We start from the raw sequence: 55,477 nt of genomic DNA, 5'->3' as shown, positions 1-55,477 counted from the left end.
GCTCCGAAGAAAGGGCAAGGAAGGTCGTGGGTGCTCACGATCGCCCATCGCCGAGCCGTCGACCGCGTGCGGTCGTCGCAGGCGAGCAGCGATCGCGACGTCCGCGCCGGCATCCGTGACCTCGGAGTGGCATACGACGGGGTCGCGGAGCAGGTCGAACTGAAGCTCGAAGGACGACGCGTCTCGACGGCTCTGTCGGCCCTTCCCGACCCTCAGCGCGAGGCCATCGTCCTGGCGTACTACGGGGGTTACAGTCAAAGCGAGATCGCGGCGATGACAGGATCGCCGCTGGGAACGGTCAAGACCAGGATGCGCGACGGTCTGTCGCGGCTACGGGTCGAGATGGGGGTGAAAGCGTGAATCGGAACGAGTTCGCGGAGCTGTCGGCGGGGCACGCGGTGCACGCCCTGTCGGCCGACGACGAGCGCGCGTACGAAGCCGCGCTCGCCGCAAACCCGGAATGGCAGCACATCGCCGCCGCCGACGCCGATGCCGCGGCCCTGCTGGGCTCTGCCGTCCCCATCGTCGAGCCGCCCACGGCGATTCGCGAGGCACTCTTCGCCCGCATCGCCGAGACACCGCAGGTCCCCAAGGCACCGGCATCACCGCCGGTCCAGCCGTCGACGGCGCCGCGCACCGAAGCCATCCAGACCGTCGCACGGCAGAAGTGGATGCGCGGCATGTTCGCGCTCGCCGCGTCGCTCGTGCTGCTGGTGGCGCTCGGCTTCGGCGCGGTCACGATCAACGAGTACCTCACGCGGCCGGCATCCGTCGTCGCGCTCCAGCAGATCGAGGACGCCCCGGATTCGGAGGCGACGACTGCCGAGCTCGTCAGCGGCGAGGGTGCGGTCACGGCCTACTGGTCGGAGTCGCTGGGACAGGCCGTGCTCGTCTCCGACGATCTGCCCGACCTCGGCGACGACCAGACGTACGAGCTGTGGTTCGTGCGCGGGGAGGGTCCGGTATCGGCCGGCCTGTACAGTCCCGCTGACAGCGACGAGCCCGCGCTCCTGGAGGGCCAGTTCGAGCCGGGAGATGCCCTCGCGGTGACGATCGAACCCGCCGGCGGATCGCCGACCGGACAGCCGTCGACCGATCCGATCGTGGTCATCCCCACGGCGTGACGTCGTCGTCGGGCGCGTAGCCTGGACGCATGAGTGACGAGTCCCGGGAATTCCACAAGCCCGTGCGGCGCCCCGCGGAGCTGTTCGATCGGCTCTACTCGGCGCAGGACCCGGCTGAGGTCTCGCGCGCCGCACACTCGACCGCCCAGGCGCTGCTCTCGCGCGTGCGGGACGAGCCGGATGCGGCGGTCGTCGACCGCCTGGTGACCTTCACCGACGACCACGGGATCGACGACATCGCCGAGCTGTGGTCGCGTTCGCCGGCGTCGAGCCTGCCGGGCGCGCTGTGGCGGCTGTACCTGCTGCAGCTGATGATCCACGACGATCCCGGCACGGCGGCGCTGCTGTACGAGCGCGGGCGCGCGGAGCTCGCCTCCGCCGACGACGTCGTCGCGGGTGCTCCCACGCCTGCCGGGCCGGAGGAGCTGGTCGCGCTCATCGACGTCATCCTGCGCGGCGCGTTCAGCGGGGACTTCGCGGTGGCGTTGGAGCGTGCGGCGGCGTTCTGCCGCATCCAGGCTGCCGGATCCACCCACCTCGCCGACGACTACGAGCCGACGGAGTCCGACCGTGCGAGTGCGCTCACGCGCCGAGCGCTCCGCCTGTCCGACTACGGCACCGATCTCGCGACCTGCGCCGGCCTGTGGCGGCGCGAGACCCTCACCTGATCGCACCGGCACCCGCACTGACGGGTCCAATCGCCTCACCGATGTCGGAGAATCGCGCCGATGTCGGAGAAAAGCGACGAATGTCTCCGACAAAGCGATGAATCTCCGACATCGGGCGTCGTGCGGTGGGGAGTGGATGAGGATGCGGATGCGCGTCCGGGCGGGCAGCGTCCGGGCCGGGCCGGGCAGCAAAGTGCCGGGCCGCAGAACGCCTCTCGGCGCAAGGCCGCTCGAAGCGGCAGAAGATGGAGCCCGGGGTTACTGCGGCCCGACTGTTCCAGTGTAACGGACCGTGCGCCGGGGGTATTCCGGGCGCCGTAGGCTCGTGCCATGGCTTGGAGATTCGCGCTCATCATCGACCCCGCCGACGCGGATGCGGCCGCCGCCGACTTCGCGGCGACGTTCCAGCAGGTCGACCCCGCGGCGCCCGCGCTCAGCATCGGCGAGCTGAGCACGCAGCGCGGCGACGGCATCTTCGAGTCCATCGGCGTCGTCGACGGGCACGCGCAGGAGGTCGGACCCCACCTGGACCGGCTGGCGCACTCGGCGCGGCTGTGCGACCTGCCGGCACCGAACCTTGCGCAGTGGCGTGAGGCGATCGCGGTCGCGGCCGCGGCATGCCCGCCGGGGGAGTGCGTGATCAAGCTCATCCTGAGCCGCGGCATCGAGCACGGACCCACCCCGACCGCGTGGGTCACGGCAGCATCCGCCCCCGACAACACCGCCGCCCGCACCGGCGGTGTCCGCGTGGTCACGCTCGACCGCGGCTTCGACAGCGCCGCTCCCGCACGGGCGCCGTGGCTGCTGCTCGGGGCCAAGACCCTGTCCTACGCCGTGAACATGGCGGCGATCCGCGAGGCGCGGCGACGCGGCGCCGATGACGCGCTGTTCGTCACGACCGACGGCATCGTGCTCGAGGGACCGACGAGCTCGGTCATCCTGCGATTCGGGGACCGGTTCGTCACGCCCGAACCGGGCGCGGGCATCCTGCACGGCACGACCCAGGTGAGCCTGTTCGCACACCTGCGCGACCTCGGCTTCGATGCCGCGTACGAGACGGTGCCGGTGTCCCGGCTGCACGAAGCGGATGCGGCGTGGCTCGTCTCGAGCGTGCGGCTCGCGGCTCCGGTGGTCGCGATCGACGGCGCGCAGCTGCCCCTCGACGCCGCCTTCACAGCATCGCTCAACGAGTACCTGCTCGCGCCTCGCGACTGAGCGGCGCGCTCACACAGCAGCGCCCGCACGGTGATCCGTGCGGGCGCTGTCTGACGAAGGCGGTCGATCACCCGAAGCGGCCGGAGACGTAGTCCTCGGTGGCCTGCTCCTGTGGGGTGGTGAACAGTGTCTTGGTGTCGTTGTACTCGATGAGCTTGCCGGGCTTGCCGGTGCCGGCGATGTTGAAGAAGGCGGTCTTGTCGCTCACGCGCGATGCCTGCTGCATGTTGTGCGTGACGATCACGACCGTGTACTCGTTCTTCAGCTCGCCGATCAGCTCCTCGATCGCGAACGTCGAGATGGGGTCAAGCGCCGAACAGGGCTCGTCCATCAGCAGCACATCGGGGGAGACGGCGATCGCGCGCGCGATGCACAGACGCTGCTGCTGACCGCCGGAGAGCCCCGAGCCCGGGCGGTCGAGACGGTCCTTGACCTCGTTCCAGAGGTTGGCGCCGCGCAGCGACCGCTCGACGAGGTCGTCGGCATCCTTCTTCGAGATGCGCTTGTTGTTCAGCTTGACGCCGGCCAGCACGTTCTCGCGGATCGACATCGTCGGGAACGGGTTCGGGCGCTGGAAGACCATGCCGACCTGGCGACGCACGGCGACCGGGTCGACGCCGTTGCCGTAGAGGTCGTCGCCGTCGAGGAGGACCTCACCCTCGACGCGGGCGCCGGGGATGACTTCGTGCATGCGGTTGAGGGTGCGCAGGAAGGTCGACTTGCCGCACCCGGACGGACCGATGAAGGCGGTCACCGAACGCGGCTCGATGTCGAGAGACACACCCTCGACGGCGAGGAAGTCGCCGTAGTAGACGTTGAGGTCGTTGACTTCGATGCTCTTGGACAAGACGGTTCTTTCTCTCGGGTGTGGGTCAGCGACCGGTCTTCGGGGCGAAGAACTTCGCGACCGCGCGAGCGGCGAGGTTCAGCACCATGACGATCAGGATCAGCGTCAGGGCCCCGGCCCAGGCGCGGGAGATGGCCGAGTCGGGACTGGTGCCCTGGTTGGCGTACTGGTTGTAGACGAACACCGGCAGCGTCATCATGTTGCCCTCGAACAGGTTGAGGTTGAGGCTCGCGGTATAGCCGGCCGTCAGCAGCAGGGGGGCCGTCTCTCCGATGACGCGGGCGATGGCGAGCATCACGCCGGTGGTGATGCCGGCGATCGAGGTGGGGAGGACCACCTTCACGATCGTGAGCCACTTCGGCACGCCGAGGGCGTACGAGGCCTCGCGCAGCTCGTTCGGCACCAGGCGGAGCATCTCCTCCGACGAGCGCACGACCACGGGGATCATCAGCACGCTCAGTGCGACCGCACCCATGAAGCCGTTCGAGATGCCGGGACCGAAGAAGACCACGAATAGCGAGTAGGCGAACAGACCCGCGACGATCGACGGGATGCCGGTCATCACGTCGACGAAGAAGGTGATGGCCTTGCCGAGCTTGCTGCGCGAGCCGTACTCCACCAGGTAGATGGAGGTCATCAGCCCGATCGGGACCGAGATGATCGTCGCCGCCAGCGTGATCAGCAGGGTGCCCCAGATGGCGTGGATCGCGCCGCCGCCATCGCCGATGACGTTGCGCATGCTGTACGTGAAGAACTCGATGTCGAAACGGGCGAGACCGTTGACGAGCACCGTGAACAGCAGGGAGATCAGCGGGAGGAGGGCCACCAGGAAGGCGGCCGACACGATGGCGGTGATGAAGCGGTCGGTCGCCTTGCGCTGACCTTCCACGATGGACGAGATGGCGTAGATCGCCGCGACGAACAGCAGGGTTCCGAGGAACACGGTGGCGGCGATGTTGAAGTCGCCGACGGGGTTGCCGATGTTGGCGAATCCGAACACGACCGCCATGAGGGCCCACGACGCTGCGAGGACGATCCACGGCGTCGCCTTCGGAAGGCGGCCGGTGGTGAGGGAGTTCGCCTTCGCCGGTGCGGCGGTCTTCTCGATGGTGGTCATCAGTTGGCTCCCGAGAACTCGGCGCGGCGCGCGACGATCCAGCGCGCCAGTGCGTTGACGCCGAAGGTGAGGACGAAGAGGACGAGACCGGTGGCGATGAGCACGCTGATGCCGTCACCGTAGGCCTCCGGGAACGACAGGGCGATGTTTGCGGGAATGGTGGTCGGGTTCGTCGCGGTGAGGAGCTCGAAGGTGACCACGCCCGACACGGACAGCACCATGGTCACGGCCATCGTCTCGCCGAGCGCGCGCCCGAGGGCGAGCATCGCCGCGGAGACCATTCCGCCGCGGGCGAAGGGGAGGACGGCCATCTTGATCATCTCCCAGCGGGTGGCGCCGAGCGCGAGAGCGGCTTCTTCGTGAAGTACCGGGGTCTGCAGGAACACCTCGCGGCAGATGGCGGTCATGATCGGCAGCACCATGATCGCGAGCACCAGGGCGGCGGTCAGGATGGTGCGGCCGGTGGCGGAGACCTGGCCGCCGAACAGCGGGATCCAGCCGAGGTATTCGTTCAGCCAGACGTAGAACGGCTGAGCCATGCCGGCGAAGACGAGGCCGCCCCAGAGGCCGAAGACGACGGAGGGCACGGCGGCGAGCAGATCGATGATGTAGCCGAGCACCGCGGAGATTCTGCGGGGCGCATAGTGCGAGATGAAGAGGGCGATGCCGATGGCGAAGGGTGCGGCGACGACCAGAGCGAGGATCGCCGACCAGATGGTGCCGAAGACGAGCGGCCACACGTACTCGAGGAACGAGCTGCCGTTGAGGATCGGGTTCTCGGCGGGGTCGGAGGTGAACGCCGGAACGGATTCGGCGATCAGGAAGACGGACACCGCGGCCAGCAGCACCAGGATGGTGATTCCTGCGGCCAGAGCGGTGCCCGAGAAGGCGAGGTCGCCAGGGCGGCGGCGTGCGCCGCGCTTGGTCTCGGTCTTCACGGGTGGGCGGTTGTCGGTGGTCGTCGCCATTTCTGTCCTTCGCCGGGAACCCATTGCCCCAGTATGTCTGCTGCGGGTCGGACGGGATATCCCGCCCTGCCCGACGGCGAGGCCGGGCAGGGCGGGATCAGGGGGATGATCAGCCGATCAGGGCGATCGCGGACTCGATCTGCGAGCGCAGGTCGTCCGAGATCGGGGCCGAGCCGGCGTTCTCGGCGGCGGCGTCCTGGCCCTCGGGGCTGGCGATGTAGGAGAAGTACGCCGCGACCAGTTCAGCGGTGTTCGCGTCCTCGTACTCGACGCAGCCGATGAGGTAGCTGACGAGGGCGATCGGGTAGACGCCGGACTCTTCGGTGCTGTAGTCCACCTCGAGGGCGAGGTCGCCCTCGCCGCGGCCCTCGACCTGCGGAGCCGAGTCGACGATCATCGCGGCGGCTTCGGCCGAGTAGGGGACGAACTCGCCACCGACGCCGACCGAGACGGTGCCGAGGTCGCCGACCTGCGAGGCGTCGGCATAGGTGATCGCGCCGTTGCCGTTGCGGGTCGCGTCCACGACGCCCGAGGTGCCCTGAGCGGCCTCACCGGAGTCGATCGGCCACACGCCGTCGGCCTCGTACTCCCACGCGCCGCCCGAGGCGGCCTCGAGGTAGGAGGTGAAGGTCTCGGTGGTGCCCGAGTCGTCCGAGCGGTGCACGGGCGAGATGGCGAGGTCGGGGAGCTCGACGTCGGGGTTGTCGGCGGCGATGGCCTCGTCGTTCCAGTTGGTGATGTCGCCGGCGAAGACGCTCGCGATGGTCTCAGCCGACATGTTCAGGCTGTCGATGCCCTCGAGGTTGAAGGCGACGGTGACCGGGGAGATGTACATCGGCAGCTCGACGATGCCGGCCTCTCCGTCAGCGGCGCACGCGGCGAAGCCGCCGGCGGCGATCTCCTCGTCGTTGAACGCGCGGTCCGAGCCGATGAAGTTGCTGGCGCCGGCGATGAAGTTCTCGCGGCCGGTGCCCGATCCGGTGGGCTCGTAGTTGACCGTGACGTCGGGGTTGGCGGTCTGGAAGTTCGCGACCCACGCCTCCTGGGCGGCGGTCTGCGACGAGGCGCCGGTGGCGTCGAGGGTGCCCGAGAGCGTGCTCGTCTCGTCGGTGGTGTCCGAGGCGGTGTCGGTGCCCTCGTTCGCGGCGCAGGCGGTCAGGGCGAGTGCGGCGACAGCGCCGAGGGCGCCGATCTTCGCAAGACGGTTGAGCTTCACTGTGAATCCTCACGTGTAGGGGTTGGGGTTGCGGGCCCGGTGCGGGGCTCGCCGTGCACGCTAAGCACGCAGCCTTAAGAGAGTGCGCGCGGGAGGTGAACGACTGGTGAACGGATGTTGTGCAGGAAGCCGGATCGCCCGAGCCGTGCGAAGGCGGCTTCGCGGAGTGGTTAGCGTGATGGTCATGTCCGAGATCACGAAGGCGGCGCGCGTGGCCGTGGATGCGACCGTCTGACGTGCCCGCAGACCTCGACCAGAGTGCGCTCGATCGCGCATCCCTCGCCACCCGACCGCGCACGCTCGTCGAGGTCTTCCGCGACACCGTCGCCCGGCACCCGGAGGCCTCGGCGCTCGATGACGGCGCCGGCGCCCTGAGCTACCGGGAGCTCGCCGCACTCGTCTCGCGCACCGCGGCGCGCCTGCACGAGGCCGGTGTTCGCCGCGGCGACCGCATCGGCATCCGGGTGCCGTCCGGCTCCCGGGATCTCTACGTGTCGATCCTCGGCGTGCTGGCCGCTGGAGCGGCCTATGTGCCGGTCGACGCCGACGACACCGACGAGCGCGCCGCGCTCGTGTTCGGCGAGGCGGCGGTGACCGGGATCATCGGCACCGGCGGCGTGTATGTGCCGACTGTTCCCGCCTCGGGCGGTGGGGCGGCGACCGGGCCGGCGGCGCTCTACGCCGACGCCGCGCCCCACCCGAGCACGAGCGCGATCGCCGCGGTGCCTCCGCCCACCGTCGACGACGACGCGTGGATCATCTTCACCTCGGGCTCGACGGGCGTTCCGAAGGGCGTGGCGGTCACGCACCGCAGCGCGGCGGCGTTCGTCGACGCCGAGGCGAACCTCTTCCTGCAGGATGCGCCCCTGGCGCCGGGGGATCGTGTGCTCGCGGGACTCTCAGTCGCCTTCGACGCGTCGTGCGAGGAGATGTGGCTCGCGTGGCGCCACGGCGCCTGCCTCGTCCCCGCGCCGAGGTCGCTCGTGCGCTCCGGCGACGATCTCGCCCCGTGGCTGCTTCGGCAGAGCATCACCGCGGTCTCGACCGTTCCGACCCTCGCGTCGATGTGGCCGGGCAGCGCGATCGAGAACGTGCGCCTGCTGATCTTCGGAGGCGAGGCCTGTCCTCCCGAACTGGCCGCTCGTCTGGCTGCGGAGGACCGCGAGGTCTGGAACACCTATGGCCCGACCGAGGCGACCGTCGTGGCCTGCGCTGCACCGCTTGGAGGGGACGGTCCCGTGCGGATCGGCCTGCCGCTGGACGGATGGATGCTCGCGGTCGTCGACGCCGACGGGAACCGCGTCGGTGAAGGCGAGGCGGGAGAGCTCATCATCGGCGGCGTCGGCCTCGCCCGCTACCTGGACCCGGAGAAGGACGCGCAGAAGTACGCGCCGATGCCCTCGCTCGGCTGGGAGCGCGCGTACCGTTCGGGCGATCTCGTGCGCTACGAACGCGAGGGGCTCATCTTCCAGGGGCGCGCCGACGATCAGGTGAAGATCGGGGGCCGCCGGATCGAACTCGGCGAGGTCGAGGCCGCGCTCGGAGATCTCCCCGGCGTGGCCGCTGCCTGCGCTGCCGTTCGCAAGACGGATGCCGGAGTGTCGGTGCTCGTCGGATACGTCGTCACCGAGGCCCCCCTCGACCGCGCCGCCGCGCGGGCGCGGCTCACCGAGCGACTCGCCGCCGGGGTCGTCCCGATCCTCGCGGAGGTCGACGACCTTCCCGTGCGGACCTCCGGCAAGGTCGACCGCGCCGCGCTGCCGTGGCCCCTCCCGGGCGCCGATGACACCGCCGACGGGCTCACCGACGACGAGGCATGGCTCGCGGAGCAGTGGCAGGCGGTGCTCGGCATGCCGATCACCGATGCCGCCGCGGACTTCTTCGACCTCGGCGGCGGGTCTCTGGCGGCGGCGCAGCTCGTCTCGCGCATCCGCGCCCGGGTTCCGGAGTTCTCCGTCGCCGACATCTACGACGTCCCACGGCTCGCGGCGATGGCGTCGGCGATCGGGGCCGTGGCCGCGGCGACACCGGTGGGGGAGTACTCCACGCCGAAGCCGACGCCGCGGCGGATGCAGTGGCTGCAGTCGCTCCTCGGTGTGCCGCTGTTCATCGTCACGGGTGTGCGCTGGCTGCTCTACCTGCTGACCGCGAGCGCGCTGCTGCGGCTCGTGCCGGGGTTCGACGTGCTTCCCGAGGTGCCGTGGTGGGTCCTCGTGGTGGGCCTGCTGCTGTTCGCGACACCGTTCGGCCGGATGGGGATCGCCGCGCTCGCGGCGCGACTGCTGCTGTCCGGTGTGAAGCCGGGCGACTATCCCCGGGGCGGCTGGGTGCACCTGCGGCTGTGGCTCGCCGACCAGTTCGCCGACCAGATCGACGCGGTGGGTCTGGCCGGCGCACCGTGGGTGACGTTCTATGCGCGGCTGCTGGGGGCGAAGATCGGCCGCGACGTCGACATGCACACGCTCCCGCCGATCACCGGGATGCTCGAGGTCGGTTCGCGCGCATCGATCGAGCCGGAAGTCGACCTGACCGGCTCCTGGATCGATGGTGACCGCGTGCGCGTCGGGCCGGTGCGCATCGGGGCGGATGCCGCGGTCGGCGCACGGAGCACGCTCGCGCCCGGGACGCGCATCGGCCGTCGGGCCGAGATCGCCCCCGGGTCGGCGGTGTTCGGCCGCGTGCGCGCCGATCAGAGATGGGCCGGCTCGCCCGCGGTGCGCGTGGGTGCGGCCGGCGACGACCGCTGGCCCGAAGACGCCCCGCCCCCGGCGCGCCGCTGGCTCACCGCCTACGCGGCATCGTCGGTCTTCCTCGGGCTCCTGCCGATCGGCCCGCTGGCCGTCGGCGGGCTGGTTCTCGCGGTGGGAGCGAGCGGCGCAGACACTCTCGGCGCGTTCTTCGCCAGTGCCGCCGCATGGCTGGTTCCCGCGGTGATCGCGGCGGGCGTGGTCTATGCGGGAGCCGTCGTGCTCGGCGTGCGCCTGCTGGCGATCGGCCTGACGGAGGGGACTCATCCGGTGCGATCGCGGATCGGATGGCAGGTGTGGACGACCGAGCGGCTTCTCGATTCCGCGCGCCAGTTCCTCTTCCCGCTGTACTCGAGCCTGTTCACCCCGGTCTGGCTGCGCCTGCTCGGAGCACGGGTGGGCAGGAACGTCGAGGCCTCGACGGTTCTGCTGCTGCCGTCGATGACGCGCATCGAAGACGGGGCCTTCCTCGCCGACGACACGATGGTCGCCTCCTACGAGCTCCGCAAGGGCTGGATGCGCATCGGAAGGGTGCGCATCGGCAAACGGGCCTTCCTGGGGAATTCCGGGATGGCCGGTCCCGGCCATCGCGTTCCCAAGGACGGCCTGGTCGCCGTGTTGTCGGTGGCACCCGAGAAGGCGAAGGCCGGCTCGTCCTGGCTCGGCTCACCGGCCGTGCGCCTGCGACGCGTCGCGACCGAGGTCGACGAGAGCCGCACCTATCGGCCCGGGGCGGGATTGCGTGTCGCTCGCGCGACATGGGAGCTTCTGCGCATCGTGCCGGTGATCGTCAGCTGCGGGCTCGGGCTCGGCGTGCTGTTCGCCCTCGCGGCGCTGTGGGAGGGCGTGGGGCCGGTGTGGACGCTCGTGCTGTCGGGACCCGTCCTTCTGCTCGCGGGCGGTCTCGCGGCCGCGGTGACGACGCTCGCGAAGTGGCTCATCGTCGGACCCATCCGTGCGGGGGAGAAGCCGCTGTGGTCGAGCTTCGTGTGGCGCACCGAGGTCGCCGACACGTTCACCGAGATGGTCGCCGCGCCGTGGTTCGCGCGGGCGGCCGCCGGAACGCCGGCGCTCGCCGTCTGGCTGCGTTCACTGGGTGCGACGATCGGGCGGGGGGTCTGGTGCGACTCCTACTGGCTGCCGGAGCCCGACCTCGTCACCCTCGGCGACGGTGCGACGGTCAACCGCGGCTGCGTTGTGCAGACGCACCTGTTCCATGATCGAATCATGAGCATGGATGCCGTCGAACTCGAGTCCGGGGCGACCCTCGGACCGCACAGTGTGATCCTGCCCGCGGCGACCATCGGCGCCGACGCCACGGTCGGTCCGGCATCCCTCGTCATGCGCGGGGAGCACGTGCCGGTGGGCTCGCGTTGGAGCGGCAACCCGATCGGCCCCTGGCGTGCGGTCAAGGTCCGCGCCTACCAGACGACCTCGTGAGCGACGCGTACACGCCCTCGAGCGGCGACGCGTCGTACGACGTGGAATCCTACGACCTCGATCTCCGATACGCCGTCCGGACCAATCACCTCGAGGCCCGCGCGACCCTCAACGCGGTCGCCGTGACCGACCTCGGTGCGTTCTCGCTCGACCTCATCGGACTTCGTGCGACGCGCGTGACCGTCGATGGCGTGCCCGCGAAGTTCCGGCAGGGACCGCGCCACCTCCGCGTGAGCGTGCCGCATCCGGTCGCCGCGGGTGAGCGGTTCTCGACGGAGGTGCGCTACGCGGGAAGGCCCTCTCCCCGCAGGTCGACGTGGGGGCAGATCGGGTGGGAGGAGCTCGAGGAGGGCGCGCTGGTCGCGTCGCAGCCGGTCGGGGCGCCCACGTGGTTCCCCTGCAACGATCGCCCCGACAACCGGGCGCGCTTCACCGTGGCCGTGACCGCGGATGCCGGCTACACCGTCGCCGCCACGGGACGCCGCGTCTCGGTGACCAAGCAGGGGCGTTCGACGCGCTGGGAGTTCCGCAGCGACGTCCCGACCGCCACCTATCTCGCGGCCGTGCACATCGGGCCCTACCGCGAGAAGTCGCTGGGACCCGCGACGGTCTTCACGCCGGGCGCCTTGGCGGTGCGGGCGCGCCGGGCTCTGTCCGACGTGCCCCGCATGATCGCGTGCTTCGAGGAGACTTTCGGGACCTATCCGCAGGAGGCGTGCACCCTGGTGGTGACTCCCGATGATCTCGAGATCCCGCTGGAGGCGCAGGGACTCGCCGTCTTCGGCGCGAACCATCTCGAACCGGAGTACGAGCGGCTGATCGCCCATGAGCTCGCCCACCAGTGGTTCGGCAACAGCGTCGGGATCGGCGCGTGGCGAGACATCTGGCTCAATGAGGGCTTCGCCTGCTACGCCGAGTGGGTGTGGTCCGAGGCCTCGGGCGGGCCCACGATCGAGGATCTCGCGGCCACAGCCCACAGCCGCGTTCGAGACCTCCGTGCCGACATCGTGATCGGAGACCCGGGGGCCCGAGACATGTTCGACGATCGGGTCTACAAGCGCGGCGCGCTCACCCTCCTTGCCGTGCGCCGCACCATCGGCGCCGAGGCGTTCGCGCAGCTGCTGACCGCGTGGACCGGCCGCCACCGCCATGCTCTGGTGTCGACGGACGACTTCATCGCGCTGGCGGAATCGTTCGCGGGCCGCCCGATGGCGGCGTTCTTCGACGAGTGGCTCTACGCCCGCGAGCTTCCGCCGCTTCCCGCGGACGCGTGAGGTCTCGGCCTGTCATGCCGAGCGCCACGCCGCACTGAGGACGGACCCGGGCGGTCCCGGCAGATCGCGCCCGCGCACGTCGGGGGCCGACGGGAGGGACGCCGTCCAGGTCGAACCCGCGGTGTGCACGACGACGGATGTCGGGTCGAGGCGCAGGAGCCGGCCGTCGGCCTTGGCGGCAGCCTCGAGACGCACCCACTCCCGGAGGGTGGCGACACCGACCACGTCGGAGGCGTCCGAGGCGTCGCCGCGCTCCGCGTCGATGCCGAAGCCGACGAGTCCGCGTCCGTCGATGACAGCCGCGACCGCGGTCGCCACCCGATTCATGCCGTCCCGGACATACGTCGTCGATGCGAGAAGTCCGCCGGGAGTCAGCCGCGGTGCGCCGTGGTCCCCACCGCACCGGGCGCACACGCGCGACACGTCGCACCCGGGAGCGAGGCGGCGCAGCAGCTCGTCGGCGACGGCGCGTCGGGGGCCATCCGCGACGGGTGCCCACGCGACCTGGATCGCCTCCACGTCACACGCCGGCGTCGTGCTTCTCGGTCGCGACGATGCCCGAGGCCGGGTCGTCGGCCGAGAGGTGCACGACCGAGAACTCTCCCGTGTCCAGCGCCGACGCGCTGCCCAGATACGAGCCCGGGATGCTGCCGGCCGCGAGCGCGAGCTCGCTGACGATGTCGGGAAGCACGGGGCCATGACTGCAGAGAACGACGGGCCGGCGCGCGCGGATCCGATCACCGACGATGCGCCGCACATCCGACCGCCCCTCCTCCCACGCATCCTGGCTGATCCCCGGCTCGAGGTGCACCTTGCAGCCCAGGGCGGCCGCGAGCGGACGCACCGTGCTGGCGCACCGCACCGCGGGGCTGGAGACGATCCTGCGTACGCCGAACGCGACAAGCGGGCCGACGAGCTCGTTCGCCTGCCGGCGCCCGCGCGGGGCGAGCGGACGCTCGGCGTCGACCTCGCCGTCGAACGCGTCCCGCGAGACGGCCTTCGCATGCCGGAGGATCACGAGCGGGAAGGTGCGCAAGGCCCCCTCGTCGAGGAAGGCGCGGAATCGCTCGACGATCTCGACGTCGACGGGATAGCTGAGGCGCTTCACGGCCTTCTTCAGCGACACCCACTCGAGCGCGGCGATCTCCTTGTTCGGCGTGAACGAACTCGCCCGGATCGCGGCGTCGGTCGCCTCGGCGGCCCAGTAGTGCACGATCTTCTCCCGTGATGACGGAAGCCGGTAGTGGGAGACGCCGATGTGCACACCGAGGCTCACACGGATGCCGGTCTCCTCGTGGATCTCGCGCGCGGCCGTCTCGGGCAGGGTCTCCCCGGGGTCGACCTTGCCCTTGGGTAGGCTCAGGTCGCGGTACTTCGTGCGGTGCACGAGCAGGATGCGCAGCTTGCCGTCGACGACTCGCCACACCACCCCGCCGGCGGCGTAGACGACGGCCGAGCTCATCGCACCGCCCGTGCTCGACGGCGTCGCCGCACGTCGTGCATGGTGCGATCCTGCAGGTCCAGCAGCGGTGCGCCGTCGGCGCTCTGGGCGTGGCGCGTCCATTCCGCGTCCGCGCCCAGCCACCACGAGCTGGTGCTGTCGCTCATCGCGAGGGTGAACAGATCGTCCAGTTCGCGGAGGTGGGCGGGGGCGACGACCCGCACGAGCGCCTCGATGCGTCGATCGAGGTTCCGGTGCATCATGTCGGCGCTGCCGATGTACATCTGCGGATCGCCGTCGTTCTCGAACGCGAAGATGCGGGAATGCTCGAGGTAGCGCCCGAGGATGCTCCGCACCGTGATGTTCTCGCTCAGACCCGGCACACCGGGACGGAGGGAGCAGATGCCGCGCACCCAGACCTCCACGGGAACCCCCGCCTGGCTGGCGCGGTACAGCGCGTCGATGATCTGCTCGTCGACCATCGAGTTGACCTTGATCCGCACCCGGGACGGCTTGCCGGCCAGCGCGTTCTTGCGCTCCTTGTCGATGAGCCGGAGGAGCCCCTTGCGCAGGTGCAGTGGAGCGACCAGGAGCCGCTTGAACTTCTTCTCGATCGCGTATCCGCTCAGTTCGTTGAACAGGCGGGTGAGGTCGCGGCCGACCTCGTCGTCGACGGTGAACAGGCCGAAGTCCTCGTACAGCCGACTGGTCTTGGGGTTGTAGTTCCCCGTCCCGACGTGGCTGTAGTGGCGCAGCACCCCCTCCTCCTCGCGGATCACGAGGGCGAGCTTGCAGTGCGTCTTGAGTCCGACGAGGCCGTACACGACGTGCACGCCCGCCTTCTCGAGCTTGCGCGCCCAGACGATGTTGTTGGCCTCGTCGAAGCGCGCCTTCACCTCGACGAGAGCGAGAACCTGCTTGCCGGCCTCTGCCGCGTCGATGAGCGCTTGGATGATCGGGCTGTCGCCCGACGTGCGGTACAGCGTCTGCTTGATGGCCAGAACGTGGGGATCCTTCGCCGCCTGCTCGAGGAAGCTCTGCACACTCGTCGCGAACGACTCGTAGGGGTGGTGCACGAGCACATCCGCCTTGCGGATCGCGGTGAAGATGTCGCTGCGCTCGGTGTTGTCGCCCGGCTGGAAGGCGAGCGCCGTCGTGGGCAGGTGCGGCGGGTAGTGCAGATCGGGGCGATCGATGCGCGCCAGATCGAACAGGCCGCGCAGGTCGAGCGGCCCCGGCAGGCGGTAGACCTCCTGCTCGGTGATGTCGAGTTCGTTCACCAGGAGCTCGAGTGTGAGGTCGTCCATGTCGTCGGTGACCTCGAGGCGGATGGGAGGTCCGAAGCGCCGGCGCATGAGCTCGGCCTCGAGCGCCTGGATGAGGTTCTCGGTCTCGTCCTCCTCGATCACGAAATCCTCGTTGCGCGTGAGGCGGAACGCGTGATGATCGAGCACCTCCATCCCCGGGAACAGGTCGCTGAGGTTGTTGGCGATGAGGTCCTCGAGCGGCAGATACCGCACCCCGTCGTCGTCGCGCGAGACCTCAACGAACCGCGGGAGCATGGGCGGCACCTTCAGCCGCGCGAACTCCTGACGGCCGGTTCGGGCGTTGCGGATGCGGATCGCCAGGTTCAGCGACAGCCCGGAGATGTACGGGAAGGGGTGCGCCGGGTCGACCGCGAGCGGCATGAGCACGGGGAAGACCTGGGTCTGGAAGTAGGTGTAGAGCTTCGCCCGGTCGTCGTCGTCGAGCGCATCGTAGGAGAGCACCTCGATGCCGTTGCGGGCCATCGCGGGCTTCACCAGATTGGTCCACGCCGCGGCATGACGCACCTGAAGGGCGTGCGCCTCGGCGGAGATGTCGGAGAGCACCTCGTGGGGCGAGCGCCCGACGTTGGTGGGCACCGCCAGTCCCGTGACGATGCGGCGCTTGAGGCCGGCGACGCGCACCATGAAGAACTCGTCGAGGTTGCTGGCGAAGATCGCGAGGAAGTTCGTCCGCTCCAGGAGCGGTGTCAGCTCGTCCTCGGCAAGCTCCAGCACGCGCTGGTTGAAGGCGAGCCAGCTCACCTCCCGATCGAGGTAGCGGTGCTCGGGCAGCTGCGCATCGAAGCTCTCGGACTGGTCGAAGTCATCGTCGTCGGCATCGCCGAGACCGGCATCGAGAACCTCTGGTTCGATCATCCCCTCATCATTGCAGGACGAAGGTGACCGCGGTGTGAACGCGGCGGGCTACGACGCTTCGCCGCGTTCGCGCGGCGTCGGGACCTGGTCGTCCTCGTAGACGTTGAAGCGGTAGCCGACGTTCCGGACCGTCCCGATGAGCTGCTCCAGGTCGCCGAGCTTGGCGCGCAGGCGACGAACGTGCACGTCGACCGTGCGGGTGCCGCCGAAGTAGTCGTATCCCCACACCTCGCTGAGAAGCTGCTCGCGCGTGAAGACCCGCGAGGGATGCGTGGCGAAGAAGTGCAGGAGCTGGAACTCCTTGTAGGTCAGATCGAGCGGCTTGCCGTGCACCTTCGCGGAGTACGACGACTCGTCGATGGAGATGCCGGACGTCTGGATGCGGCTCGAGCCCTGGTCCTGGCTCTTGCGGCCGATGGCGAGGCGGATGCGCGCATCCACCTCCGCGGGACCGGCGGTCACGAGGATCACGTCGTCGACGCCCCAGTCGGTCGACACGGCGGTCAGTCCGCCCTCGGTGACGATGAGGATCAGCGGAGCGTCGGCGCCGGTGGTGTTCAGGATCTTGCTGAGCGACTTCGCGCCGACCAGGTCGACGCGCGCGTCGATGAAGATGACGTCGGAGCTCGGTGCGTTCACCAGCTGCGCGGCTTCGGCCGGGATCTGCCGTACGCGATGACTCAGCAGTTCGAGCGAGGGCAGGACAGGGCCGCCCCCCTGTGCGGAGCTGAGAACCAGAAGCTGTGCCAAGACGCCATCCTCTCGGCGTCGAACACGCCGTGGCCCCATATTAGAGCGTGGGCGACACCGGCTCCGAAACGCCCCGCTTGGCGCCCGGCTCCGCGTGCGCGAGAATGGTCGCGATGTCCACCCCACCGCTCGCACCGCGTTCGACCTTCGGCGGCGTCGTCGCCGTCTGGATCGTCGCCGCGATCGTCGGCATCGCGATCGGACTGTTCGTGCCGGCCGAGTGGCGCGCCGCGTGGATGCCGGTGGGACTCGGCGGGTGCCTGATCCTCGCCTTCGCCGTGCAGCTGTCCTACGGGCGCTCATACCGCTTCATCCAGCGCGTGGCCGCGAGCGTCGTCGGAGCCCTTCTGATCCTGGGCGTGATCAGCCTCGGGTTCGGTCTCGCGTCGGTGGTTCCGGGATAGAGTGGTCGACATGGATCTCGTGGCGCTGGAACTCTTCTTCATCGGCCTTCTGGGTCTGGCTTCGCTGGCGATCGTGTTCATCTCCGGCGTCGTCGTGAAGAACCTGTATCGCGGCCAGCGCTGACGGGGCGCGTCGTGCTCGATCTGCCGACCGACATCGCCGCAGACCTCGCCCCGCTCTCCTGGCTCATCGGGGTGTGGGAGGGCACCGGCGTTCTGGACTACACCGCCGGCGACACCCGCTTCTCGGGTGAGTTCACCCATCGGGTGAGCTTCAGCCACGACGGCGGAGACCACCTGAACTACTCCGCCGACGCCTGGACGATCGGTGCCGACGGCGGCCGTGTGCCGCTGGTCGCCGAGGTCGGCTTCTGGCGTCTGGAGCGTCCGGCCATCGCCACCGACGCAGGCCCGGCCCTGCTGCCGCCGCGCGCGCCCGGACCCGCTCGCACGGCCGATGACGTCGAGAAGCTCCGCAACGCCGAGGGCGGGTTCGACATCCAGGCCCAGATCGTCCACTCCGACGGCGTCGGCGAGCTCTATCTCGGTCAGATCAAGGGGCCGCGCATCGACCTGGCCACCGACGCGGTCGTGCGCACCGCCGGTGCGCGGGAGTACGCCGCGGCGACCCGCATGTACGGCCTCGTCGAGGGAGATCTGCTCTGGGCGTGGGACATCGCCGCTCTCGCACACGACCTGCGCTCGCACGCGTCGGCACGTCTGAAGCGCGCGGAGTGACGGCGATGATCGATTCTGCGCGCGTGCCCGGGGCGGTGATCGAGGGCGGAGTGCTCCAGCACCTCGGGTCACCGCTCGGCGAGCAGCGCGCCCTTGCCGGCGGTCGGGCGGTGGCCGTGCTCGGCGACCGCCGCGTGCTCGCTGTCACCGGCGAGGACCGGCTGTCGTGGCTGGACTCCCTGACATCGCAGGCGCTGCGCACCCTCGAGCCCGGTGTCAGCACCGAGCTGCTCGTGCTCGACCCGCAGGGGCGAGTCGAACATGCCGCTGCCGTGCTCGACGACGGCGAGACGACCTGGCTGCTCGTCGACGCCGGCGACGCCGACGCGCTCTTGACCTGGCTGCAGCGGATGCGGTTCCGGCTTCGGGTCGCGCCCCGCGACGCCGGCGACGAGTACACCGTGGTGGGCGGAGCGCCCGATGCGGTGGCGCCGTGGGCGGCATCCGTCGACGGCAGGCCGCTCGTGTGGCGCGACCCCTGGCCCGACGTGGCCGTGGGCGGCTGGGCCTATGCCGCGACCGATCCCCACCCCGGGGGCCAGCGCGGATGGGGCGAGGCGCTCGTCACGTCCGACCGGGCCGATGCGCTGGTCGAGGCCGCCGCGCGAGGAGAGGCGGCCCTCGCCGGGGCGATCGCCGCCGACGCCCTTCGCGTCGCCGCCTGGCGGCCCCGGTGGGCCGCCGAGGTCGACGGGCGGCTGCTGCCCCATGAGGCCGACTGGCTGCGCACCGCCGTGCACCTGGACAAGGGGTGCTATCGCGGGCAGGAGACCGTCGCCAAGGTGCACAACCTGGGGCACCCTCCGCGCCGCCTCATCTCCCTGCATCTCGACGGCAGCGACAGCGTGCTGCCCGAACGAGGCGCCGCGGTGCGCGCCGGTGGCGACGTGGTCGGCGAGATCACGTCCGCAGCGCTGCATTTCGAAGACGGCCCGATCGCCCTGGCACTCGTCAAGCGATCCGCGCCGGTCCCGGGCACGCTCACGGTGGACAGCCCGGCGGGTGACATCGCCGCGGCTGCCGAGACGATCGTTCCGCCCGATGCCGGGCGCACCGCAGCGGTCCCGCGCATGCCGCGGCTCGGGCGACGCACCGCGGCCGGGTGAGATGAGCGACGCGCCGCCGCCGCTGACCGAGGCGATCCCGGTCGGATGGCGTGCCCAGCTCGATCCCCGACCGCGGCTGAGGCGGCTGCGCGACTCGGCGAACGCCATCGTGCAGATCGTGGTCGCCGCGACGGCGGCGTACGCCTTCGCCCACTATCTCCTCGGGCATCCGGCACCGCTCATCGCGGCGACGGTCACCGTCTCCAGCCTCGGTCTCGTGCGCGACGCGCGGCCACGACGCGTGCTGCAGACCGTGCTCGGCATGCTCGTGGGCATCCTCGTCGCCGAAGTGATCGCGATGGTCGCGGGGTCGGGCTGGTGGCAGCTGGCGATCGCGCTCGCCGTCACGATGACCGTCGCACGCCTGCTGTCGGCCCACGCCGGGTTCACGATCGCGGCGGCGATCCAGGCCATCATCGTGATCGTCGTCCCGGCGGAGACGCCCTTCCTGAGACTCGTGGACGGCGTGGTCGGCGGGATCGCCGCCCTCGCGGTGACCGCCCTGATCCCGCGGAACCCGCACAAGGCGGAACGTCGGGATGCGGCGGCCCTGTTCCTCGCGGTGCAGAAGACGATGGACACCCTCGTGCAGTCGCTGCGACGCGGCGACAGGCTGCGCGCGGAGCGCGGTCTGCAGCGGGCGCGGGCGCTGCAGAAGCACGTCGACCGCTGGGCCGACTCGCTCGATTCCGGCCTGTCGATCGCGCGCATCTCGCCGTTCCTGCACCGCGCCCGCGGCGAGCTGCTGCGGCACGACCGCGTGCGGCAGGCGATGGATCTCGCCACCCGCAATCTGCGGGTGGTCGCGCGGCGGGCGGTGTATCAGACCGACGACCGTCGCCCACGGGTCGTCGTCGCCGAGACGCTGGCCGAGATCGCGCGCGTGATGGCGCTGGTCGAGGACTCGCTCGACGACATCGCGCTCGCACCGGCCGCGCGCGAGGCCGGGAGGGCGGTGGCCTCCCGGCTGGACCCGCGCATGATCCTTCCCGACGCGGACCTGGGGGAGCAGAACCTCATCGTCGCGATGCGCCCGCTCGTGACCGACCTGCTCACGGCCACCGGCATGACACCTGACGAGGCGCGGGAGTGCCTGCCGCGTCTGTGATCCTCGGGGTCACGGCTGCGGTGCGACCGCCTCCCACGGGATGGTGACCTCTCCCAGGCGCCACCTCGATCGTTCCCGCAGCGGCCATCCGGATGCCGCCGTGACCTCGAGCGTCCGGCGCCACCGGTCCACCGGACCGAAGGCTCCCAGCGCGGCCGAGCGCTTCCACGATGCCGCGAGGTCGCGCAGGAACGCGTGCACCGGCTCGCCGGGCACATTGCGGTGGATGAGCGCCTTGGGCAGTCGCTCGGCGGCGACGGCGGGGGAGTCGAGGTCGGTCAGGCGCAGCGAGAGGGTGAGGGTCGCCGGACGCCCGTCCGCGCCGACGGCGATCCACGTCGCGACCCGGCCGATCTCATCGCACGTGCCCTCCACCAGCACGCCTCCCGGCTGCAGGCGCGCGGCCATGCGAGCCCACGCATCGGCGACGTCGGGTTCGTCGTACTGCCGCAGCACGTTGAAGGATCGGATGGCGACCGGTCGACGACCGCCGGGAGTGGGGATCTCGAAGCCGCCCCGCGCGAACGACACGGCCGCCGTCGCCGCGAACGTCGTCTCGCCGGCGCGCACCCGCTCGAGCTGCGCGGTGGCGCGCGCGACGCGTTCCGGATCGATCTCGAGGCCGTGGACCTCGACGTCGCGCCGCGCCCGCGCCAGACGCGCGTGCAGTTCGAGCGAGGTGACTGCGCTCGCACCGAAACCCAGGTCGACCACAAGCGCATCGTCCGTGCGCCGCAGAGCCGGGTGGCGGGCCAGCCAGCGATCGACGCGACGGAGCCGGTTCGTCCCGGTCGTGCCGCGCGTGGCGCGCCCCACGACCGCGCCGCGCGAGGGGGGAGGAGACGAGGCCACGAGACCATCCTCGCAGTCAGTAGGATTGCGGGTATGAGCGAGCCGTACACGCTGATCCTCCTCCGCCATGGCCAGAGCGAGTGGAACAAGACCAACCAGTTCACCGGGTGGGTCGATGTCCGCCTCACCGAGCAGGGGAAGTCCGAAGCCGCCCGCGGCGGCTCGCTGCTCGCCGAATCGGGGATGCTCCCCGACGTGCTGCACACGTCGCTGCTGAGCCGCGCCATCCAGACCGCCGACATCGCCCTCGACGCCGCCGACCGGCTCTGGATCCCGGTCAAGCGCACGTGGCGCCTCAACGAGAGGCACTACGGCGCGCTGCAGGGCAAGGACAAGGCGCAGACCCTCGAGGAGTTCGGCGAGGAGCAGTTCATGCTGTGGCGTCGATCCTTCGATGTTCCGCCGCCGCCGCTTCCGGCAGACGCCGAGTACAGCCAGGTGGGCGACCCGCGCTACGCCGGCATCGACGGCGACGTGCCCGAGACCGAGTCGCTCAAGCTCGTCATCGATCGCATGCTGCCGTACTGGCACAGCGACATCGTTCCCGACCTCCAGGCGGGCAAGACGGTGCTGGTCACGGCCCACGGCAACTCGCTGCGCGGCCTCGTCAAGCACCTCGAGGGCATCAGCGACGACGACATCGCCGCGCTGAACATCCCGACCGGCATCCCGCTCGTCTACCGCCTCGACGACTCCCTGACCCCTCTCGGCCCGGGCGAGTACCTCGACCCGGAGGCCGCCGCCGCCGGCGCCGCCGCGGTCGCCTCGCAGGGCAAGGGCTGACCTCCCGACGCACGAACGAAGGGCGGGCTCCGCGATGCGGGCCCGCCCTTCGTCTGTGTCAGGTCAGTCGGACGTGACGATCGTGGTGTCGATCTCCTGGTCGTGGCTGGCCCAGTCGCCCGTGGCGAGGTAGAGCACCTTCTTCGCCACCGAGACGGCGTGGTCGCCGAAGCGCTCGTGAAAGCGGCTCGCGAGCGTCGCGTCGACGGTCGCCGACGCCTCGTGGTCCCATGACTCCGACAGCACCTTCTCGAAGACGCTGACGTGCAGCTCGTCGATCTTGTCGTCGATCTCCCGGATCTGCTCGGCCAGCCGGAGGTCCTCGGTGCGCAGCAGGTCGGTGAGGGTCCGCGCGGCGGCCACGTCGAGCTCGCCCATCTTGGTGAAGGTGGACTTCAGCCCGTGGGGAACGACACGCTCCGGGAAGCGCATGCGCACGAGCTGGGCGACGTGCTCGGCGATGTCGCCCATGCGCTCGAGCGATGCGCTCATGCGCAGCGCGCTGACGACGATGCGCAGATCGCGGGCGACCGGCTGCTGACGGGCGAGGATCTCGATGGCCAGCTCGTCGAGCGCCACCGCCTTCTCATCGATGATGATGTCGGCCTCGATGACCTCCTCGGCGAGCGAGACGTCGCTCTTCTCGAACGCGGTGGAGGCCTTCTCCATCGCGATCGTCACGAGTTCGGAGATCTCGACGAGACGTGACTGCACGTCTTCGAGGGTCTGGTGGAAGACTTCGCGCATTGCGGCACCTTTCCTTCGGTCGTGCGGGGTGCGGCCCCGGCGATTCTCGTCAGGGAAGGTTAACGAACGGTTCCCCCGGGGTGAATAGTACTGATCCCGCCGACCGGGCACCGGGACTTGCGCGAAGCCGCCGTTCGCGATCCGTTTACGCTGGTCCAATGACCACGACGGCTGCCGCGCTGCTCGCGCTCCTGGTCGGCTCCCTCATCGGCGCAGGCATCGCCGTCGTCATCTTCCTCTCCCTGCGTGCGCGTGACCGGGCTCAGGCCCACTCCTCCCGCGCGGTTCCGGACGGGATCCGCGAAGTGCTGCACGGCATGGAGGATCCCGCCGCGATCGTCGACGCCTCGTCGACCGTGCTCGCCGCGTCGTCGGCCGCGGCGCCGTACGGCATCGTCGAGGCCGCGGCGCTCGGCAGCGACGACCTGCGACGCGTGGCGAGGAAGGCGCGCGATGCCGCGAGCGTGACCGCCGAGACGCTCCGGCTGATGCGCGGCGCCCCGCCGGCCGAGTCGCGCCTCGTGACCGTGCGAGCCACGCGGGTGTCACCGCGCCTCACCCTCATCGTCCTGCGCGACATCACCGAGCGCGAGCGGGTGGAGCAGATGCGCCGCGACTTCGTGGCGAACACCAGCCACGAGCTGAAGACGCCGGTGGGGGCGGTGAGTCTGCTCGCCGAGGCCATCGAGTCGGCGGCCGACGACCCGGAGCAGGTGCGGGTGTTCGCGTCCCGGCTCACCGCGGAGGCCCAGCGCCTGGCGTCGCTCACCTCGCGCATCATGAATCTGTCGCGCCTGCAGGCCAGCGATGAGCTCAGCGAGATGCGCGATGTCGCCGTCGACGAAGTGCTCACCTCGGCGATCGAGTCCAGCATGATCCAGGCGGCGGCATCCGGGGTCGAGATCGTGCGGGGCGGCGACCGCGAGCTGTTCGTGCGCGGCGATGCGCAAGTGCTCTCCGAGGCCCTCAGCAACCTGATCGTCAACGCCGTCGCCTACTCGCCGCACGGGAGCAAGGTCGGGGTCGGGGTCAAACGCGTCGACGATGTCGTGGAGGTCGCCGTCACCGATCGCGGCATCGGCATCCCGGAGGCCGATCAGCAGCGCATCTTCGAGCGCTTCTACCGCACCGACCAGGCGCGCTCGCGCCGCACGGGCGGGACCGGTCTCGGCCTGTCGATCGTCAAGCATGCGGTCCAGCGGCACGGCGGAGAGGTGCGGCTGTGGTCGCGCCCCGGACGGGGTTCGACCTTCACCATCCGCCTGCCGCTGGTCGACGCGCCGCTCGACACCGCGACGGGCAAGCGCAAGAAGAAAAAGAAGAAGGACAAGATGAAGGCTCCCTTGAACGGAGAAATCCGATGACCCGCGTTCTCATCGTCGAAGACGAGCCCGACCTCGCCGACCCGCTCGCCTACCTGCTGCGGCGCGAGGGATACGAGGTCGAGACCGCCGAAGACGGCGCGCTCGCGCTGGCGGCGTTCCGTGAGCGGGGCGCGGACATCATCCTCCTGGACCTCATGCTGCCCGGCATGCCCGGCACCGAGGTGTGCCGCCAGGTGCGCACCGCCTCGCAGGTGCCGATCATCATGCTCACCGCCAAGGACTCCGAAGTCGACATCGTGGTGGGACTCGAGCTCGGGGCCGACGACTACGTCACGAAGCCGTACTCGACCCGGGAGCTGCTGGCCCGCATGCGCGCGGTGCTCCGCCGCAACGCGCAGGCCGAGGCCGACCTCGAAGACCACATCCTCGAGGGCGGCCGCGTGACGCTCGACATCGATCGCCACACCGTCTCGGTCGACGGCAGCGAGATCAGCATGCCCCTGAAGGAGTTCGAGCTGCTCGAGGTGCTCATGCGCAACGCGGGTCGCGTGCTGACCCGCGGTCAGCTGATCGATCGCGTCTGGGGCACGGACTACTTCGGCGACACCAAGACCCTCGACGTGCACATCAAGCGCATCCGCTCGCGCATCGAGCAGAGCCCGAGCGATCCCACGATGCTCGTGACCGTGCGCGGTCTGGGCTACCGCTTCGAGGCCTGAGCCCGACAACGACGAAGGCCCCGGAGGAGATCGAGATCTGCTCCGGGGCCTTCACCGCTTCGCGGCGCGGGTGGTCAGGGGACGAGCGGCGCGAGGTAGTCCTGTTCGCCGTCGAGGACCGGCACGGGCACGACGGTCGTCTCGCCGTCGCCCGACTGGAACGACATCGGGATGTCGGTGCCCGGCATCGCTCCGCCGAGGTCTTCGATCAGCAGCGGCTCGGTCTCATCGGACCCGAGGCTGATGACCGTGTTCGCGGGGACGCGGATCGTCGCGGTGCCCACCGACCCGGCGTCGCCGATGTCGATGCGGAGCGTCTCGGCGCTGTCGGTGCCGTTGACGACCGCGGCGACGAGGTTGCCTTGCTCGCCGTCGTCGGTGACCACGAGCACGTTTCGCACCTGCAGGGGACCGGAGGTGTCGGGGACCATCATCCCGTCACCCGGCGAGTACTGGATGGTCGTCGCCTGCGTGGAGATCATGCTGCAGCCGGTCGCCCCCAGGACGACGGCCGCGCCGAGCGTCAGAGACGCCAGTCGCCGCGCAGCGGTGCGGTTGTTCGAGATCACGGATCCTCCCGGGACGGATGACGGCATCGTCTCCGATTCTAGGGTGTCGCCGACACGGGTGCCGACCGGCGCCGTGACGGGCCGCCGCCCGCGGTGGAGAACCTTAGCGTATGTCGCCTGTGGTATTCTGGAGGTTGCCGAAGGGACATAACTCCATGCTTTTTGAGGTTGGCGAAACCGTCGTTTACCCCCACCACGGAGCGGCGACCATCATCGAGGTCAAAGACCGTGTGATCAGGGGCGAGACGAAGAAATACCTGAAGCTCAACGTCACCCAGGGGGATCTGGTCATCGAGGTTCCGGCGGAGAACGTCGACCTCGTCGGCGTCCGCGACGTGATCGGCAAGGAAGGCCTCGACAAGGTCTTCGAGGTTCTGCGCGCCCCCTTCACCGAGGAGCCCACCAACTGGTCCCGCCGTTACAAGGCGAACCTCGAGAAGCTCGCTTCCGGTGACGTCATCAAGGTGAGCGAGGTCGTCCGCGACCTGTGGCGCCGCGATCAGGACCGCGGGCTCTCCGCCGGCGAGAAGCGCATGCTCGCGAAGGCCAAGCAGATCCTGATCTCGGAGCTCGCCCTGGCCGAGAAGACCGACGAGGACAAGGCGAGCGTCATGCTCGACGAGGTGCTCGCGAGCTGATCTCCCCGGATGCCGTGAGCATCACACCCGTTCCCCGCGTCGCCGTCGTCGTCGTCGCGGCCGGCGCAGGCACCCGACTGGGCGCCGGCGGACCGAAGGCGCTCGTCGGCATCGACGAGCATTCGCTGCTGCGGCACTGCCTCGCCGGTGTGTTCCGCGCCGCCGCGGCGCAGGTGGTCGTCGTCGCCCCCGCCGGGCGGGAGGGCGACGCGCTGACCGAGGCGATCGAGGCGGCAGGCGAGCGGCGCGACCTCGTCACCGTCGTGACGGGAGGGGGCTCGCGCCAGGAGTCGGTGCGCGCGGGTCTGGCCGCCCTGTGGGGTGATGTCCGGTACGTGCTCGTGCATGATGCGGCGCGCGCGCTCACGCCGCCCGATGTCTTCGCGCGCGTGATCGCCGGTCTCGAAGCCGGCGCCGACGGCGTCATCCCGGTGCTGCCGGTGATCGACACGATCAAACGCGTCGAAGACCGAGCCGTCGTCGGGGCGGTGGACCGTTCCGAACTGTCCGCGGCGCAAACGCCGCAGGGTTTCCGCCGAGACGTGCTGGATGCCGCCTATCGCGCCGTCACGCGCGAGCACACCGACGATGCCGCGCTCATGGCCGAGGCGGGGCACGACGTGTCGGTCGTGGCCGGCGACCCGCTCGCGTTCAAGATCACCACGCCGGCCGACCTCGAGCGCGCCCGTCATCTCGTCGCGGCGGATCCGCTCCCGGTGCGCCACGCGACGCTCACCCCGACCGGCGGAGCGCCGAGCGTCGGCGTGGGCACGGACGTTCACGCCTTCGCGACGAGCGGCGACCTCCGTCTCGCGGGCCTGTCGTGGCCGGGGGAACCGGCCCTGGCGGGGCACTCCGACGGGGATGCGGTGGCACACGCCATCGTCGACGCCCTGTTGTCGGCGGCGGGTCTGGGAGACATCGGAACCCACTTCGGCACGGGCCGCCCGGAGTACGGCGGCGCGCACGGCGAGGTCTTCCTCACGCGCACGGTGGGCCTTCTCGGGGAGGCCGGCTGGCGCGTCGGAAACGTCGCGGTGCAGATCCAGGCGAACCGCCCGCGCTTCTCGCCGCGGCGGCTCGAGGCCGAGAGCGCGCTCTCGGCGGCTCTCGGCGGGGCGCCGGTCTCGGTGTCGGCCACGACGACCGACGGCCTCGGGTTCACGGGGCGCGGCGAAGGGGTGGCGGTCACCGCCGTCGCGCTGGTGCTGCCCGCCTGAACGGGAGCCGTCAGCCTTCGACGGCGAACGGCTCGGGATCGCGCGGAGTGCGCGCTCCCCACGCCAGCAGGGCCAGCCCCGCCCCGAGAACCCCGAGGCCGAGGAGAGCGACGGTCGGCAGGCGTTCGCCGAGCGCGACGACGCCGAGAAGGGTCGCCGTCAGCGGCTCACCCAGCGTGAGCGTCGCAGCCGTCGCGGCGGTGAGGCCGCTCAGTCCCCAGGTGAAGACGGTGTAGGCGACGGCGATCGTCGCCACCCCCAGCCACGCCGTCATGGCGATGCCCGCGGGGTCGGCCAGCCACGTCAGGTCGACGAACGGCAGCGCTCCGAGGGCCAGCACGCCGGAGCCGGCGCCCATCGCCCCGACGACGAGGAACGGATCCCACCCGGCGTCGAGCAGGCGGCGCTGGGAGACGGCGATCACGGCGAAGCTGGCGCCGGCGCCGAGCGACCCCGCGAGGCCGGCCGGGTCGGTGCCGGCCTCCCCGCCGCCGGCGAACCCGAGCATCACGACACCGGCGGTGGCGAGCGCGGTCGCGCCGATCCACGTCGCGGTCGGGCGGCGACGGGTGAGCATCCATTCGGCGACACCGGCGAGGACCGGCGCCGACCCCAGGGCGACCACCGTTCCCACCGCCACGCCGTTGCGTGCGGTGCCGAGGAAGAACAGCGGCTGGTAGACGGCCAGCGCGACGGCGGTCAGGGCCATCAGGGCGAGAGCCCACGGTGTCGCCCGAGGTCGCGGTGTCGGCGACCGCCGCGCTCGACGGGCGGCGAGGGGGAAGGTGATCGCGGCGATGGCGATTCCGCCCACGATCAGCCGCATCACGCCGACCGACAGCGGCGTGGTCCCGTCGGGGCCGAGCACCTGCGCGGTGCCGGTGGTGCCGAACAGCATCGCGGCGACCAGGACGGCGAGAACGTGCAGCACCACACCGTTCTACCCCACCTCAGTGCGCCGCCTCCCGGGGCGGCCGCTCGGCGCGCCGCGGGTAGGCTGGGCGGGTGACTCTCCGGCTCTACGACACCAAGGCGCAGCTCCTGCGCGACTTCGTGCCGATCGATCCCGCGAACGTCACCGTGTACGTCTGCGGCCCCACCGTGCAGTCGGGGCCCCACCTGGGGCATCTGCGCGGCGCGTTGAGCTTCGACATCCTTCGCCGCTGGCTCGCCCACCGGTACGACCGCGTGACCTTCGTGCGCAACGTCACCGACATCGACGACAAGGTGCTCGAGAAGGCCGTCGACGGCGAGCCGTGGTGGGCGCTGGCCTACCGCATGGAGCAGGAGTTCAGCCGCGCCTACGCGGCGATCGGCATCCTCCCGCCCACCTACGAACCGCGGGCGACCGGCTCCATCCCGCAGATGATCTCGCTGATCTCGCGACTGATCGATCGCGGTCACGCCTACGCCGCGGCGGGCGACGTCTATTTCGACGTGCGCTCCTGGGCCGCCTACGGAGACCTGACGCATCAGAAGGTCGACGCGATGGAGACCGCGGCCGACGCGGATCCGCGCGGCAAGCGCGATCCCCACGACTTCGCCCTCTGGAAGGGCGCGAAGCCGGGGGAGCCGGCCAGCGCGTCGTGGGATTCGCCCTGGGGCGCGGGGCGCCCGGGCTGGCACATCGAGTGCTCCGCGATGTCGCGCCGCTACCTCGGCGGCGACTTCGACATCCACGGCGGCGGCCTCGATCTGCGCTTCCCGCACCACGAGAACGAGCTGGCCCAGTCCACCGCCGCCGGCGACGGCTTCGCCCGGTACTGGGTGCACAACGGCCTCGTGACCGTCGGCGACCAGAAGATGTCGAAGTCGATCGGCAACGTCCTGCTCGCCGACGAGGTGCTCGCCGACCGTGACCCGCTTGTCGTGCGCTACGCGCTCGCCGGCGCCCACTACCGGTCGAGCCTGGACATCTCCGCGTCGAGCTTCGTCGAGGCCGAGGCCGCGCTCGAGCGCATCCGAGGCTTCCTCGACCGCGCCGTGCGCACGCTGCGCGACGACACGGTCGACCTGCACGTGACGGCCGAGATCCCCGACCGGTTCGCGGCGGCGATGGACGACGACCTCGGCGTGCCGCAGGCGCTCGCCGTGCTGCACGAGACGGTCCGGGCGGGCAACGCGGCACTGGAGGCGGGCGATCGGGATGCGGCGCTGCGCGCCTTCGCCGACGTCGCCGCGATGACCGGCGTGCTCGGCATCGACCCGTTCGATTCGATGTGGCGCAGCGACGCCGGCGACGCGCACGCGACGGCACTCGACGCGCTCGTACAGACGATGATCACGCAGCGGGCCGATGCGCGCGCGACGAAGGACTGGGCCACGGCCGATCGGATCCGCGACGCCGTCGCCGCCGCCGGCATCACCCTGGAAGACACCCCCGATGGAACACACTGGAGCTTGAGCGATGGCTAAGCCAGGACGACCCGGCGCGAGCCGGGGCAAGAAGAAGGGCCCCACGAAGGGGTCCGGCGGACAGAAGCGACGGTCGCTCGAGGGCAAGGGCCCCACGCCCAAGGCGGAGGACCGCGCCTGGCACCCCGCCGGCAAGCGCAAGGCCGCCCAGGACCGCTACGTCGCCGCGGGCGGCAAGGGGCGTCCGGGAGCGAAGCCCCAGGGCTCGAACCCGAACCGCTCCGGCCGCGGATCCTCCGACGACACCGAGACCGTCACCGGGCGCAATTCCGTGCTCGAGGCGCTGCGTGCGCGCATCCCGGCCACGGCGCTCTACGTGGCGCAGCGGGTGGAGATGGACGATCGCGTCAAGGAGATGCTGTCGATCGCCACGAACCGCGAGATCGCGATCCTCGAGGTCACCCGGCCGGAGCTCGACCGCATGGCCGGATTCGACGGCGTGCACCAGGGTGTCGCCCTCAAGGTGCCGCCGTACGAGTACGCGCACCCGCAGGACCTGCTCGAGCAGGTGCTCGACACTGGCGCGACCCCGCTCCTGGTCGCTCTCGACGGGGTGACCGACCCGCGCAACCTCGGGGCCATCATCCGCTCGACCGCCGCGTTCGGCGGTCAGGGGATCATCCTGCCCCAGCGACGCTCGGCCAGTGTCAACTCCGCCGCGTGGAAGACCAGCGCCGGCGCGGCCGCGCGCATCCCGGTCGCTCTCGCGCCGAACCTCACGTCCACGCTCAAGGAGTACAAGAAGCAGGGGGTCTTCGTGCTCGGGCTCGACGGCGGGGGCGACGTGTCGCTGCCGAAGCTCGAACTGGCCGACCGGCCGGTCGTGATCGTCGTCGGCTCCGAGGGCAAGGGGCTCTCCCGCCTGGTGACCGAGACGTGCGACCAGATCGTGTCGATCCCCATCTCCGCGGCGACGGAGTCCCTCAACGCCGGCATCGCGGCATCCGTCGCCCTCTACCAGGTCGCCACCGCCCGCGCCGCCCAGGACTGAGCGCGGCGCCGATCGAAAGGAAGCGCATGTCCCGCATCGCCGTCATCGGAGGGACCGGGTACGCCGGTCGTCACATCGTCGCCGAGGCGGCCCAGCGCGGGCACACGGTGCTGGTCGTCGCCCGCAAGGCCGTCGCCGATCGCGTCGAGCACGCGATGTACCTCGAGGGCAGCATCCTCGATGTGCCGACGCTCGTGACCGAGATGCAGGGCGTCGAGGTCGTGGTCGTCGCCGTCGCCGCCCGCGGTGACATGGCGGGGATGCTGCGACCGGCGGTCGCAGAGCTCGCCGCAGAGCTTCCGCCCGAGGTGAGGCTCGGCGTGATCGGGGGCGCCGGCGGCAGCCGCGTGAGCCCGGACGGACCGCGTCTGGTGCACACCCCGGAGTTCGCCGAGGAGTACAAGCCCGAAGCGCTCGAGGCCCTCGCCATCCTGGAAGACCTCGAGGCGGGCGCGGAACGCGACTGGTTCTACGTGCATCCCGCCGGCGGGTTCGGCCCGTGGAACCCCGGGGAGCGCACGGGATCGTACCGAGACGGCGGGCCCGTGCTCGTGGTCGATCCCGATGGCGAGTCGACGATCTCCGGCGCCGACCTGGCCGTGGCGGTCGTGGATGAGATCGAGCAGCCGCGCCACGCGCGCGAGGCGTTCTCGGTCGGCTACTGACCCTCAGACGAGGTCACGCCAGTCCACCGTGCCGCTGTCGTCGTCGACGGTCGGCAGATCGGCGGTGATCACGGGGAGGGACGTGGTCTCGGTCGGCGGTCCCATGACGGTCGCTTCGTCGCGTCGGTGCCGCAGCACGTCGTCGACGTAGCTCCCCAGTGCTTCGGCGAGCGGCACCGAGCCGCCGCGCGACTGCGAGAGGTACCAGCGGTGCTCGAGCACCTGGTGGTACACCTCGGCGGGCTCGAGCTTCGCGCGCAGGTCGTACGGGATCGCCATCACGACCGGCTCGAAGACGCGCGTCAGCCACTCGTGCGCGACGACCTCCTCGTCGCCTCCGAGGCGTGAGATGCGGGCGCGGAACTCGTCGAGGTCGTTGAGCAGGCGCCGGGCCTGGTTCTCCTCGACGTCGAGACCGGTCAGGCGCAGCAGCCGACGCTGGTGGTGACCGGCATCCACGACCTTGGGCTGAATGGACACCCGCGTGCCGTCGTCGGTGGTGGTGATCGACATCTCGCCGATGTCGAAGCCGAGGGTGTTCAAACGCTGCACGCGCTCGGTGATGCGCCACGATTCGTCGGCGCCGAACGATTCCCGATCGGTGAGGGCCGCCCACAGCGAGTGGTACGACTCGACGATGCCGTCGGCGACGGCGAGGGCGTCGACCCCGCCCTCCAGGCGCCCGCCCGCTTCGAGGTCCATGATCTCGCCGGCGATGTTCGTGCGCGCGACGTCGAGATCGTGCTCGCGCTGACCGCGGGTGAGGCCGGCCTCGTGGAGCTCGCCCGTCTCGGCATCGACGAGGTAGGCGGCGAAGGCGCCGGCGTCGCGGCGGAAGAGGGTGTTCGACAGCGACACGTCGCCCCAGAAGAATCCGACGTTGTGCAGTCGCACCAGAAGGGCGGCGAGGGCATCCACGAGGCGTGTCGCGGTGTCGGGACGCAGGACCTGGGTGAAGAGGGCGCGGTAGGGGAGGGAGAACTTCAGGTGCGCGGTGACGAGGGCGGCCGGAAGCGGCGCGCCGTCGGCGTCGGTGCGGCCCGCGATGACCGCGATGCGCTCCACGCAGGGCGCATCCAGTCGGTGGAGGTTCCCGAGCATGTCGTACTCACGCCGCGCCATCTCCTCGGTCGTCTCCTTGATCGCCACGACACGGCCGGAGAGGCTCGCGAAGCGCACGAGGTGTCGTGAGATGCCCTTGGGGAGGAACACGATCGTGCTCGTGGGCCATTCGGCGAGCGGCGTGGACCAGGGAAGAGCAAGGAGTGCCGGGTCGACGGAGCTGGCGGTGATGGAGAGTGATTCGCGCATGATCCTTCCGAAAACAGTACAGCGCGGGTGGATCCGAGACCCACCCGCGCTGTACGTGCGTCGGTGACTACTCCGAGAGCACGGGAGCGTCGTTGAGGCGCTCGCCCGTCTCGATGTCGAAGGCGTGCACGTGTCCGGCCGTCGCGGCCAGGGTCACGGTCTCACCCGAGTGGGGGTGGTTGCGACCGTCGACGCGGGCGACGATGTCGGTGCGCTTGCCGTTGATGTCGGTGTGCCCGTAGAGGTAGCCGTCTGCACCCAGCTCTTCGACGAGGTCGACGGTGACCGGCAGGCCCTTGCCGTCGGCCGGGCCGACGACGATGTCCTCCGGGCGGACGCCGATCGTGACCTCGCTGCCGTGCGCGCGGCCGACCGTGTCGCGGTCCAGCGGCACGACCTCGGAGCCGAACTGCACGCCACCCTCGGCGAGCGGGGCGGGGAAGAGGTTCATGGCCGGCGAGCCGATGAATCCGGCGACGAACACGTTGTTCGGCCGCTCGTACAGGTCGCGCGGGGTGCCGACCTGCTGCAGGATGCCGTCCTTGAGCACCGCGATGCGGTCACCCATGGTGAGGGCCTCGGTCTGGTCGTGCGTGACGTAGACGGTCGTGACGCCCAGGCGACGCTGCAGCGACGCGATCTGGGTGCGGGTCTGCACGCGCAGCTTCGCGTCGAGGTTCGACAGCGGCTCGTCCATGAGGAACACCTGCGGCTGACGCACGATCGCGCGGCCCATGGCCACACGCTGACGCTGACCACCCGACAGGGCCTTGGGCTTGCGCGTCAGGTACTCCTCGAGGTCGAGCAGCTTGGCGGCTTCCAGCACGCGCTGGGCGCGCTCCTCCTTGCCGACGCCGGCGATCTTGAGCGCGAAGCCCATGTTCTCGGCGACCGTCATGTGCGGGTACAGCGCGTAGTTCTGGAACACCATCGCGATGTCGCGATCCTTCGGCGGCACGTCGGTGACGTCGCGCTCGCCGATGCGGATGGCACCGGAGTTGACCTCTTCGAGGCCGGCGAGCATGCGCAGCGAGGTGGACTTCCCGCAGCCGGAGGGGCCGACGAGAACGAGGAACTCGCCATCGGCGACCTCGAGGTTGAGCTTGTCGACGGCGGGGCGCTGGCCTCCGGGGTACAAGCGGGTTGCGTTGTCGAACGTGACGGACGCCATGGTCTTTCTCCTTCACCGGCAGGTACGTGCCGGACGATCCGTAGTGAATGGAAGCGGGGGCTCTCCCGCACGCCCACCATCGGGCGTGTCTCCAGTATGCCACGCGGCAAAGAACGGGAGGTGTCTGGGCATTTCCCAGGGTCGGTGACTAGCATCGTCCACGCCGCGCTCCCCGAGCGGCGCGCCGGAGCATCACGGCCGACGTTCTCCCACGAGGTTCCATGTCACACGACGAATCGACTCCCGACACCAGTCCCGAAACGACCCCTGGCGACCGCCGCGACGCCGTGCGCGCGAAGGCGAAGCAGGTGCAGCAGCGACAGTCGCGCACCCGTCTGATCCAGCGGGTCTCGCTCGCGACGGTCATCGTGGCGGTGGTGGCCGCCGTCGCCGTCGTGATCACCTGGACGGTCTCCAGCAACGCCTCGCGCCCGATGGCGCAGCCGGCGAACGTCACCGAGGACGGCTTCGAGGTCACCGATGTGACCGGTGTCGGCTCGGTCGGCGCGGAGCCGACCACGACGGAGGTCGACGACGACGCAGCGGGTGAGGAAGAGACCGGTGACGAGAGCGACTCGTCCGGGAACGCCGCGATGTCCGCCCAGGCGGAGCCGGTCGAGACGCCCGAACCGGGCGTCGTCGACATCCGCATCTACGTCGACTACCTCTCCAGCGGCGCGCAGGACTTCCAGGTCGCCAACGTGCAGCAGCTGCAGAAGTGGGTCAGTGAAGACGCCGCGACCCTCAGCTACTACCCGGTCGCGATGCTCACCGCGAAGTCCAACGGCACCAAGTACTCCATCCGTGCCGCGAGCGCCGCCGCGTGCATGGCGCACTACTCGCCCGACGACTTCTTCAAGTTCAACGACACCCTGCTGCGCCAGCAGCCCGAGCTCGACACCGACGGCTACACCGACGTCGAGCTCGCAGACCTCGCTCAGGCCTCCGGCGCGGACGACCCGCAGACGGTTCGCGACTGCATCGTCGAGGAGAAGTTCGCCGCGTGGGCCAAGACCGCCACCGACCGCGCACTCGACGGCATCCCCGACACCGACGACATCTCGCTCACCGGCACGCCCATGGTGCTCGTGAACGGAACGCCGTACGTGGGAGCGCTCGACGACGCCATGGAGTTCGCGCAGTTCGTGCTGACCGTCTCCAGCGACGCCTACTACGAGGCCACCCCGGCTCCCACCCCGAGCCCCACATCGTGAGGCGCGCGTCGGCTGGGTAGACTGGACCCCTTGCCGACTTGGCGCAATTGGTAGCGCACCCGACTTGTAATCGGGCGGTTACGGGTTCGAGTCCCGTAGTCGGCTCCATCTCGGTGCCCTTGGCGTCGACCCCGACGTTGTCATCGGGCGGTTACGGGTTCGAGTCCCGTAGTCGGCTCCATCGGTGCCCTTGGTGTCGACCCCGACGTTGTCATCGGGCGGTTACGGGTTCGAGTCCCGTAGTCGGCTCCATTGGTGCCCTTGGTGTCGACCCCGACGTTGTCATCGGGCGGTTACGGGTTCGAGTCCCGTCCTCGGCTCCATCTCGGGGCGGGCAGGATGGGGGGATGGCCGCCCATCGAACGCTCGCGATGGCGGGTGCCGTGGCGATCGGTGTTCTGACCGCGGTGCAGGCTCGCGTCAACGGCTCTCTCGGAGCGGCGCTGACGGACGGCTTCGTCGCCGCGGCGGTGTCCTTCGGCTCCGGCCTCCTGATCCTCGTCGCTCTCAGCGCCGCCCTGCCCGCCGGGCGCCGGGGCGTCGTGGCGCTGGCGCACGGACTGCGTCTGCGCACGCTGCCGGTGTGGATGCTCGCCGGCGGTCTCGCCGGGGCGTTCAGCGTCGCCACCCAGAGCCTGACCGTGGCCGTGATCGGCGTCTCGCCATTCACCGTGGGCATGGTCGCGGGGCAGGCGGTGAGCGCACTCGTGCTCGACCGGATCGGCTACGGACCGGCGGGTGTCGTCGCCGTGACCGTGTCCCGCGTCGTGGGGGCGGCCATCGCCGTCGCCGCGGTGCTGCTGTCGGTGGTGGGTTCGCCGGTGAACAGCGTGCCGTGGTGGATGCTGCTGCTGCCGTTCCTCGTGGGAGCCGGCATCGCGTGGCAGCAGGCGACGAACGGGCGCCTGCGGCAGCGCGTCGGCTCTGCGCTCACGGCCACGGCGGTGAACTTCGCCGGCGGCACCATCGTCTTGCTCGTCGCGGCAGCCGTGCACGTCGCCATCGTCGGAGCGCCCGCGGCCTTCCCCGCGGAGCCGTGGCTCTACATCGGCGGCGCGTGCGGCGTCGCATACATCTTCATCGGCGCCGCCGTCGTGCCCTACACCGGGGTGCTGCTCATGGGGCTCGGCGCCGTCGTCGGTCAGCTCCTGACGTCGGTCCTGCTCGATGCGCTGTGGCCGACGGCGGCGAGTCCCGGACTGCTCACCGGCCTCGCCGTGTCGGCGGTCGCTCTGCTCGGTGCGGCGATCGCCGTGTTCCCGCGCCGTCGGCGCTGAGGGTCAGCGCGAGCGCTTCTTCCCGGGCATCGACGAGACGAAGGTCGTCGGGTCGATCTCCTTGCCGCGCAGCGGCCTCGACCGCGTCGGCTTGCCGCCGACGTAGAGCCACCCGAGGAGCTCCTCGTTCTTCGTCAGCCCGTGGGCCTTCGCGACCGCCTTGCTCCGCGTCGCGCCGCCGGTGCGCCAGAAGACGCCCCAGCCGGCGTCGTCGAGGGCGAGGCTCAGCATGTGGGCGACACCCGAGGCGACGGCCTCCTGCTCCCAGTGCGGCACCTTGCTCTTGCGGAAGCGCACGACGACGGCGAGCACGAGCGGCGCGCGCAGGGGCTTGGTCGAAACGCCCTTGCGTCCCTCTGCCTTGTTGAGGGCGCGGCCGAGACGTTCGCGTCCGGACCCGCGGATCTCGATGATCCGCCACGGCTTCAGCGACGAGTGGTCGGCCACGCGTCCGGCAGCGGCCACGAGATCGAGCAGTTCGTCGTGGCTGGGAGCCGCGTCGGTGACCTTCGACAGCGAGCGCCGCCGGCGCATCGCCTCGACGACTGTGGTCACGCGTCGTTCTCGGGCGTGAAGTTCATCGAGAGGGAGTTCATGCAGTAACGGTCGCCGGTGGGGGTGCCGAAGCCGTCGGGGAACACGTGACCGAGGTGCGAGCCGCAGGACGCACAGCGCACCTCGGTGCGCTCCATGCCGTGGCTGTTGTCCTCGAGCAGCTGCACCGCGTCGGGGCGGATCGACTCGTAGAAGCTCGGCCAGCCGCAGTGGGAGTCGAACTTGGTGCCGCTCTTGAACAGCTCGGCGCCGCACGCGGCACACGTGTAGAGCCCGGCGCGCTCCTCGTCGAGGAGTTCACCGGTCCAGGGACGCTCGGTGCCGGCCTCGCGCAGCACCTGGTACTGCTCGGGGGTGAGCTCTTCGCGCCACTGCGCGTCGGTCTTGTCGACGGAATAGTCCATGGAGATCTCCTTCCCCTCCATTCAACCGCAGCGCGCCGCATCGGGCGCCGAGTGTGACGATGATGACGCCGACAGCGGACAATGGGCGCATGGATGCCGTGGCCGAGGTCGCCGATCGCTATCGGCGGTTCGCGGTGGCGGAAGCTCCATCACGATCCTCTCTCTACGCGGAGTGGGCGGCGGGTGTCGCCGATGACGTCGACGTGTGCCACGTGCTCGCGCGCATCCCGGCCTCTCGCCGGCAGCCACCGCTCGTGTTCGCCGTCACGCGGATGCTGGGCGCGCCCGAGCAGGCCTTCTCGCGTTGGCGCGACTGGCTCCTGGAGCACGCCGACGCCGTCGTCGAGGAGACGTCGCGACGCTCGCTGCAGACCAACGAGCCCCTGCGGTGCGCCGCCCTGCTGCCGGCGCTCGCGACGATCCCCGGACCGATCGGCTTCCTCGAGGTGGGTGCGAGCGCCGGTCTCTGTCTGCAGCCCGACCGCTACTCGTACCGCTACCGCCGGCCGGATCACCCCGACGTGCGACTCGACCCGCCTTCCGGCATGTCGCCGGTCGTCCTCGACGCGAACATCACGGGCGACGCTCCGCTGCGCCTGCCTGAGATCCGGTGGCGGATGGGCGCCGACCTCACACCGATGTCGGCGGGCGATCCCGATGACCGCGCCTTCCTCATGGCCCTGGTGTGGCCGGGGGAGCGGGGTCGAGCGCAGCGGATCGAGGCCGCGCTCGATCTCGCCCGTCGCGAGCCGATCGAGGTGGCATCCGGCGACGCGAGCGATCCCGATCTCGTCCCTCGGCTTCTCTCGGGGATGCCCGACGGGCTCACCCCGGTCGTGTCGACTCTGGGGCTCCTGCCCCACCTGCCCCGGGCGGCGCGTGAGCGGCTCATCGGCGCCATCGCCGACACCGGGGCCATCTGGGTGTCGCTGGACCCGCTGCAGGCGCACGATCGGTGGACCGCGCCCGTCGACCCGGGTGCGGGCCGGTTCGTGCTGCACCGCGACGGCGCGCCGCTGGCCTACGCGGATCCGCTCGGCGCATCCCTGGAGTGGCTTACGGGATGACGGTGCCGGCACGGTTACCGTGGACGACGTGTCCCTCTCCGACCGCGACCGTGCGCTCCTCGATTTCGAGGCGCAGTGGCATCGCCACGTCGGAGCCAAGGAGGAGGCGATCCGCGCGGAACTCGGGCTCGCCCCGGCTCGCTACTATCAGCTGCTCGACCGGCTGATCGACACGGTCGAGGCGCAGCGTCATGACCCGATGCTGGTGAAGCGCCTGCGGCGGCGCCGCGACGTGTCCGAATCCGGGCGCGCGACCCGGTCGATGCCGGGCTGAGCAGCCCTCGGGGCGGATTCCCGGGTTCACCGACGGGTGCCGGTAGCATCGTGGGGTGCCGAAATCGACCTACCCGCGGGATCGCTTCGACGACCTCCCCGCGGACAGCGGGCGCGTCGGCGCCCACCGGGCCGAGAACCCGCACATGCGCGGGTGGGTCGTCTTCCTGTGGGCCGCGGTCGCCACTCTCGTGCTCATCGTCGCGGGCATCTTCGCGACGCTGGTCCTCAGCGGACGCGTCTCCCTCGCTCCCGACGCCGCTCCCGAGCCGACGCCCACGGCGACCATCGAGCCGGTGATCGACACCGCGTACGACGTGCTCGTGCTCAACGCCACGCCCGAGGCGGGTCTCGCCACGCAGGTCAAGGACGTGCTCGTCGAGGCCGGGTGGTCCGCGGATCAGGTCAACGCGAGCGAAGCGGGAACCTCCGACTTCGCCGAGACGACCGTGTACTACGCCTTCCCCGGCGACGAAGCCGCCGCGGCGGGCGTCGCCGAGCTGCTCGGCGGGGCACGCATCGAGCAGAGCGACTTCTACCAGCCGACCGACGACGCCGCCACCGAAGACGTCGACGAGAGCGAATCGGCTCAGCTGACCGTGGTCATCGGCCTCGACCACACCGACAGCGCGTCGGAGGAGACGCCCGCTCCCTGACGCGAACCCCCTCGGGACCAGCGGTTGTTTCACGCCGGTAAATACTTCTATGCGCCCCTGTCAACAGTTGCTGTGATGGCGGTTCGGTGAATTCGCGTCTGCCTACGATGAGCCTGTCCCACCGCACTACAGGAGATTCGCATGGCTCAGGGCACCGTCAAGTGGTTCAACGCCGAGAAGGGTTTCGGCTTCATCACCGTGACCGACGGGCAGGACGTCTTCGTCCACTACTCCAACATCGAGATGAGCGGTTTCCGCGTGCTCGAAGAAGGACAGGCGGTCGAGTTCACCGTCGGGTCGGGCCAGAAGGGCCCGCAGGCGGAGTCCGTTCGCGTCGTCGCCTGACGCGCCGTCACGTCGCGCGCCGAGCGCGTGAGGAAGGGCGGGATGCTGCGGCATCCCGCCCTTCGTCGTGAACACGGACGGTGGCTTGCACTCCCCGGGGGCGAGTGCCAGAATGTATTAGCACTCGTCTCATACGAGTGCTAATGACCGAAGGCCAACGTCCGGGAGGGACGACACACACATGGCAAAGATGATCGCTTTCGATGAAGAGGCCCGTCGCGGCCTCGAGCGCGGCCTCAACACGCTGGCCGACGCCGTCAAGGTGACCCTGGGCCCGCGTGGGCGCAACGTCGTGCTGGAGAAGAAGTGGGGCGCCCCCACCATCACCAACGACGGCGTCTCGATCGCCAAGGAGATCGAACTCGACGACCCGTACGAGAAGATCGGCGCGGAGCTCGTCAAGGAGGTCGCCAAGAAGACCGACGACGTCGCGGGCGACGGCACCACGACCGCCACCGTTCTCGCTCAGGCACTCGTCCGCGAGGGTCTGCGCAACGTCGCAGCCGGCGCCGACCCGATCTCGCTCAAGCGCGGCATCGAGAAGGCCGTCAAGATGATCACCGACCAGCTGCTGGCCGACGCCAAGGAGGTCGAGTCGAAGGAGCAGATCGCCGCGACCGCGTCGATCTCTGCCGCTGACCCCGAGATCGGCGAGCTCATCGCCGAGGCGATCGACAAGGTCGGCAAGGAAGGCGTCGTGACCGTCGAGGAGTCGCAGACCTTCGGCACCGAGCTCGAGCTCACCGAAGGCATGCGCTTCGACAAGGGGTACATCAACCCCTACTTCGTTACCGACCCCGAGCGTCAGGAAGTCGTCTTCGAGGACCCGTACATCCTCATCGCGAACCAGAAGATCTCGAACATCAAGGACCTTCTGCCGATCGTCGACAAGGTGATCCAGGACGGCAAGGAGCTCCTCATCATCGCCGAGGACGTCGAGGGCGAAGCCCTCGCGACCCTGGTGCTGAACAAGATCCGCGGCATCTTCAAGTCGGCTGCCGTCAAGGCTCCCGGCTTCGGCGACCGTCGCAAGGCTCAGCTGCAGGACATCGCGATCCTCACCGGCGGCCAGGTCATCACCGAAGAGGTGGGCCTCAAGCTCGAGAACACCACGCTGGACCTCCTCGGCCGTGCTCGCAAGGTGATCATCACCAAGGACGAGACCACGATCGTCGAGGGCGCCGGCGAGGCGGACCAGATCGAGGGTCGCGTGACCCAGATCCGTCGTGAGATCGACAACACCGACAGCGACTACGACCGCGAGAAGCTCCAGGAGCGCCTCGCCAAGCTCGCCGGCGGCGTGGCCGTCATCAAGGCGGGTGCGGCGACCGAGGTCGAGCTCAAGGAGCGCAAGCACCGCATCGAGGACGCCGTCCGCAACGCGAAGGCCGCCGTCGAGGAGGGTGTCGTCGCCGGTGGTGGCGTCGCCCTCATCCAGGCCGGCAAGGGCGCGTTCGCGAACGTCGAGCTCACCGGTGACGAGGCGACCGGCGCCAACATCGTGAAGGTCGCGATCGAGGCTCCGCTGAAGCAGATCGCTCTGAACGCCGGCATGGAGCCGGGCGTCGTGGCGAACAAGGTCGCCGAGCTGCCCCTCGGTCACGGTCTGAACGCCGCGACCGGCGAGTACGCCGACCTGTTCGAGCAGGGCATCATCGACCCGGCGAAGGTCACCCGTTCGGCGCTGCAGAACGCCGCGTCGATCGCGGGCCTGTTCCTCACCACCGAGGCCGTCGTCGCCGACAAGCCCGAGAAGGCCGCGGCCGCTCCGGCAGACCCCACCGGCGGCATGGACTTCTGATCCCACCGGTCGAGGTCGCGAAGATCCGACAGCACGAAGCGCCCCTCCTCGCGGAGGGGCGCTTCGTCGTCTACCGGAACAGGCCGGCGGTCGTCTGTTCGGCATCGGCGTACTGACGGCCGGCCTGCTCGAGCGCGGCGCTGATGGTCGCGAGCGATTCCTCGACCTGCCGCTGCGTGCCGCGCCACTGCTCGACGACGCCCTGGAAGGCCATCGCCGCCGGTCCGGTCCACGAGGACTGCAGCTGGGTGAGCTGCGCGAGCATCGCGTGCACCTCGCCCTGAAGTCGGTCGACCGTGCCGCGGACGGCGGTCGTGGTGCTGAGGACGGCGTCGCTGTCGACGGAGAACACTGCCATGGGAGCATCCCTTTCTCTTCGGGATCCCCACGCTAGGTCGGGGTGAACCGACGGCGTTGGCGTCCATCGCTCCCGGTGGAGCGGGCCCATCCGTCGTCGGGTGGGGAGGAGAGGTTCAGAGGGCGTCGCGCTCGAGACGCGGGAGCGGCTGGGTCTCGATGAGCAGGTGCTCTTCCGGCTCGCGCTGCTCGGCCAGCGGGAACGACACGCGGAACGTGGCGCCGCCGCCGGGGGTGTCGAGCACGCCGACGTCGCCGTGCAGGGCATCCACGATCGATGCCACGATCGACAGGCCGAGGCCCGTGCCGCCGGTCTCCCGGGTGCGCGATGTGTCGGCTCGCCAGAACCGCTGGAAGATCTTGTCCTTGAGCTGATCGGGCACGCCCTCGCCGTGGTCGATCACCTCGATCCACCCCGTCGCCGCGACCGGGTCGACGCCGACCCGCAACTCGATGGGGGAGTCGTCGCCGGTGAAGCGCCGGGCGTTGCCCAGCAGGTTCGCGACCACCTGCCGGATGCGGTTCTCGTCGCCGCTGACGACCGGCTGCGGGCGTCGCACGGCGATCGGCAGCGTGTCGGCGTCGGGATCCGCGGCCGTCTGCGCATTCTGCCGAGAGCGTCGGCGAAGAAGCGACGCCCCGGCGCGGGCGATCGCGGTGGTGGTCGGAGCGCTGCGCTTCTTGGCGTCGGCGGTGTCGGGGCTGTCTGCGGAGCGTTCCCCTCCCGGGAGCACGGCGTCGATCGCCTCGATGACCGTGACGGTGCGCCGGGGTGAGGTCGCGCGCACGTCGAGCGCCGCATCCCGGGCGATGGGACGCAGATCGACCGGAGCGATGTCGACGTCGCGCCGCTCGTCGAGGCGGGCGAGGGCCAGCAGGTCCTCGACGAGGACGCCCATGCGGATCGCCTCCTTTTCGATGCGATCCATCGCCTGGGCGGTGTCGTCGCCGGTGGGGATCGCCCCCATCCGGTAGAGCTCGGCGTATCCGCGCACGGTGACCAGGGGCGTTCTCAGCTCGTGACTGGCGTCGCCGATGAAGCGCCGCATCTGGCGCACCGTTGCTTCGCGCTGCGAGATGGCCGCGTCGATGCGGCCGAGCATCGTGTTGATGGCGATCTTGAGGCGGCCGACCTCGGTGCGCGGCTCGATGTCGGTCAAGCGCTGGCTGAAATCGCCGGCCGCGATCGACATGGCGGTGTCCTCGACCTGGCCGAGGCTGCGGAAGGTCAGGGTGACCAGCCACCTCGTGCCGAGGGCTCCGGCGCCGAGGATGACCACGGAGATGACGGCGTAGATGCCGAGGAAGGTCGCCACGACCTGGTTCGTCGACGCGGTCGAGACGACGACCATCTGGGTGAAGAGGTCGCCGACGCCGTCGGGCTGGAAGACGTCGACCGCCGCGAGGAAGCGCTCGTCGCCCTCGATGTCGGGAAGGGCGAACGGCTGCAGACCCCGCGCGGCGGTGGCCTGCAGGGTGAACTCGTCGGGGAAGTCCGGTTCGAGGCCCCCGGAACCGCCCGCGATCGCCTCGAGGGAGCCTTCGGGACCGTAGACGGCCACGAAGTACGGTGTCGGCGGCACGTCGTCTTCGTCGCGCGGTGTGAACGACACCTGCCCGCCTTCGACCACGACGTCGATCAGGCCGCTCACCGCGTCGGTCGAGGCGTAGCCGCGCACGCTGGCGTCGATGTTGTTGTAGAGCGTGCTGCGCAGGAACGTCATCGTGCCGAACCCCGCCGCGAACAGCCCGACCGCGAGCAGGGTCACCGTGACGCCGGTGACCTTCGCGCGCAGGCTGATGCCACGCCACCAACGGGTGACGGCGTCTGTCTCAGAACCCAGGGTGTCCGCCCCCTCCCGCGACCGTGTGCCGGATCAGGCGGACTTGCCCGTCTTCAGCATGTAGCCGAATCCGCGCTTTGTCTGGATGAGCGGCTCGGTCGCGTGCGGATCGATCTTGCGGCGAAGGTAGGAGATGTAGCTCTCGACGATGCCGGCGTCGCCGTTGAAGTCGTACTCCCACACGTGATCGAGGATCTGCGCCTTGGACAGCACGCGGTTCGGGTTCAGCATGAGGTAGCGCAGCAGCTTGAACTCGGTCGGGCTCAGTTCGATGTTGGTCTCGCCGACCTGCACGTCGTGCGTGTCCTGGTCCATCGTGATCTCGCCGGCCCGGATGATCGAGTCCTCGTCGGCCTGCATCGTGCGGCGCAGGATGGCCTGGATGCGCGCGACGATCTCGTCGAGACTGAACGGCTTGGTGACGTAGTCATCGCCGCCGGCGTTGAGGCCGGCGATCTTGTCGTCGGTCTCGTCCTTCGCGGTCAGGAACAGGATCGGTGCGGTGTATCCGGCTCCGCGGAGCCGTTTGGTCACACTGAAGCCGTTCATGTCGGGGAGCATGACATCGAGCACGATGAGGTCGGGTTCCTCTTCGAGTACGGCCGAGATCGTCTGCGCTCCGTTGGTCACGGCGCGGACCTGGAAGCCGGCGAAACGCAGGCTCGTGATCAGCAGGTCACGGATGTTCGGCTCGTCGTCGACGACGAGGATGCGCGGTGCGGTCATAGGGTCATTATGGTCGGGGTTTTCAGGAACCTGCTGGATATCGGCCGGTTCGCCCCGCATCCATCACGCGGCGTCGAGCCGGTCGGCGTCCATGATCGTGTAGGCATAGCCCTGTTCGGCGAGGAATCGCTGGCGGTTCTGCGCGAAGTCCTGGTCGACGGTGTCCCGGGCGATGAGGGTGTAGAAGCTGGCCGTGTGGCCCGAGGTCTTCGGGCGCAGAAGCCTGCCCAGACGCTGCGCCTCCTCCTGCCGCGACCCGAAGGAGCCCGACACCTGAATGGCCACCGACGCCTCCGGAAGGTCGATGGAGAAGTTGGCGACCTTCGACACGACCAGCACGGAGATCTCGCCCTCGCGGAAGGCCTGGTACAGCTCCTCGCGCTCGTCGACCGGGGTCTGCCCGGTGATCTTCGGCGCGTGGAGGGCGTCTGCGAGGGTGTCGATCTGTTCGAGGTACTGACCGATGATGAGGATGCGCTCGCCGTCGTGCCGGGCGACCAGATCGCGCACGACGCCGATCTTCGCCGGTGCGGTCGCGGCCATCCGGTAGCGGTCGTCGTCGGCGGCCGCCGCGTATTCGAGGCGCTCCGTGGCCGGGAGGTCGACGCGCACCTCGTAGCAGGCGGCAGGGGAGATGAAGCCCTGCGACTCGATCTCCTTCCACGGCGCGTCGAACCGCTTCGGGCCGATCAGGCTGAACACGTCGCCCTCGCGCCCGTCCTCGCGCACGAGGGTGGCTGTGAGGCCGAGGCGGCGCCGCGCCTGCAGGTCAGCGGTGAGCTTGAAGACGGGCGCCGGGAGCAGGTGGACCTCGTCGTACACGACCAGGCCCCAGTCCAGCGCGTCCAGGAGTGCGAGGTGCGCGTACTGGCCCTTCCGCTTCGCGGTGAGGATCTGGTACGTCGCGATGGTGACCGGCTTCACCTCTTTGGACTGCCCGGAGTACTCGCCGATCTCCTCCGCCGTGAGCGAGGTGCGCTTGAGCAGCTCGTCACGCCACTGGCGGGCGCTGACGGTGTTGGTCACGAGGATGAGCGTGGTGGTCTTGGTCGCGGCCATCGCGCCGGCGCCGACGAGGGTCTTGCCCGCGCCACAGGGGAGCACCACGACGCCCGAGCCGCCGTCGTGGAAGATGTCGACGGCCTGGCGCTGATACGGGCGGAGGCTCCAGCCGTCTTCGGCCAGGTCGATCTCGTGCGGCGTGCCCGGGGTGTAGCCGGCGAGGTCTTCGGCCGGCCATCCGATCTTCAGCAGCTCCTGCTTGATGTGGCCCCGCGCCCACGCGTCGATGAGGTGGCTGTCGGGCGACGGGCGTCCGACCAGCAGGGGCTGGATGCGCTTGTTCTTGGTGACCTCGGCGAGCACCGCGGCGTCGTCGGAGCGCAGCATGAGCGAGCCGTCGTCGGTGCGCTCGATCGTGAGCCGGCCGTAGCGGGCGACGGTCTCCCGGATGTCGGTGGACACCGAGGGCGGCACCGGAAAGCGCGACCAGCGGTCCAGGGTCGCGAGCATGTCATCGGAGTCGTGGCCCGCTGCACGGGCGTTCCACAGGCCCAGCCGGGTGATCCGATAGGTGTGGATGTGCTCCGGCGCGCGCTCGAGCTCGGCGAAGATCGCCAGCTCGTGACGCGCGGTCTCCGCGTCGGGATGCGCGACTTCGAGGAGCACCGTGCGGTCGCTCTGGACGATGAGGGGGCCGTCAGCCATAGCGTTCGATTCTACCGGGCTGCGAAGGGGGCGTCACTCCGCGGGCGCGACGGCTACGATGCTCCGCAGCGGCAGGGTGCGCTCGACGTCGGCGGCGCGGTCGAGTCCTCGCAGCCTTCCACCGCCGAGTCCCGAGGCCTCGAGGGTGAGCTCGCGGTCGCTGCCGTCGGGCATCCGCACCGTCACCCGAACCGCCGCGCGGGCTCGCACGGCCTGTTCGAGTTCCCGTTCGAGCCACGCCTCGTCGCTGTCGGTGCTGTGCCCGGAGCGCAGGCGCGCGATCAGCTCGTCGTACCGGGCGGGAGCGGGCGTCGAGGGGGCCGTCGTGCGTCGACCAGGCCTCGGTGATGTCGGCCGGCCGTCGTCGCCGATCACCGTGACCGGATACCGCGCGTCAGCGAGGGCCCACGAGACGGCGTCGCGGCCTACGCGCGTGAGCAGCACCCCGTCGTCGAGAACGAGGCCCAGGGGGCGCAGCGCCTGATCGACCGACAGCGCCTCCCGACGGTCGGGGTCGTCGGTCTCGACGACGGTGAGGTCCCGCTGCACGTCGGAGCGCACGCGCACCGCGCCGTGACGCTCCGCCGTGCTCTCGACCAGGTACTCGAGGGGCTGTGGGATGCCGGTCAGAGACAGCTCGCCGAGGAAGGCGCGGATGCTCGCGGCGGTCTCGCCGTCGGCGAGGCCCGCGTCGAGGGATTCGCCCGTGAACCGGTACGTCGAGGCCTGCGCGCGGGACTCGCGCGCGGCGATGCGGCGCAGGCGGAGCTCGAGGTCGGGCTGGAGCGGGCCCGGCGCGATCACGGACAGATCGGCCTGCAGGTACACCTTGTCGATCTCGGCGGGCAGGTGGGGCAGCAGCGCCGAAGCGCTGACGGTGCCGGTCTCGCGCAGCGATCGCGTCCAGGAGGGCTCGGCGCCGTCGTCGGCGAACAGCCCCCACCGCACCAGGATGCGCGCCCACTGCCGTGCAAGAGCCGGCCAGTCGTCATCGAGCGGATAGCCGTCCGGCCAGAGCGACACCGGCTGGAGGCCGCTCCCCTCGTCGCGGACCCCGGTCGGCAGCGCCGCGTGCACGCCGGTCATGGCCTGCTCCCACCTCGCTGCGGTGGGGAGTCGCAGCCACCGGTCGCCCCTGTCAGAGACGGTGGCCTCGCGATCCCTCGCGTCGATGAGATCCGCCGCGCGCGCGACGGCAACCAGATCGTCGAGTTCTTCCGCGTCGGCGACGATCCCCGCCTCGAGCAGGCGCCGTCGATCGCTCGCGCTCACCGTGCCCGTCGCGGTCAGCGTCAGGGAGGTGTGGTCGGCCCCGAGCAGCAGGTCCGCCAGCGCGCCGGTGGCGGTGAAGGCCCGCTCCGCCGCGGCCGCCTCCTGCGTGGCGCTCGCGGGGCCGGGTGCGTCGTCGGCACGAGCATCGAAAGCGGCCGGACGCGCGCGGTGCAGGCGCCGCACGCGCTCGGCGACGGCCTGTGGCGTCGCGCCGTCGACGAGGAGCTGCAAGATCTCCGGCACGGCGTCGGTCGCCTCCTGGCCGCCGTCGGCCGCGGATGCCAGCGACGCGAGCGCGCGGCGCGGCAGGCGGGTCAGCGCCCGGTCGATCGAGGCCGGCTCGAGGAGGCCTTCGGCGGCGTCGAAGAAGTCGCGCCAGCCCACCGCGGCGGAGACGGAACGCGCCGTGAACGTCTCAGCGAGTCGCGCGTCATCGAGGCCTGCGAGCTGCAGGGCGAGAGCGCGCTCGTCGGAGACCACTCAGGACCCGCGGTTGGCCCGTGCCCTCCGCACGAGCGTCATGATGAGCACCGTCAACAGCATCACGAAGGCGATCGGAGGTGCGAAGTAGACGGTGAAGCCCACCGCCGGCCAGACGCCCGTGGCCATGTCGGCGCCCGCTCCCGATCCGATCATGATCGCGAAGAAGCACACGATCGACAGCGCCAGCAGACCCAGGGACATGAACGCCAGAATGCGGTCGATGCGGCGGATCGGGACGTCGCCGCCGGGGCTTCGCGTGCTCATCCGTCTCAGCCTAGCGGAGCGCCTCGCGAAGACGCCTTCGCCGGTGCCGGTGTCGGGCTCGCATCGCGGGTGACGCGCTGGTGCGTGCCGTAGTCTGGATGCGGGGTCGGATCGACCCCGGATTCCATCCGGCCCGCACGTGCGGGCCCGTTTCCAGCGAGGTTTCGATGCCCACCGGCAAGGTCAGGTTCTACGACGAGGACAAGGGATTCGGCTTCATCACCGCCGATGACGGTCAGGACGTCTTCCTCCACGCCAGCGCGCTGCCCGCGCAGGCGGCGGCCCCCAAGCCCGGCACCCGCCTCGAGTTCGGCGTCGCCGACGGCAAGCGCGGTCTGCAGGCACTGTCGGTGCGGGTTCTCGAGGCCCCGGTGAGCCTCGCCAAGCGCTCGCGCAAGCCCGCCGACGACATGGCCGTCATTATCGAAGACCTCGTCGGCCTGCTCGACGGCGTCGGGGGCGACCTGCGTCGCGGTCGCTACCCCAGCTCTTCGCACTCGAAGAAGATCGCCGCGGTTCTGCGCAAGGTAGCGGATGACCTCGACGCCTGAGACCCCCGGCACTGACGAAGAGTCCGCTATCGACGAAGAGTCCGCTATCGACGAAGAGCCCGGAACCGACGAATCCGCCGGCGTCTCGGCGCTGCCCGATCCCGCGCTCCTCGAAGCACGCGATCTCGCGCTGCTCGCGCTCCGCGAGATCACACCCGAAGCGACGATCGGCGACCCCGCGGGTCACCGTGTCGAGGCCGACGGGGTCGTCTCGCTCCTGTTTTCGAACCGCCTCGCGGGCTATCCCGGCTGGTTCTGGACGGTGAGTCTCGCGCGCGTCGCCGACGCCGAGCCGACCGTGCTCGAGGTCGAGCTCCTGCCCGGCGACGACGCCCTGGTGGCTCCGGACTGGGTGCCGTGGGCGGAGCGCCTGGCCGACTACCAGGCCGCGCAGGCTGCGGCGGCGCAGGAGGGGGCCGACGACGACGCCTCCGACTTCGACGACGATGATGAAGACGACGACGAGGCGGATGACGACGCGTCGATCCTGCACGCCGGCGACGTGGACGGCGTCGACATCGACGAGCTCGCACCGGATGCCGACTCCGACGAAGACGACGCCGATGGGGACGACTCTGACGAGGACGACTCGGACGAGGACGACAACTCCGATGGGGACGACTCTGACGAGGACGACTCGGACGAGGACGACGACTCCGAAGAGGACGACGACTCTGACGACTCCGAAGAGGACGAGGACGACGACTCCCAGGAGGACGTCACCGACTCCGACGAAGACGACTCCGACGACGAGAACTGACGTCCGCGTCGCCGGAGTCCGCTGCGGTCAGACGAGTCGCTCGACCGTGTAGTCGATCGCGCTGATGAGCTGTCGCACGTCGTCGGGTTCGATCGAGACGAACGTGGCGACGCGCAGCTGGTTGCGTCCGAGCTTGCGGTAGGGCTCCGTGTCGACGATGCCGTTCGCCCGCAGGCTCTTCGCGACGGCGGCGGCGTCGATCTTCTCGTCGAAGTCGATCGTGACGACCACGGGCGACCGGTCGGCCGGGTCGGTCACGAACGGGGTCGCGAACGACGCGGCCTCGGCCCACGTGTACAGCGCTGAGGAGGATTCCGCCGTGCGTGCACTGGCCCAGGACAGGCCGCCGTTGTCGAGGATCCACGCGAGCTGGTCTTCGAGCAGCAGCAGGGTGCTCAGCGCGGGGGTGTTCAGCGTCTGGTTCAGCCGGGAGTTGTCGACGGCGTTCTTGAGGCTGAGGAAGTCCGGGATGTAGCGTTCGGTGGCGGCGATCCGCTCGATCCGCTCGATTGCGGCCGGTGACATCGCGGCGAACCACAGGCCGCCGTCCGACCCGAGGTTCTTCTGCGGGGCGAAGTAGTACACGTCGGCCTCGGCGAGGTCGACGTCGATGCCGCCGGCGGCGCTCGTGGCGTCGATGACGGTGAGCGCGCCCTCGTCGGCGTGGACCCGCGTGACGGGAGCGGCGACGCCGGTCGAGGTCTCGTTGTGCGGCCATGCGTAGACGTCGACGCCCTCGACGGCCTCGGCGCTCGACCGCGTGCCGGCCGGCACCGTGCGCACGTCGGGCGCGGTCAGCCACGGCGCCTTCGCGGCCTGGGCGAACTTGCCGCCGAACTCGCCGAAGACGAGGTTCTGGCTGCGGTTCTCGATGAGGCCGAAGGCGGCGGCATCCCAGAACGCGGTGGAGCCACCGTTGCCCAGCACGATCTCGTACCCCTCGGGCAGTGAGAACAGCTGCGCGAGGTGCTCGCGCACGCGGCCGACGAGGTTCTTCACCGGCGCCTGGCGGTGAGAGGTGCCGAGCACGGATGCGCCGTGGGTCACCAGCGCTTCCAGCTGGGCTCCACGCACTTTCGACGGGCCGCAGCCGAATCGTCCGTCGGCGGGCAGAAGGTCACGGGGGAGCTCGACGTGCGCCATGGGACGAGTCTACGGTTCCCGTCCGCGGCCGCAGAACGCCTCCGGCGCGCTACCGGCCGCCGCCGGCGTCCCCCTGCAGCAGGCCGGTGTGCTCGCCGCGACGCTGACGCTCCATCGGGTCGTCTTCGCGCCCGCCGGTCTCCGCACGACGGGCGGCGCCGCCATCCATCACCTCTTCCAGGGGCAGAGGGACGGCTTCGCTGCGCAGCCGCTCCTTGGCCTCGTGCTCGACGAGCACGGGGATGAAATCGCGCACGCGCCCGCCGTCGAGCCGGTGCAGTTCCTCGTCGACGATCTGCTCGACCCGAGCCCGATCGACGGTGGGGAAGCGTTCGGCCAGCCGGTCGATCGCGTGTTCGATGGCGACGCGCTCGTCGCGGGCGGGGGAAGCCGCCGTCTCTTCGCTCATGCACGAAGTGTGCGCCCGCGACGGGGCCGCCGCAAGGGCTTGCCTGGCTTGTCCGCATCCGCCGTCGTCGGGTGCGGATAGGCTGTCTCTGCCCGTTCGACAGCTGTGAGGAACCGCGACATGGCCGATCTCATCGACACGACCGAGATGTATCTGCGCACGATCCTCGAGTTGGAGGAGGAGAACATCGTGCCGCTGCGCGCGCGCATCTCCGAGCGGCTGGGGCACTCCGGTCCCACGGTGTCGCAGACGGTGGGGCGCATGGAGCGCGACGGCCTGGTCGTCGTCTCGGACGACCGCCGCCTCGAGCTCACCGACTCCGGTCGCCAGAAGGCCGTCGATGTGATGCGCAAGCACCGTCTGGCCGAGCGGCTGCTCTCCGATGTGATCGGGCTCGACTGGGCCTACGTGCACGAGGAGGCCTGCCGGTGGGAGCACGTGATGAGCGAGCAAGTCGAACGTCGTCTCGTGGAGCTGCTCGGCCACCCCACGGAGTCGCCGTACGGCAACCCGATCCCGGGGCTCGATCTTCTCGGCGACATTCCTGGAGCGACCTTCGAGCAGGGCGTGGTCGGACTGGTGCGGCGCCTCAACGCCGCCGACGGTCCGGTCAGCGGCACGGTGCGCCGCCTCGCCGAGCCGGTGCAGGTCGACCCGGAGCTGCTCGAGCAGCTCAAGCAGGCCGGGGTCGTGCCCGGTGCTGCGGGAGACTTCCGCTTCAGCGAGGGCTACGTGCTCGTGCAGATGGCCGGAACAGACGACGCGCTCGAGCTTCCCGTCGAGGTCGCCTCGCACATCTTCCTCGTCGACGACGGCGCCTGACGCGCGGGCGAGCGCTTCCCCGCCCGCGCGCGGCGAGCGTGACTTATTCGTTATCTTCGGGTAGCCTGAACCGGTCTTGCACCCGAGAAAGCCCGGGTTCCAGGATGCTGGGAAGGTCGCCTCACTGGCTCGTCGCCTTCGCAGCGAACCGCACACTGTGCCCCCGACACCAGTGCCGACGAGTCAGCGCCCCCGGCGTCGAGGCGCCGGAGGATTGACTTGGCTGAAGAGAACCACCCGCACGAAGAGCCCGACGTTCCCGTGGCGAGCCGCCGCGAGCGAGCACGACAGATGGCTTCCCGTGCGAAGAAGAGCGTGACCCGCCGCACCACCGGCGCGAAGAGCACCGTGGCGAAGAGCTCCGCTCCGGTGGCGAAGGCCTCGCCGCGATCCTCGGCTCGACGCCCGCTACGCAGTCTCGTGATCTTCAGCATGGTCGGCGGTCTCGTCGCCACCGTCGGTCTCCCCGCCTACGGGGCCATCACCCTTCCGTCGGACGAGCCGCAGACCCTCCAGCAGGTCGCCGCCGAAGACGCGCAGTCGCTCGTCATCGCCTCCGACGCCGGCGCATCCGAGGAGCCGGTCGATCTCGGCCGCGAGAGCTACTCGGCGACGACGGCCGAGGAGATCGAAGAGAAGAAGGCCGAAGAGGCGGCGGCTGAGGCCGCGGCCGAGCGTGCCCGTCTCGCGGCGGCTGCCGCCAGCTCCGCCGAGACGTCTCAGACGTCGTACTCGGTCGACCTGTCGATGGTGGCGCCGGGAACGGGAGCGGTGCGCTATCCGCTCGCCGGCGGATACACCGTCGGCGACGGCTTCCTCGCCCGTGGCGGGTCGCACATGGGCGTCGACATGCTCATCGGCGGCGGCACGCCGATCTACGCGGCCGCCGGCGGCGTGGTCCGCATGTCGCAGGAGAGCCTCGGCGGCTACGGCGTCGCGGTCGTCATCGACCACGTCATCAACGGCCAGTCGGTCACCACGACCTACGGTCACATGACCTACGGCAGCCGCCAGGTCGTCGCCGGTCAGACGGTCTCCGCGGGGCAGATCATCGGCCTCGTCGGATCGACCGGGCGCTCGACGGCGAACCACCTGCACTTCGAGGTCGCCATCGGCGGGTCGAACGTCGACCCCATGGCGTGGCTCGCGCAGAACGCCGGCTGACGCCGTCCGGCGTGTTCCTCGACACGCCACGTCTCGTTCACCCGCGGATGCGACCCGACCTGCTGCTGCGTGCATTAGCCTGAGACCCGACGCTGAGAGAAGCGGAGGGAAGCTGATGGAGAGTGCGCCCCGCATCCGAACCATGGATGCGCTCGGACTGCTCGTCCTTCGGCATTCTGTGAGCGGAAGCCGCGGTCCTGCCGTGGTCTTCAAGGCGCTGTCTGTGTGACAGCGCCTTTTTTCATGCCCGAAACCTCTCGATTCGTCGCACTTCGAGGAGCCGCGAAGCCGTCCCGGCCGTTCGAGAGGAATCACTATGCGCACCCTGGTGCTGAATGCCGGTTATGAGCCGCTGGCCGTCGTGTCGTTCAAGCGGGCACTCGTGCTCGTCATGAATGACAAGGCGACGGTCGTCGAGCACATCGATGGGCAACCCGTGTGGGGCACGGATGCCTCCTACGATCGACCGGCGGTGATCCTGCTGACGCGATACGTGCGCGTTCCCGGCGGGCGCCGCGTGCCGGTCACCAGACGGGGTGTGCTCCGCCGTGATGCGCACCGCTGCGGATACTGCGGCGCGTCCGCCTCGACGATCGACCACGTGCTGCCGAGGTCGCGCGGGGGAGCGGATTCGTGGGAGAACCTCGTGGCGTGCTGCCTGCGCTGCAACAACGTCAAGGGTGATCGCACGCCGCAGGAGATGAGGTGGGAGCTGCGGTTCACGCCGGGCCCGCCGCGCGGCGCGCAGTGGACGGTGCGGGGCACCGATCGCACCGACCCGCGGTGGGAGCCGTATCTCGCGCTCGCCGCCTGATTCTCCCGGATCCTCGAACAAAACTTCCGCTTCAGCCCCATCCGTGTCGGTGGTGGGCCGTATCGTCACGTCATCGCATTGATTGACTAGAACATGTGTTCTAGCCTGTGGAGGTGGCAGGGGTGGCGAGGATGCAGCAGACGGTCCGCGGTGACCGCAGCGGTGACGTGCGAGCGCTGCGGGCGCAGCTCGAGAAGGTGCAGGGCCGCCGGCTGGGCGGAACGACGCTTCCCGTGCATCCCGCCCTCGCCGACATCCTCCCGGGTGGAGGTCTGCGATCGGGGTCGGTCTACGCCGTCGATCCGTCGCCGTCGTTGCTCTTCGCGCTCCTGGGTGCTCCCTCCCAGGCGGGGTCGTGGTGCGCGGCGGTGGGCATGCCCGATCTCGGGGTCGAGGCCGCCGAACGCCTCGGCGTCTCGCTGTCGCGGCTCGTGCTCATCCCCGATCCGGGGCCGCGCTGGCTGGCCGTGGCGGCCACCGTCTCAGAGGTGATGCCGATCGTCGCGGTGCGACCGGCCTCGCGCGTCGGCGATGCCGACGCCGCGCGCTTCGCCGCCCGGCTGCGAGACCGCGACGGCGTGCTTCTGGTGCAGGGGAACTGGCCGCAGGCGGAGGCGACGATCCGGGTGGCGGAGCCGGAGTGGACGGGGCTGGGGGCCGGGCACGGGTATCTGTCGGACCGGGGCGTGACCGTCGAGGTCTCGAGTCGTCGACTGCCGACTCCGCGACGGGGGCGACTGTCTCTTCCGGCGGCGGACGGGAGCGTCGTCCGCGTGCGGGAGGAGGAAGGCATTCGGCAGACGGGGCGGATGCGCCTCGAGGCGGTGGGGTGATGTCCGCGGCGACGGTGCAGACCCGCAGCCTCGTGCTGTGGGTGCCCGACTGGCCGGTGGTGGCGCTGTCGCGTGAACGGGCGGCGCCGGTGGAGCATCCACTGGCGGTCGTGGAGAACAACACCGTGGTCGCCTGTTCGGCGGCTGCTCGCGTCGAACGCGTGCGGCGCGGTCAGCGCCGACGCGACGCGCAGGCCCGATGCCCCGATCTCGAGATCGTCGCCGCCGACCAGGCGCGGGACCACCGGGTGTTCGCATCGGTGGTCTCCGCCGTGGAGGAGCGGGCTCCGGGGGTGCAGATCATGCGGCCGGGGCTCTGCGCGCTCCGGGCGCGGGGGCCGGCGCGGTATTACGGGGGCGAGCGGGATGCCGCCGAGGTGCTGCGTGAGGCGGTGCGCGCGCTGGGCGTGGCCGACGTGCGCGCGGGGATCGCCGACGGGCCGTTCACCGCGGAGCAGGCCGCTCGCTCGGGCACGACGACGCGCGAGTCGGTGCGCGTGGTCGTCGACGGCGGGGCGGGGGCGTACCTCTCCGGCTTGTCGGTGTCCGTTCTCGACGACGCGTTCGTCACCGGGGCCGGGGCTGCACCCGGTGAGATCGCCGGCCTTCTCGCGCGGCTCGGGGTGCACACCCTCGGACAGTTCGCCGAGATGGACGTCGATCGGGTGCGCGAGCGGTTCGGGGAGCGGGGCGTGCGGCTGCACTCCCTCGCCGCGGGGGAGGATTCCCGGGGCGTCCAGCCTCGGGTGCCCCCGCCGGAGCTGCACCGGGAGGTGGCGTTCGAGCCGCCGCTGGAGATCGCCGACCAGGTGGCGTTCGGCATGCGCGTGGCCGCGGAGGAGTTCCTCGCCGGGCTCGGCGCGGTCGATCTGGTGTGCACCGAGCTGCGCGTCGAGCTCACCGGTGACCGGGGGGAGCGCAGCGAGCGGGTGTGGCTGCATCCGGGATCGTTCGACGCCGCCTCGGTGGTCGACCGGGTGCGCT

At 70.3% G+C, this 55,477-nt stretch carries 56 protein-coding genes and 1 tRNA gene (2 of these 57 running past the window's edge); 33 read left to right on the top strand and 24 right to left on the bottom strand.

The annotated features are described in order from the left end of the window. From sigK to ACGG9C_RS04985, 4 genes are all read left to right on the top strand, one after another. Positions 1–360, top strand: partial view of an ECF RNA polymerase sigma factor SigK gene (gene sigK, locus ACGG9C_RS05000; protein ID WP_176759402.1) — the 3' portion only. Its footprint begins 243 nt before the window's first position; only the last 360 of its 603 coding nucleotides appear in the window; the start codon falls outside the window, past its left edge; it ends in the stop codon at positions 358–360. Next, positions 357–1,124, top strand: a complete 768-nt coding sequence (locus ACGG9C_RS04995; RefSeq protein ID WP_390178353.1) for an anti-sigma factor domain-containing protein — start codon at positions 357–359, stop codon at positions 1,122–1,124. Before sigK ends, ACGG9C_RS04995 begins: the two co-directional genes overlap by 4 nt. A 29-nt stretch (positions 1,125–1,153) precedes the next feature. Then, positions 1,154–1,792 carry a DNA-directed RNA polymerase subunit beta gene (locus tag ACGG9C_RS04990; protein WP_071044435.1) on the top strand — a complete coding sequence of 213 codons (639 nt, stop codon included), beginning with the start codon at positions 1,154–1,156 and terminating at the stop codon, positions 1,790–1,792. 330 nt (positions 1,793–2,122) lie between these two features. Then, positions 2,123–3,007, top strand: coding sequence for an aminodeoxychorismate lyase (locus tag ACGG9C_RS04985; RefSeq protein ID WP_390178352.1), 885 nt, complete (start codon positions 2,123–2,125; stop codon positions 3,005–3,007). A 67-nt stretch (positions 3,008–3,074) separates the two neighbouring features. Here ACGG9C_RS04985 and pstB read toward each other — a convergent pair whose 3' ends face one another. From pstB to ACGG9C_RS04965, 4 genes are all read right to left on the bottom strand, one after another. Beyond that, a complete protein-coding gene (gene pstB / locus ACGG9C_RS04980) occupies positions 3,075–3,854 on the bottom strand; it encodes a phosphate ABC transporter ATP-binding protein PstB (protein WP_071044437.1) in 780 nt (259 codons plus the stop codon). A 25-nt stretch (positions 3,855–3,879) separates the two neighbouring features. Beyond that, positions 3,880–4,971 carry a phosphate ABC transporter permease PstA gene (gene pstA / locus ACGG9C_RS04975; protein WP_390178351.1) on the bottom strand — a complete coding sequence of 364 codons (1,092 nt, stop codon included), beginning with the start codon at positions 4,969–4,971 and terminating at the stop codon, positions 3,880–3,882. Further along, positions 4,971–5,939: a phosphate ABC transporter permease subunit PstC gene (gene pstC, locus ACGG9C_RS04970; RefSeq protein ID WP_071044439.1), complete on the bottom strand. Its 969-nt coding sequence runs from the start codon at positions 5,937–5,939 to the stop codon at positions 4,971–4,973. Before pstC ends, pstA begins: the two co-directional genes overlap by 1 nt. A gap of 109 nt (positions 5,940–6,048) precedes the next feature. Continuing rightward, positions 6,049–7,155 carry a phosphate ABC transporter substrate-binding protein PstS gene (locus tag ACGG9C_RS04965; RefSeq protein ID WP_390178350.1) on the bottom strand — a complete coding sequence of 369 codons (1,107 nt, stop codon included), beginning with the start codon at positions 7,153–7,155 and terminating at the stop codon, positions 6,049–6,051. 236 nt (positions 7,156–7,391) lie between these two features. On the opposite strand from ACGG9C_RS04965, the gene ACGG9C_RS04960 reads away from it, so the two are divergent. Both ACGG9C_RS04960 and ACGG9C_RS04955 read left to right on the top strand, forming a co-directional pair. Next, positions 7,392–11,342, top strand: a complete 3,951-nt coding sequence (locus ACGG9C_RS04960) for a Pls/PosA family non-ribosomal peptide synthetase (protein WP_390178349.1) — start codon at positions 7,392–7,394, stop codon at positions 11,340–11,342. Continuing rightward, positions 11,339–12,616, top strand: a complete 1,278-nt coding sequence (locus ACGG9C_RS04955; RefSeq protein ID WP_390178348.1) for a M1 family metallopeptidase — start codon at positions 11,339–11,341, stop codon at positions 12,614–12,616. The genes ACGG9C_RS04960 and ACGG9C_RS04955 overlap by 4 nt, the downstream gene beginning before the upstream one ends. 12 nt (positions 12,617–12,628) lie before the next feature. On the opposite strand, the gene ACGG9C_RS04950 is transcribed toward ACGG9C_RS04955, so the two are convergent. The 4 genes from ACGG9C_RS04950 to ACGG9C_RS04935 are packed head-to-tail and all read right to left on the bottom strand — an operon-like array spanning position 12,629 to position 16,990. Beyond that, positions 12,629–13,135 (bottom strand): hypothetical protein, encoded by a 507-nt coding sequence (locus ACGG9C_RS04950; RefSeq protein WP_390178347.1) that lies wholly within the window; start codon positions 13,133–13,135, stop codon positions 12,629–12,631. Between the two features lies 1 nt (position 13,136). Further along, complete coding sequence (locus ACGG9C_RS04945; RefSeq protein WP_286794160.1) at positions 13,137–14,078, bottom strand: NUDIX domain-containing protein; 942 nt, start codon at positions 14,076–14,078, stop codon at positions 13,137–13,139. Further along, positions 14,075–16,240 carry an RNA degradosome polyphosphate kinase gene (locus tag ACGG9C_RS04940; protein WP_286794162.1) on the bottom strand — a complete coding sequence of 722 codons (2,166 nt, stop codon included), beginning with the start codon at positions 16,238–16,240 and terminating at the stop codon, positions 14,075–14,077. The genes ACGG9C_RS04945 and ACGG9C_RS04940 overlap by 4 nt, the downstream gene beginning before the upstream one ends. Positions 16,241–16,288: 48 nt before the next feature. After that, on the bottom strand, positions 16,289–16,990 hold the full coding sequence (locus tag ACGG9C_RS04935; protein WP_286794164.1) for a winged helix-turn-helix domain-containing protein: 702 nt from the start codon (positions 16,988–16,990) through the stop codon (positions 16,289–16,291). A 113-nt stretch (positions 16,991–17,103) separates the two neighbouring features. Between ACGG9C_RS04935 and ACGG9C_RS04930 the strand changes: the two genes are divergently transcribed. The 4 genes from ACGG9C_RS04930 to ACGG9C_RS04915 all read left to right on the top strand — a co-directional run bounded on the left by ACGG9C_RS04930 (position 17,104) and on the right by ACGG9C_RS04915 (position 20,346). Beyond that, positions 17,104–17,394 carry a hypothetical protein gene (locus ACGG9C_RS04930; protein WP_286794170.1) on the top strand — a complete coding sequence of 97 codons (291 nt, stop codon included), beginning with the start codon at positions 17,104–17,106 and terminating at the stop codon, positions 17,392–17,394. Between the two features lie 135 nt (positions 17,395–17,529). Then, entirely contained in the window at positions 17,530–18,132 is a 603-nt protein-coding gene (locus tag ACGG9C_RS04925; RefSeq protein ID WP_390178346.1) for an FABP family protein, read from the top strand. Positions 18,133–18,137: 5 nt separating this feature from the next. Continuing rightward, the gene (locus ACGG9C_RS04920) at positions 18,138–19,238 is read left to right on the top strand and encodes a YgfZ/GcvT domain-containing protein (RefSeq protein ID WP_390178345.1); all 1,101 of its coding nucleotides are present in this window, start codon (positions 18,138–18,140) and stop codon (positions 19,236–19,238) included. Between the two features lies 1 nt (position 19,239). Then, positions 19,240–20,346, top strand: coding sequence for an aromatic acid exporter family protein (locus tag ACGG9C_RS04915; protein WP_390178344.1), 1,107 nt, complete (start codon positions 19,240–19,242; stop codon positions 20,344–20,346). A gap of 9 nt (positions 20,347–20,355) precedes the next feature. Here ACGG9C_RS04915 and ACGG9C_RS04910 read toward each other — a convergent pair whose 3' ends face one another. After that, on the bottom strand, positions 20,356–21,198 hold the full coding sequence (locus ACGG9C_RS04910; RefSeq protein WP_390178343.1) for a class I SAM-dependent methyltransferase: 843 nt from the start codon (positions 21,196–21,198) through the stop codon (positions 20,356–20,358). A 33-nt stretch (positions 21,199–21,231) separates the two neighbouring features. On the opposite strand from ACGG9C_RS04910, the gene ACGG9C_RS04905 reads away from it, so the two are divergent. Beyond that, the gene (locus ACGG9C_RS04905) at positions 21,232–21,981 is read left to right on the top strand and encodes a phosphoglyceromutase (protein ID WP_390178342.1); all 750 of its coding nucleotides are present in this window, start codon (positions 21,232–21,234) and stop codon (positions 21,979–21,981) included. Between the two features lie 63 nt (positions 21,982–22,044). Here ACGG9C_RS04905 and phoU read toward each other — a convergent pair whose 3' ends face one another. Continuing rightward, positions 22,045–22,728: a phosphate signaling complex protein PhoU gene (phoU, locus tag ACGG9C_RS04900; protein WP_286795820.1), complete on the bottom strand. Its 684-nt coding sequence runs from the start codon at positions 22,726–22,728 to the stop codon at positions 22,045–22,047. A 158-nt stretch (positions 22,729–22,886) separates the two neighbouring features. Between phoU and ACGG9C_RS04895 the strand changes: the two genes are divergently transcribed. Together ACGG9C_RS04895 and ACGG9C_RS04890 are read left to right on the top strand one after the other, a co-directional pair. Next, a complete protein-coding gene (locus tag ACGG9C_RS04895; protein WP_390178341.1) occupies positions 22,887–24,092 on the top strand; it encodes a sensor histidine kinase in 1,206 nt (401 codons plus the stop codon). Next, entirely contained in the window at positions 24,089–24,772 is a 684-nt protein-coding gene (locus ACGG9C_RS04890) for a response regulator (RefSeq protein WP_390178340.1), read from the top strand. Before ACGG9C_RS04895 ends, ACGG9C_RS04890 begins: the two co-directional genes overlap by 4 nt. A gap of 74 nt (positions 24,773–24,846) precedes the next feature. On the opposite strand, the gene ACGG9C_RS04885 is transcribed toward ACGG9C_RS04890, so the two are convergent. Beyond that, positions 24,847–25,368 carry a DNA modification methylase gene (locus ACGG9C_RS04885; protein WP_390178339.1) on the bottom strand — a complete coding sequence of 174 codons (522 nt, stop codon included), beginning with the start codon at positions 25,366–25,368 and terminating at the stop codon, positions 24,847–24,849. A gap of 128 nt (positions 25,369–25,496) precedes the next feature. On the opposite strand from ACGG9C_RS04885, the gene ACGG9C_RS04880 reads away from it, so the two are divergent. Further along, entirely contained in the window at positions 25,497–25,979 is a 483-nt protein-coding gene (locus ACGG9C_RS04880) for a CarD family transcriptional regulator (protein ID WP_390178338.1), read from the top strand. 14 nt (positions 25,980–25,993) lie between these two features. Then, a complete protein-coding gene (gene ispD, locus ACGG9C_RS04875) occupies positions 25,994–27,199 on the top strand; it encodes a 2-C-methyl-D-erythritol 4-phosphate cytidylyltransferase (protein WP_390178337.1) in 1,206 nt (401 codons plus the stop codon). A 10-nt stretch (positions 27,200–27,209) separates the two neighbouring features. Here ispD and ACGG9C_RS04870 read toward each other — a convergent pair whose 3' ends face one another. Next, complete coding sequence (locus ACGG9C_RS04870; RefSeq protein WP_390178336.1) at positions 27,210–28,130, bottom strand: DMT family transporter; 921 nt, start codon at positions 28,128–28,130, stop codon at positions 27,210–27,212. 74 nt (positions 28,131–28,204) lie between these two features. Here ACGG9C_RS04870 and cysS point away from each other — a divergent pair, with 74 nt between their 5' ends. Genes cysS through ACGG9C_RS04855 form a run of 3 tightly spaced genes read left to right on the top strand, consistent with a single transcriptional unit; the run spans position 28,205 to position 31,270 of the window. Further along, entirely contained in the window at positions 28,205–29,614 is a 1,410-nt protein-coding gene (cysS, locus tag ACGG9C_RS04865) for a cysteine--tRNA ligase (protein WP_390178335.1), read from the top strand. Continuing rightward, a complete protein-coding gene (gene rlmB, locus ACGG9C_RS04860; RefSeq protein ID WP_288419415.1) occupies positions 29,607–30,605 on the top strand; it encodes a 23S rRNA (guanosine(2251)-2'-O)-methyltransferase RlmB in 999 nt (332 codons plus the stop codon). The genes cysS and rlmB overlap by 8 nt, the downstream gene beginning before the upstream one ends. A gap of 26 nt (positions 30,606–30,631) precedes the next feature. Further along, the gene (locus ACGG9C_RS04855) at positions 30,632–31,270 is read left to right on the top strand and encodes an NAD(P)-dependent oxidoreductase (RefSeq protein ID WP_390178334.1); all 639 of its coding nucleotides are present in this window, start codon (positions 30,632–30,634) and stop codon (positions 31,268–31,270) included. Between the two features lie 3 nt (positions 31,271–31,273). Here ACGG9C_RS04855 and ACGG9C_RS04850 read toward each other — a convergent pair whose 3' ends face one another. Both ACGG9C_RS04850 and ACGG9C_RS04845 read right to left on the bottom strand, forming a co-directional pair. Then, positions 31,274–32,581 carry a DUF4032 domain-containing protein gene (locus tag ACGG9C_RS04850; RefSeq protein ID WP_286795554.1) on the bottom strand — a complete coding sequence of 436 codons (1,308 nt, stop codon included), beginning with the start codon at positions 32,579–32,581 and terminating at the stop codon, positions 31,274–31,276. A 67-nt stretch (positions 32,582–32,648) separates the two neighbouring features. Further along, entirely contained in the window at positions 32,649–33,752 is a 1,104-nt protein-coding gene (locus ACGG9C_RS04845) for an ABC transporter ATP-binding protein (protein WP_286795555.1), read from the bottom strand. Between the two features lie 221 nt (positions 33,753–33,973). Between ACGG9C_RS04845 and ACGG9C_RS04840 the strand changes: the two genes are divergently transcribed. From ACGG9C_RS04840 to ACGG9C_RS04830, 3 genes are all read left to right on the top strand, one after another. Then, on the top strand, positions 33,974–34,966 hold the full coding sequence (locus tag ACGG9C_RS04840; RefSeq protein WP_390178333.1) for a DsbA family protein: 993 nt from the start codon (positions 33,974–33,976) through the stop codon (positions 34,964–34,966). A gap of 32 nt (positions 34,967–34,998) precedes the next feature. Then, positions 34,999–35,074: transfer RNA gene (locus tag ACGG9C_RS04835), tRNA-Thr, on the top strand. Positions 35,075–35,313: 239 nt separating this feature from the next. Continuing rightward, positions 35,314–36,243 carry a DMT family transporter gene (locus ACGG9C_RS04830; protein WP_390178332.1) on the top strand — a complete coding sequence of 310 codons (930 nt, stop codon included), beginning with the start codon at positions 35,314–35,316 and terminating at the stop codon, positions 36,241–36,243. Between the two features lie 3 nt (positions 36,244–36,246). Here the strand turns inward: ACGG9C_RS04830 and ACGG9C_RS04825 are convergent, their stop codons facing one another. Together ACGG9C_RS04825 and msrB are read right to left on the bottom strand one after the other, a co-directional pair. Beyond that, positions 36,247–36,777 (bottom strand): nitroreductase family protein, encoded by a 531-nt coding sequence (locus ACGG9C_RS04825; protein WP_286719980.1) that lies wholly within the window; start codon positions 36,775–36,777, stop codon positions 36,247–36,249. A gap of 17 nt (positions 36,778–36,794) precedes the next feature. Then, positions 36,795–37,202, bottom strand: coding sequence for a peptide-methionine (R)-S-oxide reductase MsrB (gene msrB, locus ACGG9C_RS04820; RefSeq protein ID WP_071044463.1), 408 nt, complete (start codon positions 37,200–37,202; stop codon positions 36,795–36,797). Positions 37,203–37,291: 89 nt separating this feature from the next. Between msrB and ACGG9C_RS04815 the strand changes: the two genes are divergently transcribed. From ACGG9C_RS04815 to groL, 5 genes are all read left to right on the top strand, one after another. Further along, complete coding sequence (locus ACGG9C_RS04815; RefSeq protein ID WP_286719906.1) at positions 37,292–38,269, top strand: DUF2332 domain-containing protein; 978 nt, start codon at positions 37,292–37,294, stop codon at positions 38,267–38,269. A gap of 28 nt (positions 38,270–38,297) precedes the next feature. After that, positions 38,298–38,543 (top strand): DUF3263 domain-containing protein, encoded by a 246-nt coding sequence (locus ACGG9C_RS04810; RefSeq protein ID WP_071044563.1) that lies wholly within the window; start codon positions 38,298–38,300, stop codon positions 38,541–38,543. A 55-nt stretch (positions 38,544–38,598) separates the two neighbouring features. Then, complete coding sequence (locus ACGG9C_RS04805; RefSeq protein ID WP_071044465.1) at positions 38,599–39,198, top strand: LytR C-terminal domain-containing protein; 600 nt, start codon at positions 38,599–38,601, stop codon at positions 39,196–39,198. Positions 39,199–39,339: 141 nt separating this feature from the next. Then, complete coding sequence (locus ACGG9C_RS04800) at positions 39,340–39,543, top strand: cold-shock protein (protein WP_071044466.1); 204 nt, start codon at positions 39,340–39,342, stop codon at positions 39,541–39,543. Between the two features lie 181 nt (positions 39,544–39,724). Next, positions 39,725–41,344: a chaperonin GroEL gene (gene groL / locus ACGG9C_RS04795; protein ID WP_071044467.1), complete on the top strand. Its 1,620-nt coding sequence runs from the start codon at positions 39,725–39,727 to the stop codon at positions 41,342–41,344. Positions 41,345–41,414: 70 nt separating this feature from the next. On the opposite strand, the gene ACGG9C_RS04790 is transcribed toward groL, so the two are convergent. The 6 genes from ACGG9C_RS04790 to ACGG9C_RS04765 form a co-directional block, all read right to left on the bottom strand. Beyond that, entirely contained in the window at positions 41,415–41,702 is a 288-nt protein-coding gene (locus ACGG9C_RS04790) for a WXG100 family type VII secretion target (RefSeq protein ID WP_071044468.1), read from the bottom strand. A 115-nt stretch (positions 41,703–41,817) separates the two neighbouring features. Further along, the gene (locus ACGG9C_RS04785) at positions 41,818–43,425 is read right to left on the bottom strand and encodes a sensor histidine kinase (protein WP_390178369.1); all 1,608 of its coding nucleotides are present in this window, start codon (positions 43,423–43,425) and stop codon (positions 41,818–41,820) included. A gap of 153 nt (positions 43,426–43,578) precedes the next feature. Continuing rightward, the gene (locus tag ACGG9C_RS04780) at positions 43,579–44,271 is read right to left on the bottom strand and encodes a response regulator transcription factor (protein ID WP_390178331.1); all 693 of its coding nucleotides are present in this window, start codon (positions 44,269–44,271) and stop codon (positions 43,579–43,581) included. A 63-nt stretch (positions 44,272–44,334) separates the two neighbouring features. Further along, positions 44,335–45,978, bottom strand: coding sequence for a DNA repair helicase XPB (locus ACGG9C_RS04775; protein WP_390178330.1), 1,644 nt, complete (start codon positions 45,976–45,978; stop codon positions 44,335–44,337). A 33-nt stretch (positions 45,979–46,011) separates the two neighbouring features. Then, complete coding sequence (locus tag ACGG9C_RS04770; protein ID WP_390178329.1) at positions 46,012–47,730, bottom strand: helicase-associated domain-containing protein; 1,719 nt, start codon at positions 47,728–47,730, stop codon at positions 46,012–46,014. Then, positions 47,731–47,997, bottom strand: a complete 267-nt coding sequence (locus ACGG9C_RS04765) for a multidrug ABC transporter ATPase (protein ID WP_071044472.1) — start codon at positions 47,995–47,997, stop codon at positions 47,731–47,733. 167 nt (positions 47,998–48,164) lie between these two features. On the opposite strand from ACGG9C_RS04765, the gene ACGG9C_RS04760 reads away from it, so the two are divergent. Together ACGG9C_RS04760 and ACGG9C_RS04755 are read left to right on the top strand one after the other, a co-directional pair. After that, on the top strand, positions 48,165–48,548 hold the full coding sequence (locus ACGG9C_RS04760; RefSeq protein WP_071044473.1) for a cold-shock protein: 384 nt from the start codon (positions 48,165–48,167) through the stop codon (positions 48,546–48,548). Beyond that, positions 48,532–49,308 carry a DUF3027 domain-containing protein gene (locus ACGG9C_RS04755; protein WP_390178328.1) on the top strand — a complete coding sequence of 259 codons (777 nt, stop codon included), beginning with the start codon at positions 48,532–48,534 and terminating at the stop codon, positions 49,306–49,308. Before ACGG9C_RS04760 ends, ACGG9C_RS04755 begins: the two co-directional genes overlap by 17 nt. Before the next feature lie 27 nt (positions 49,309–49,335). Here ACGG9C_RS04755 and serC read toward each other — a convergent pair whose 3' ends face one another. Further along, a complete protein-coding gene (serC, locus tag ACGG9C_RS04750) occupies positions 49,336–50,451 on the bottom strand; it encodes a phosphoserine transaminase (RefSeq protein WP_286796348.1) in 1,116 nt (371 codons plus the stop codon). A 49-nt stretch (positions 50,452–50,500) separates the two neighbouring features. Then, positions 50,501–50,860, bottom strand: a complete 360-nt coding sequence (locus ACGG9C_RS04745) for a three-helix bundle dimerization domain-containing protein (RefSeq protein ID WP_390178327.1) — start codon at positions 50,858–50,860, stop codon at positions 50,501–50,503. 120 nt (positions 50,861–50,980) lie between these two features. Between ACGG9C_RS04745 and ACGG9C_RS04740 the strand changes: the two genes are divergently transcribed. From ACGG9C_RS04740 to ACGG9C_RS04720, 5 genes are all read left to right on the top strand, one after another. Continuing rightward, entirely contained in the window at positions 50,981–51,682 is a 702-nt protein-coding gene (locus ACGG9C_RS04740; protein ID WP_194384801.1) for a metal-dependent transcriptional regulator, read from the top strand. A gap of 219 nt (positions 51,683–51,901) precedes the next feature. Next, positions 51,902–52,846, top strand: coding sequence for a M23 family metallopeptidase (locus ACGG9C_RS04735; protein ID WP_390178326.1), 945 nt, complete (start codon positions 51,902–51,904; stop codon positions 52,844–52,846). A 316-nt stretch (positions 52,847–53,162) separates the two neighbouring features. Further along, complete coding sequence (locus ACGG9C_RS04730) at positions 53,163–53,660, top strand: HNH endonuclease (protein WP_071044478.1); 498 nt, start codon at positions 53,163–53,165, stop codon at positions 53,658–53,660. Positions 53,661–53,773: 113 nt separating this feature from the next. Next, positions 53,774–54,493 (top strand): hypothetical protein, encoded by a 720-nt coding sequence (locus ACGG9C_RS04725; RefSeq protein WP_390178325.1) that lies wholly within the window; start codon positions 53,774–53,776, stop codon positions 54,491–54,493. Further along, positions 54,493–55,477, top strand: the 5' portion of a protein-coding gene (locus ACGG9C_RS04720) for a DNA polymerase Y family protein (protein WP_390178324.1). The gene runs 599 nt beyond the window's last position; only the first 985 of its 1,584 coding nucleotides appear in the window; its start codon is at positions 54,493–54,495; its stop codon lies beyond the right edge, outside the window. Before ACGG9C_RS04725 ends, ACGG9C_RS04720 begins: the two co-directional genes overlap by 1 nt.

This window comes from Microbacterium sp. MTN4-26, from assembly GCF_042846595.1.
GTDB lineage: Bacteria > Actinomycetota > Actinomycetes > Actinomycetales > Microbacteriaceae > Microbacterium > Microbacterium luteum.
This window is presented reverse-complemented; position numbering and strand designations above follow the sequence as displayed.

Excerpts from the sequence above, each read along its gene's own strand:
- ACGG9C_RS04760 (WP_071044473.1), top strand. The coding sequence starts at position 48,165 with ATGCCCACCGGCAAGGTCAGGTTCTACGACGAGGACAAGGGATTCGGC.
- ACGG9C_RS04855 (WP_390178334.1), top strand. The coding sequence starts at position 30,632 with ATGTCCCGCATCGCCGTCATCGGAGGGACCGGGTACGCCGGTCGTCAC.
- ACGG9C_RS04730 (WP_071044478.1), top strand. The coding sequence starts at position 53,163 with ATGCGCACCCTGGTGCTGAATGCCGGTTATGAGCCGCTGGCCGTCGTG.
- ACGG9C_RS04905 (WP_390178342.1), top strand. The coding sequence starts at position 21,232 with ATGAGCGAGCCGTACACGCTGATCCTCCTCCGCCATGGCCAGAGCGAG.
- pstC (WP_071044439.1), bottom strand. The coding sequence starts at position 5,939 with ATGGCGACGACCACCGACAACCGCCCACCCGTGAAGACCGAGACCAAG.
- ACGG9C_RS04815 (WP_286719906.1), top strand. The coding sequence starts at position 37,292 with ATGGATGCCGTGGCCGAGGTCGCCGATCGCTATCGGCGGTTCGCGGTG.
- ACGG9C_RS04945 (WP_286794160.1), bottom strand. The coding sequence starts at position 14,078 with ATGAGCTCGGCCGTCGTCTACGCCGCCGGCGGGGTGGTGTGGCGAGTC.
- ACGG9C_RS04790 (WP_071044468.1), bottom strand. The coding sequence starts at position 41,702 with ATGGCAGTGTTCTCCGTCGACAGCGACGCCGTCCTCAGCACCACGACC.
- msrB (WP_071044463.1), bottom strand. The coding sequence starts at position 37,202 with ATGGACTATTCCGTCGACAAGACCGACGCGCAGTGGCGCGAAGAGCTC.
- ACGG9C_RS04850 (WP_286795554.1), bottom strand. The coding sequence starts at position 32,581 with ATGCGCGAATCACTCTCCATCACCGCCAGCTCCGTCGACCCGGCACTC.
- ACGG9C_RS04740 (WP_194384801.1), top strand. The coding sequence starts at position 50,981 with ATGGCCGATCTCATCGACACGACCGAGATGTATCTGCGCACGATCCTC.
- phoU (WP_286795820.1), bottom strand. The coding sequence starts at position 22,728 with ATGCGCGAAGTCTTCCACCAGACCCTCGAAGACGTGCAGTCACGTCTC.
- ACGG9C_RS04775 (WP_390178330.1), bottom strand. The coding sequence starts at position 45,978 with ATGGCTGACGGCCCCCTCATCGTCCAGAGCGACCGCACGGTGCTCCTC.
- ACGG9C_RS04780 (WP_390178331.1), bottom strand. The coding sequence starts at position 44,271 with ATGACCGCACCGCGCATCCTCGTCGTCGACGACGAGCCGAACATCCGT.
- ACGG9C_RS04755 (WP_390178328.1), top strand. The coding sequence starts at position 48,532 with ATGACCTCGACGCCTGAGACCCCCGGCACTGACGAAGAGTCCGCTATC.
- ACGG9C_RS04915 (WP_390178344.1), top strand. The coding sequence starts at position 19,240 with ATGAGCGACGCGCCGCCGCCGCTGACCGAGGCGATCCCGGTCGGATGG.
- ACGG9C_RS04890 (WP_390178340.1), top strand. The coding sequence starts at position 24,089 with ATGACCCGCGTTCTCATCGTCGAAGACGAGCCCGACCTCGCCGACCCG.
- serC (WP_286796348.1), bottom strand. The coding sequence starts at position 50,451 with ATGGCGCACGTCGAGCTCCCCCGTGACCTTCTGCCCGCCGACGGACGA.
- ACGG9C_RS04830 (WP_390178332.1), top strand. The coding sequence starts at position 35,314 with ATGGCCGCCCATCGAACGCTCGCGATGGCGGGTGCCGTGGCGATCGGT.
- groL (WP_071044467.1), top strand. The coding sequence starts at position 39,725 with ATGGCAAAGATGATCGCTTTCGATGAAGAGGCCCGTCGCGGCCTCGAG.
- ACGG9C_RS04885 (WP_390178339.1), bottom strand. The coding sequence starts at position 25,368 with ATGCCGTCATCCGTCCCGGGAGGATCCGTGATCTCGAACAACCGCACC.
- ACGG9C_RS04930 (WP_286794170.1), top strand. The coding sequence starts at position 17,104 with ATGTCCACCCCACCGCTCGCACCGCGTTCGACCTTCGGCGGCGTCGTC.
- rlmB (WP_288419415.1), top strand. The coding sequence starts at position 29,607 with ATGGCTAAGCCAGGACGACCCGGCGCGAGCCGGGGCAAGAAGAAGGGC.
- ACGG9C_RS04895 (WP_390178341.1), top strand. The coding sequence starts at position 22,887 with ATGACCACGACGGCTGCCGCGCTGCTCGCGCTCCTGGTCGGCTCCCTC.
- ACGG9C_RS04800 (WP_071044466.1), top strand. The coding sequence starts at position 39,340 with ATGGCTCAGGGCACCGTCAAGTGGTTCAACGCCGAGAAGGGTTTCGGC.
- ACGG9C_RS04880 (WP_390178338.1), top strand. The coding sequence starts at position 25,497 with ATGCTTTTTGAGGTTGGCGAAACCGTCGTTTACCCCCACCACGGAGCG.
- ACGG9C_RS04845 (WP_286795555.1), bottom strand. The coding sequence starts at position 33,752 with ATGGCGTCCGTCACGTTCGACAACGCAACCCGCTTGTACCCCGGAGGC.
- ACGG9C_RS04920 (WP_390178345.1), top strand. The coding sequence starts at position 18,138 with ATGATCGATTCTGCGCGCGTGCCCGGGGCGGTGATCGAGGGCGGAGTG.
- ACGG9C_RS04745 (WP_390178327.1), bottom strand. The coding sequence starts at position 50,860 with ATGAGCGAAGAGACGGCGGCTTCCCCCGCCCGCGACGAGCGCGTCGCC.
- ACGG9C_RS04840 (WP_390178333.1), top strand. The coding sequence starts at position 33,974 with ATGTCACACGACGAATCGACTCCCGACACCAGTCCCGAAACGACCCCT.
- ACGG9C_RS04785 (WP_390178369.1), bottom strand. The coding sequence starts at position 43,425 with ATGACGTTCCTGCGCAGCACGCTCTACAACAACATCGACGCCAGCGTG.
- ACGG9C_RS04940 (WP_286794162.1), bottom strand. The coding sequence starts at position 16,240 with ATGATCGAACCAGAGGTTCTCGATGCCGGTCTCGGCGATGCCGACGAC.
- ACGG9C_RS04765 (WP_071044472.1), bottom strand. The coding sequence starts at position 47,997 with ATGAGCACGCGAAGCCCCGGCGGCGACGTCCCGATCCGCCGCATCGAC.
- pstA (WP_390178351.1), bottom strand. The coding sequence starts at position 4,971 with ATGACCACCATCGAGAAGACCGCCGCACCGGCGAAGGCGAACTCCCTC.
- ACGG9C_RS04990 (WP_071044435.1), top strand. The coding sequence starts at position 1,154 with ATGAGTGACGAGTCCCGGGAATTCCACAAGCCCGTGCGGCGCCCCGCG.
- ACGG9C_RS04825 (WP_286719980.1), bottom strand. The coding sequence starts at position 36,777 with ATGCGCCGGCGGCGCTCGCTGTCGAAGGTCACCGACGCGGCTCCCAGC.
- ACGG9C_RS04985 (WP_390178352.1), top strand. The coding sequence starts at position 2,123 with ATGGCTTGGAGATTCGCGCTCATCATCGACCCCGCCGACGCGGATGCG.